General features: G+C 61.2%; 58 protein-coding genes and 1 pseudogene (1 of these 59 only partly in view). 33 read left to right on the top strand and 26 right to left on the bottom strand.

Features of this window, described 5'->3' with window-relative positions:
* From RCH11_RS04905 to RCH11_RS04885, 5 genes are all read left to right on the top strand, one after another.
* Positions 1-2,084, top strand: the final stretch of a protein-coding gene (locus tag RCH11_RS04905) for a DEAD/DEAH box helicase (protein ID WP_327055878.1). It extends 2,749 nt beyond the left edge of the window; only the last 2,084 of its 4,833 coding nucleotides appear in the window; its start codon lies beyond the left edge, outside the window; it ends in the stop codon at positions 2,082-2,084.
* Positions 2,050-4,323, top strand: coding sequence for an AAA family ATPase (locus RCH11_RS04900; RefSeq protein WP_327055877.1), 2,274 nt, complete (start codon positions 2,050-2,052; stop codon positions 4,321-4,323). The genes RCH11_RS04905 and RCH11_RS04900 overlap by 35 nt, the downstream gene beginning before the upstream one ends.
* A 592-nt stretch (positions 4,324-4,915) precedes the next feature.
* On the top strand, positions 4,916-5,140 hold the full coding sequence (locus RCH11_RS04895; RefSeq protein WP_327055876.1) for a three-helix bundle dimerization domain-containing protein: 225 nt from the start codon (positions 4,916-4,918) through the stop codon (positions 5,138-5,140).
* A 156-nt stretch (positions 5,141-5,296) separates the two neighbouring features.
* Positions 5,297-5,620 carry a hypothetical protein gene (locus RCH11_RS04890; RefSeq protein WP_327055875.1) on the top strand — a complete coding sequence of 108 codons (324 nt, stop codon included), beginning with the start codon at positions 5,297-5,299 and terminating at the stop codon, positions 5,618-5,620.
* Between the two features lie 147 nt (positions 5,621-5,767).
* Positions 5,768-6,955, top strand: coding sequence for an alkaline phosphatase family protein (locus RCH11_RS04885; protein WP_327055874.1), 1,188 nt, complete (start codon positions 5,768-5,770; stop codon positions 6,953-6,955).
* Between the two features lie 92 nt (positions 6,956-7,047).
* Here the strand turns inward: RCH11_RS04885 and RCH11_RS04880 are convergent, their stop codons facing one another.
* A complete protein-coding gene (locus RCH11_RS04880) occupies positions 7,048-7,332 on the bottom strand; it encodes a three-helix bundle dimerization domain-containing protein (protein ID WP_327055873.1) in 285 nt (94 codons plus the stop codon).
* Positions 7,333-8,420: 1,088 nt separating this feature from the next.
* A complete protein-coding gene (locus RCH11_RS04875) occupies positions 8,421-8,753 on the bottom strand; it encodes a hypothetical protein (RefSeq protein ID WP_327055872.1) in 333 nt (110 codons plus the stop codon).
* Between the two features lie 362 nt (positions 8,754-9,115).
* On the opposite strand from RCH11_RS04875, the gene RCH11_RS04870 reads away from it, so the two are divergent.
* Positions 9,116-9,400, top strand: coding sequence for a hypothetical protein (locus RCH11_RS04870; RefSeq protein WP_327055871.1), 285 nt, complete (start codon positions 9,116-9,118; stop codon positions 9,398-9,400).
* A 333-nt stretch (positions 9,401-9,733) separates the two neighbouring features.
* Here RCH11_RS04870 and RCH11_RS04865 read toward each other — a convergent pair whose 3' ends face one another.
* Positions 9,734-10,474, bottom strand: a complete 741-nt coding sequence (locus tag RCH11_RS04865; protein ID WP_327055870.1) for a hypothetical protein — start codon at positions 10,472-10,474, stop codon at positions 9,734-9,736.
* Positions 10,475-10,592: 118 nt separating this feature from the next.
* Between RCH11_RS04865 and RCH11_RS04860 the strand changes: the two genes are divergently transcribed.
* Positions 10,593-10,823 (top strand): helix-turn-helix domain-containing protein, encoded by a 231-nt coding sequence (locus RCH11_RS04860; RefSeq protein ID WP_327055869.1) that lies wholly within the window; start codon positions 10,593-10,595, stop codon positions 10,821-10,823.
* A 704-nt stretch (positions 10,824-11,527) separates the two neighbouring features.
* Positions 11,528-11,842 (top strand): hypothetical protein, encoded by a 315-nt coding sequence (locus tag RCH11_RS04855; RefSeq protein WP_327055868.1) that lies wholly within the window; start codon positions 11,528-11,530, stop codon positions 11,840-11,842.
* Here the strand turns inward: RCH11_RS04855 and RCH11_RS04850 are convergent.
* Positions 11,824-12,435 (bottom strand): hypothetical protein, encoded by a 612-nt coding sequence (locus RCH11_RS04850; protein ID WP_327055867.1) that lies wholly within the window; start codon positions 12,433-12,435, stop codon positions 11,824-11,826. The genes RCH11_RS04855 and RCH11_RS04850 overlap by 19 nt on opposite strands.
* A gap of 479 nt (positions 12,436-12,914) precedes the next feature.
* Between RCH11_RS04850 and RCH11_RS18150 the strand changes: the two genes are divergently transcribed.
* From RCH11_RS18150 to RCH11_RS04840, 3 genes are all read left to right on the top strand, one after another.
* The gene (locus RCH11_RS18150; RefSeq protein WP_442789004.1) at positions 12,915-13,754 is read left to right on the top strand and encodes an ImmA/IrrE family metallo-endopeptidase; all 840 of its coding nucleotides are present in this window, start codon (positions 12,915-12,917) and stop codon (positions 13,752-13,754) included.
* Entirely contained in the window at positions 13,751-14,218 is a 468-nt protein-coding gene (locus RCH11_RS04845) for a hypothetical protein (RefSeq protein WP_327055866.1), read from the top strand. The genes RCH11_RS18150 and RCH11_RS04845 overlap by 4 nt, the downstream gene beginning before the upstream one ends.
* 143 nt (positions 14,219-14,361) lie before the next feature.
* Entirely contained in the window at positions 14,362-17,064 is a 2,703-nt protein-coding gene (locus tag RCH11_RS04840) for an ATP-dependent DNA helicase (RefSeq protein WP_327055865.1), read from the top strand.
* A gap of 556 nt (positions 17,065-17,620) precedes the next feature.
* Here RCH11_RS04840 and RCH11_RS04835 read toward each other — a convergent pair.
* Complete coding sequence (locus RCH11_RS04835) at positions 17,621-18,382, bottom strand: GAF domain-containing protein (protein WP_327055864.1); 762 nt, start codon at positions 18,380-18,382, stop codon at positions 17,621-17,623.
* A gap of 336 nt (positions 18,383-18,718) precedes the next feature.
* Between RCH11_RS04835 and RCH11_RS04830 the strand changes: the two genes are divergently transcribed.
* Complete coding sequence (locus RCH11_RS04830) at positions 18,719-19,819, top strand: tyrosine-type recombinase/integrase (RefSeq protein WP_327055863.1); 1,101 nt, start codon at positions 18,719-18,721, stop codon at positions 19,817-19,819.
* 60 nt (positions 19,820-19,879) lie between these two features.
* Entirely contained in the window at positions 19,880-20,122 is a 243-nt protein-coding gene (locus RCH11_RS04825) for a helix-turn-helix domain-containing protein (protein ID WP_327055862.1), read from the top strand.
* Between the two features lie 51 nt (positions 20,123-20,173).
* Here RCH11_RS04825 and RCH11_RS04820 read toward each other — a convergent pair whose 3' ends face one another.
* A complete protein-coding gene (locus tag RCH11_RS04820; RefSeq protein ID WP_327055861.1) occupies positions 20,174-20,770 on the bottom strand; it encodes an RNA polymerase sigma factor in 597 nt (198 codons plus the stop codon).
* A 111-nt stretch (positions 20,771-20,881) separates the two neighbouring features.
* Between RCH11_RS04820 and RCH11_RS04815 the strand changes: the two genes are divergently transcribed.
* Entirely contained in the window at positions 20,882-21,472 is a 591-nt protein-coding gene (locus RCH11_RS04815) for a dual specificity protein phosphatase family protein (protein WP_327055860.1), read from the top strand.
* Between the two features lie 128 nt (positions 21,473-21,600).
* On the opposite strand, the gene RCH11_RS04810 is transcribed toward RCH11_RS04815, so the two are convergent.
* From RCH11_RS04810 to RCH11_RS04800, 3 genes are read right to left on the bottom strand one after another with little or no spacing between them, the layout of a single operon-like run.
* Entirely contained in the window at positions 21,601-22,170 is a 570-nt protein-coding gene (locus RCH11_RS04810) for a hypothetical protein (RefSeq protein WP_327055859.1), read from the bottom strand.
* Positions 22,167-23,252, bottom strand: coding sequence for an AAA family ATPase (locus RCH11_RS04805; RefSeq protein WP_327055858.1), 1,086 nt, complete (start codon positions 23,250-23,252; stop codon positions 22,167-22,169). Before RCH11_RS04805 ends, RCH11_RS04810 begins: the two co-directional genes overlap by 4 nt.
* Positions 23,249-23,464, bottom strand: coding sequence for a helix-turn-helix domain-containing protein (locus tag RCH11_RS04800; protein ID WP_327055857.1), 216 nt, complete (start codon positions 23,462-23,464; stop codon positions 23,249-23,251). The genes RCH11_RS04805 and RCH11_RS04800 overlap by 4 nt, the downstream gene beginning before the upstream one ends.
* Before the next feature lie 102 nt (positions 23,465-23,566).
* Here RCH11_RS04800 and RCH11_RS04795 point away from each other — a divergent pair, with 102 nt between their 5' ends.
* The 3 genes from RCH11_RS04795 (at position 23,567) to RCH11_RS04785 (ending at position 26,054) form a co-directional block, all read left to right on the top strand.
* Complete coding sequence (locus tag RCH11_RS04795; RefSeq protein WP_327055856.1) at positions 23,567-24,184, top strand: helix-turn-helix domain-containing protein; 618 nt, start codon at positions 23,567-23,569, stop codon at positions 24,182-24,184.
* Positions 24,185-24,584: 400 nt separating this feature from the next.
* On the top strand, positions 24,585-24,836 hold the full coding sequence (locus RCH11_RS04790) for a helix-turn-helix transcriptional regulator (protein WP_327055855.1): 252 nt from the start codon (positions 24,585-24,587) through the stop codon (positions 24,834-24,836).
* Between the two features lie 6 nt (positions 24,837-24,842).
* A complete protein-coding gene (locus tag RCH11_RS04785; protein ID WP_327055854.1) occupies positions 24,843-26,054 on the top strand; it encodes a tyrosine-type recombinase/integrase in 1,212 nt (403 codons plus the stop codon).
* Positions 26,055-26,325: 271 nt separating this feature from the next.
* Here RCH11_RS04785 and RCH11_RS04780 read toward each other — a convergent pair whose 3' ends face one another.
* From RCH11_RS04780 to RCH11_RS04770, 3 genes are all read right to left on the bottom strand, one after another.
* A complete protein-coding gene (locus tag RCH11_RS04780) occupies positions 26,326-27,114 on the bottom strand; it encodes a nucleotidyl transferase AbiEii/AbiGii toxin family protein (RefSeq protein ID WP_327055853.1) in 789 nt (262 codons plus the stop codon).
* Between the two features lie 19 nt (positions 27,115-27,133).
* A complete protein-coding gene (locus tag RCH11_RS04775) occupies positions 27,134-27,451 on the bottom strand; it encodes a transcriptional regulator (RefSeq protein ID WP_327055852.1) in 318 nt (105 codons plus the stop codon).
* Between the two features lie 131 nt (positions 27,452-27,582).
* Positions 27,583-28,053: a hypothetical protein gene (locus RCH11_RS04770; RefSeq protein WP_327055851.1), complete on the bottom strand. Its 471-nt coding sequence runs from the start codon at positions 28,051-28,053 to the stop codon at positions 27,583-27,585.
* A 339-nt stretch (positions 28,054-28,392) separates the two neighbouring features.
* Here RCH11_RS04770 and mobF point away from each other — a divergent pair, with 339 nt between their 5' ends.
* The 3 genes from mobF to RCH11_RS04755 all read left to right on the top strand — a co-directional run bounded on the left by mobF (position 28,393) and on the right by RCH11_RS04755 (position 33,421).
* Positions 28,393-31,983, top strand: a complete 3,591-nt coding sequence (mobF, locus tag RCH11_RS04765) for a MobF family relaxase (protein WP_327056190.1) — start codon at positions 28,393-28,395, stop codon at positions 31,981-31,983.
* Positions 31,984-32,013: 30 nt separating this feature from the next.
* Positions 32,014-32,535 carry a hypothetical protein gene (locus RCH11_RS04760; protein WP_327055850.1) on the top strand — a complete coding sequence of 174 codons (522 nt, stop codon included), beginning with the start codon at positions 32,014-32,016 and terminating at the stop codon, positions 32,533-32,535.
* 301 nt (positions 32,536-32,836) lie between these two features.
* Entirely contained in the window at positions 32,837-33,421 is a 585-nt protein-coding gene (locus RCH11_RS04755; RefSeq protein WP_327056189.1) for a recombinase family protein, read from the top strand.
* Between the two features lie 50 nt (positions 33,422-33,471).
* Here RCH11_RS04755 and RCH11_RS04750 read toward each other — a convergent pair whose 3' ends face one another.
* Positions 33,472-34,245 carry a metallophosphoesterase family protein gene (locus tag RCH11_RS04750; protein WP_327055849.1) on the bottom strand — a complete coding sequence of 258 codons (774 nt, stop codon included), beginning with the start codon at positions 34,243-34,245 and terminating at the stop codon, positions 33,472-33,474.
* Between the two features lie 83 nt (positions 34,246-34,328).
* Between RCH11_RS04750 and RCH11_RS04745 the strand changes: the two genes are divergently transcribed.
* The 5 genes from RCH11_RS04745 (at position 34,329) to RCH11_RS04725 (ending at position 38,540) form a co-directional block, all read left to right on the top strand.
* Positions 34,329-34,883, top strand: a complete 555-nt coding sequence (locus RCH11_RS04745; RefSeq protein WP_327055848.1) for an MOSC domain-containing protein — start codon at positions 34,329-34,331, stop codon at positions 34,881-34,883.
* 650 nt (positions 34,884-35,533) lie between these two features.
* On the top strand, positions 35,534-35,770 hold the full coding sequence (locus RCH11_RS04740) for a hypothetical protein (protein WP_327055847.1): 237 nt from the start codon (positions 35,534-35,536) through the stop codon (positions 35,768-35,770).
* Between the two features lie 93 nt (positions 35,771-35,863).
* Positions 35,864-36,457, top strand: a complete 594-nt coding sequence (locus RCH11_RS04735) for a TetR/AcrR family transcriptional regulator (RefSeq protein ID WP_327055846.1) — start codon at positions 35,864-35,866, stop codon at positions 36,455-36,457.
* An 11-nt stretch (positions 36,458-36,468) separates the two neighbouring features.
* Positions 36,469-37,596 (top strand): glycosyltransferase, encoded by a 1,128-nt coding sequence (locus tag RCH11_RS04730; RefSeq protein ID WP_327055845.1) that lies wholly within the window; start codon positions 36,469-36,471, stop codon positions 37,594-37,596.
* Between the two features lie 398 nt (positions 37,597-37,994).
* Complete coding sequence (locus RCH11_RS04725) at positions 37,995-38,540, top strand: GNAT family N-acetyltransferase (protein ID WP_327055844.1); 546 nt, start codon at positions 37,995-37,997, stop codon at positions 38,538-38,540.
* A 221-nt stretch (positions 38,541-38,761) separates the two neighbouring features.
* On the opposite strand, the gene RCH11_RS04720 is transcribed toward RCH11_RS04725, so the two are convergent.
* Positions 38,762-39,619 carry an endo alpha-1,4 polygalactosaminidase gene (locus tag RCH11_RS04720; protein ID WP_327055843.1) on the bottom strand — a complete coding sequence of 286 codons (858 nt, stop codon included), beginning with the start codon at positions 39,617-39,619 and terminating at the stop codon, positions 38,762-38,764.
* Between the two features lie 656 nt (positions 39,620-40,275).
* Between RCH11_RS04720 and RCH11_RS04715 the strand changes: the two genes are divergently transcribed.
* Entirely contained in the window at positions 40,276-41,079 is an 804-nt protein-coding gene (locus tag RCH11_RS04715) for a type IV secretory system conjugative DNA transfer family protein (RefSeq protein WP_327055842.1), read from the top strand.
* Positions 41,076-41,429: a DUF4913 domain-containing protein gene (locus tag RCH11_RS04710; RefSeq protein WP_327055841.1), complete on the top strand. Its 354-nt coding sequence runs from the start codon at positions 41,076-41,078 to the stop codon at positions 41,427-41,429. The genes RCH11_RS04715 and RCH11_RS04710 overlap by 4 nt, the downstream gene beginning before the upstream one ends.
* Before the next feature lie 419 nt (positions 41,430-41,848).
* Here the strand turns inward: RCH11_RS04710 and RCH11_RS04705 are convergent, their stop codons facing one another.
* From RCH11_RS04705 to RCH11_RS04690, 4 genes are all read right to left on the bottom strand, one after another.
* A complete protein-coding gene (locus RCH11_RS04705) occupies positions 41,849-42,709 on the bottom strand; it encodes an SDR family oxidoreductase (protein ID WP_327055840.1) in 861 nt (286 codons plus the stop codon).
* Positions 42,706-43,158, bottom strand: coding sequence for a MarR family winged helix-turn-helix transcriptional regulator (locus RCH11_RS04700; protein WP_327055839.1), 453 nt, complete (start codon positions 43,156-43,158; stop codon positions 42,706-42,708). Before RCH11_RS04700 ends, RCH11_RS04705 begins: the two co-directional genes overlap by 4 nt.
* Positions 43,155-43,784 carry an NAD(P)-dependent oxidoreductase gene (locus RCH11_RS04695; protein WP_327055838.1) on the bottom strand — a complete coding sequence of 210 codons (630 nt, stop codon included), beginning with the start codon at positions 43,782-43,784 and terminating at the stop codon, positions 43,155-43,157. Before RCH11_RS04695 ends, RCH11_RS04700 begins: the two co-directional genes overlap by 4 nt.
* A 419-nt stretch (positions 43,785-44,203) precedes the next feature.
* On the bottom strand, positions 44,204-44,629 hold the full coding sequence (locus RCH11_RS04690; RefSeq protein WP_327055837.1) for a MarR family winged helix-turn-helix transcriptional regulator: 426 nt from the start codon (positions 44,627-44,629) through the stop codon (positions 44,204-44,206).
* A gap of 57 nt (positions 44,630-44,686) precedes the next feature.
* On the opposite strand from RCH11_RS04690, the gene RCH11_RS04685 reads away from it, so the two are divergent.
* Positions 44,687-45,058, top strand: a complete 372-nt coding sequence (locus RCH11_RS04685) for a VOC family protein (RefSeq protein ID WP_327055836.1) — start codon at positions 44,687-44,689, stop codon at positions 45,056-45,058.
* Positions 45,059-45,199: 141 nt separating this feature from the next.
* Here the strand turns inward: RCH11_RS04685 and RCH11_RS04680 are convergent, their stop codons facing one another.
* Positions 45,200-45,511, bottom strand: a complete 312-nt coding sequence (locus RCH11_RS04680; protein ID WP_327055835.1) for a hypothetical protein — start codon at positions 45,509-45,511, stop codon at positions 45,200-45,202.
* Between the two features lie 266 nt (positions 45,512-45,777).
* Between RCH11_RS04680 and RCH11_RS04675 the strand changes: the two genes are divergently transcribed.
* Positions 45,778-46,122 carry a VOC family protein gene (locus tag RCH11_RS04675; RefSeq protein WP_327055834.1) on the top strand — a complete coding sequence of 115 codons (345 nt, stop codon included), beginning with the start codon at positions 45,778-45,780 and terminating at the stop codon, positions 46,120-46,122.
* A gap of 211 nt (positions 46,123-46,333) precedes the next feature.
* On the opposite strand, the gene RCH11_RS04670 is transcribed toward RCH11_RS04675, so the two are convergent.
* The 3 genes from RCH11_RS04670 to RCH11_RS04660 all read right to left on the bottom strand — a co-directional run bounded on the left by RCH11_RS04670 (position 46,334) and on the right by RCH11_RS04660 (position 49,259).
* Positions 46,334-46,561, bottom strand: coding sequence for an RNA-binding S4 domain-containing protein (locus RCH11_RS04670; RefSeq protein ID WP_327055833.1), 228 nt, complete (start codon positions 46,559-46,561; stop codon positions 46,334-46,336).
* A gap of 648 nt (positions 46,562-47,209) precedes the next feature.
* Positions 47,210-48,028: a DUF427 domain-containing protein gene (locus RCH11_RS04665; RefSeq protein ID WP_327055832.1), complete on the bottom strand. Its 819-nt coding sequence runs from the start codon at positions 48,026-48,028 to the stop codon at positions 47,210-47,212.
* Between the two features lie 628 nt (positions 48,029-48,656).
* On the bottom strand, positions 48,657-49,259 hold the full coding sequence (locus RCH11_RS04660; RefSeq protein ID WP_327055831.1) for a TetR/AcrR family transcriptional regulator: 603 nt from the start codon (positions 49,257-49,259) through the stop codon (positions 48,657-48,659).
* Positions 49,260-49,321: 62 nt separating this feature from the next.
* Here RCH11_RS04660 and RCH11_RS04655 point away from each other — a divergent pair, with 62 nt between their 5' ends.
* Positions 49,322-50,917: an FAD-dependent monooxygenase gene (locus RCH11_RS04655; RefSeq protein ID WP_327055830.1), complete on the top strand. Its 1,596-nt coding sequence runs from the start codon at positions 49,322-49,324 to the stop codon at positions 50,915-50,917.
* Between the two features lie 200 nt (positions 50,918-51,117).
* On the opposite strand, the gene RCH11_RS04650 is transcribed toward RCH11_RS04655, so the two are convergent.
* Entirely contained in the window at positions 51,118-52,011 is an 894-nt protein-coding gene (locus RCH11_RS04650; RefSeq protein WP_327055829.1) for an alpha/beta fold hydrolase, read from the bottom strand.
* Between the two features lie 260 nt (positions 52,012-52,271).
* Between RCH11_RS04650 and RCH11_RS04645 the strand changes: the two genes are divergently transcribed.
* Positions 52,272-52,484, top strand: coding sequence for a hypothetical protein (locus RCH11_RS04645; protein WP_327055828.1), 213 nt, complete (start codon positions 52,272-52,274; stop codon positions 52,482-52,484).
* A 303-nt stretch (positions 52,485-52,787) separates the two neighbouring features.
* On the opposite strand, the gene RCH11_RS04640 is transcribed toward RCH11_RS04645, so the two are convergent.
* A complete protein-coding gene (locus RCH11_RS04640) occupies positions 52,788-53,171 on the bottom strand; it encodes a RidA family protein (RefSeq protein WP_327055827.1) in 384 nt (127 codons plus the stop codon).
* Positions 53,172-53,272: 101 nt separating this feature from the next.
* Here RCH11_RS04640 and RCH11_RS04635 point away from each other — a divergent pair, with 101 nt between their 5' ends.
* On the top strand, positions 53,273-53,656 hold the full coding sequence (locus RCH11_RS04635) for a RidA family protein (protein ID WP_327055826.1): 384 nt from the start codon (positions 53,273-53,275) through the stop codon (positions 53,654-53,656).
* 446 nt (positions 53,657-54,102) lie between these two features.
* Here RCH11_RS04635 and RCH11_RS04630 read toward each other — a convergent pair.
* Positions 54,103-54,414 (bottom strand): annotated as a pseudogene (locus RCH11_RS04630) (PaaI family thioesterase); the annotation flags it as partial.
* A 45-nt stretch (positions 54,415-54,459) separates the two neighbouring features.
* Positions 54,460-55,167 carry a mycothiol-dependent nitroreductase Rv2466c family protein gene (locus RCH11_RS04625; protein WP_327055825.1) on the bottom strand — a complete coding sequence of 236 codons (708 nt, stop codon included), beginning with the start codon at positions 55,165-55,167 and terminating at the stop codon, positions 54,460-54,462.
* A 743-nt stretch (positions 55,168-55,910) separates the two neighbouring features.
* On the opposite strand from RCH11_RS04625, the gene RCH11_RS04620 reads away from it, so the two are divergent.
* Positions 55,911-56,249, top strand: coding sequence for a hypothetical protein (locus RCH11_RS04620; RefSeq protein ID WP_327055824.1), 339 nt, complete (start codon positions 55,911-55,913; stop codon positions 56,247-56,249).
* Positions 56,250-56,430 lie beyond the last annotated feature (181 nt).

The following is a 56,430-nucleotide window of genomic DNA, read 5'->3' as shown; positions in this document are numbered from 1 at the left end:
GGCTGCTCCAGTCGGGGCTCATCAAGTCGCATGACCTGGCGCGCAAGTACCGATACGAACTTCACGCCAACGAACTGGTTTTGCTCGCTTACTACGTCGCGGCGATCAACATTGAGGAAACGTATCACGCTCTCCAAGGTGGAAATTACGTGCCGTTCGACGGCATCGTCCTGACCGACACGTTCCAAATGTTTGAGGAGGACGATGAGGATGAGCTCGCGGGAGCAGCGTTCTTCCCCGCGAACAATGAGCGAGTAATTGCTCAGAAGGCTCGCGATATTCGCGTGGTCATCGGCAACCCGCCGTACTCGAAGGGGCAATCGTCTGGCAACGACGACAATGCCAACAACGAGTACAAGACCCTCGACGGGAATATCCGCGCGACTTATGCTAGGCGTTCGACCGCGACCAACAAGAACAACCTCTACGACTCCTATATCCGGGCAATCCGCTGGGCGTCAGATCGTATCGGTGACCAGGGTGTTGTGGGGTACGTCTCGAACGGGGGGTTCATCGACGGGAACACGGCGGACGGTCTCCGCCTCAGCCTGATGGACGAGTTCACCACTGTCTACATTTTCAATCTGCGCGGAAACACAAGGAACTCAGGGGAGAAGGCGCGACGGGAGGGCGGACAAATTTTCGGATCGGGGTCACGCGCCACGATCGCCATCTCAATCCTCGTGAAGAATCCGACACAGACAGCGCCCGGAAGCCTTTATTACTTCGACATCGGCGACTACCTGACACGAGATCAAAAGCTCGCCAAGATCGAGGACTTCGCGTCCGTCGCGGGTATCCCGTGGAAGCAGATCGAAACGTCCCCGGAGGGTGACTGGATCAACAAGCGCAACGATGACTTCGCTCAGTTCGCGCCGATCGGTGAGAAGGACAAAGCGAAGACCCGCGAGACCAGGGTGTTCGGATCTTACACGGGCGGGCTCAAGTCGAGTCGTGACTCGTGGGTTTACAACTTCTCCGCGCAACGAGTCATCGACACCGTGTGCTCGATGGTCAGTTTCTTCAACTGTGAGGTAGATCGTAGGAAGGTCGCGATTAGTACCGGTCAAACCTTCAAGCGCGATCCCGATGCCACAAAGATGAGTTGGAATCGGGTCGATGCAGTAAAGCTGGAGCGAGGCGAGAAGCTTCCCTCTGCGTCGATCGTTCCTCGGGTCGCGATGTACCGCCCATTCCAGAAACAGCATGTTGCTTTCGATCGTGACCTCAACGACATGGTCTACAGGCTCAACGAAGTGTTCCCGACACCGGAAGCCGAGAACGTGGGCATTTACTATGTCGGGGCTGGATCTGTGGTGCCGTTTTCTGTCTTGATGCTCGACTGCTTGCCCGACTTGCATGTCACTGGCGCTGGAAGCGGGGGACAATTCTTCCCGCGTTACAGCTATCGAAGCATCGTCGCGGATGCGGCCTCCCTCGATGTGTTTGGTGATGGCAGCAACCCGACCTTCGAGCGCACGGACAACATCACCGACGAGATTCTGACCGACTTCAAGCAGGCCTACGGCAAGGTGACGAAAGACGAAATCTTCTTCTACGTCTACGGGCTGCTGCACTCTCGCGAGTACCGAGCAGAGTTTGAAGCCGACCTCATGAAAATGCTGCCGCGCATCCCGAAGGTTGAAGGGTTCAAGGAGTTCGTGAAGGCGGGACGCGATCTCTCTGCGCTGCATCTCGGCTACGAGAGTGTGCGGCTTTACCCGTTGATCGAGAACGCCAAGCCGAACGCCTCGTTGCGCGTGACGAAGATGCGCTACGCGAAGGAAGGACGCCAGGACAACAAGACGACGGTCGTGTTCAACGATGACATCATGCTGACCGGCATCCCCGAAGAAGCTCAGGAGTACCTGCTCGGTTCGCGATCTGCGCTCGACTGGATCATTGAGCGGTATCAGGTCAAGACCGACAAGGCATCCGAGATCGTCAATGACCCGAACGCCTGGGGCGAAGAACACGACGACCCGCGCTACATCCTCGACCTCATCAAGCGGATCACAACAGTGAGCGTCCAGACCGTGAAGATCGTGAATGGGCTCCCTGCGCTGGAGGTCATTGGTGCTTGAGTCGTCGACCATCTCGGGGGTGGCGTGCTTCGGCACTGCGCCGCTCGCGGTGAAGCCTTTCGGGATTGCCACCTTCGTGTTCGGTCCCAACGGCTCAGGGAAGACCTCGATCAGCCGTGCGCTGGCAGACCCGTCGCGATTCCCGGGAACGAAGCATCACTGGACGGATAACGTACCGCTGGACGTCAAGGTCTACAACAAGGACTTCGTCGAGAAGGTGATCGAGCAGTATTCGCGGCTTGAGGGGGTCTTCCTTCTCGGCGAGGAGAACGTAGAAAAACGCACTGCACTTGAGGCGATAGTTGGGGAGAACGGCGAGAGGCCCAAGGCGGAGATGAAGAAGAAGCGAACCGCATCGAACCTCACGAAGAACCGCGACGAACTGACATCTGCGAAGCGTCGTCTGACCGATGATGCGTGGAGCAAAAGGAGTGATCTCGCCCCCGAGCTCACGATCGCTTTTGACGGATTCAACGGATCAAAGGAACGCTTCGTCACGAGACTGCTCGAAGCTGCGGAGGCAGTGTCAGAGGCCAGTGATGCCGACGAGGCTATGTTGATTGCCGAAGCGCAGAGCGTCTTTGATGACCAAGCGACGGAGGCGTCTAAGTTCCCCCCACTAACCGCAGTCATGGTCGATGCAATTTCCGGATATGAACTCTTCGCGCAGCGAGTGGTTGGTAGCGCGAATGCCTCCCTGAGCGACTTGGTGCAGCGGCTTGGAAACGCGGACTGGGTGTCAGCCGGTCGCAAGTACGTCGAGCACGCCGATGGCACTTGCCCGTTCTGTCAGCAGGAAATGCCTGCTAATTTCGCGCACCAGCTGGAGGCATTGTTTGACCGGTCTTACGAAGACCAGGTCGAGAAGCTCAAGCGCTTCGACGAGGCGTTCGCGAGGCAGTCCGAGGCGATCCTCGGAACGGTTCGTCGCCTTCTTGAGGGACACAACTGGCACCTCGACAGTGGGGCACTCGAAGCGCCAGCGGCAGCCCTCGAACTCGCCGTTGAGAAGGTGCGGGTGTCGGTTCAGCAGAAGCTCGCTTCCCCCTCTACGGAAGTCTCTCTTGACGACCTCACGCCCGAGATCGAGCGGATCAACGAGGTATTCACTTCGGCGAATGCCGGGATTGACGAGTACAACGCGCGCGTTCGGACGCGCGCGCAGGCGCGGCCGCTTCTGGTCGACAGATGCTGGAACTACTTTGCCGCTCGCGTCACGAACTCCGACCTCGCCGCATATCAGCGTGACGTAGACCGGCTCGAACCGGCGATCGCGGGTATCGAAGAGTCGTTTAATGCAGCCGAGGTCGAACTCGCTGACATCGTGCGTCGCGAGTTGGCTCTCAGCGCCCAGTTGGTTTCGAGCAAGCCGACGATCGAACGTATGAATCGAGTGCTCTCCGAAACTGGATTCACCTCGTTCCGGCTGGCTGCGTCCGACGAGCTTGACGATGGGTACACGATCACACGGAACGACGGTGCCTTTGACGCGGGCTCGCTCAGCGAAGGCGAGCGAACCTTCCTGTCGTTCCTGTACTACTACCACCTGCTTCGGAGCACCCGCACGGGCGGTTCGACGGCACCAATTCTTGCGGTGATCGACGATCCGATCTCCTCGATGGATAGCGATGTCATGGTGGTGGTGAGCGCGCTGATCCGAGGTCTTGTTGACGAGGCGATCAAGGGTGGCGGTCAGGTCGCGCAGGTGATCGTGCTGACTCACAACGTCTACTTCCACAAGGAGATCACCTACCAGCGCAGCCGGAAGCCCGACAAACGGCGGCGGTACTTCACAATCCGGAAGTATGCAGACCGTGCTCATATGGTCGAACCCTTCGAGGCGAATCCGATCAAGTCCTCGTATGGTCGGCTCTGGGACGAAGTGAGAAACGCAGGACGCGCCGGGGGCTACGAGACGCCTATCGGGCTAGAGAACACGATGAGGCGAATCCTGGAGACCTACTTCAATGTTCTCGGTGATGTCGGTCAGGACAGCATCCTCGACCAGTTCACCGGTGACGACCGGCTCATCTGCCGCTCACTGTTTATGTGGGCGAATGGCGGCTCGCACAGCATCTTTGACGACAACGATCATTCGCCGTCAATGCACGCCGTCGAAACCTATCTCAACGTGTTCGAGCGCATATTCACCGAGACCAGGCAAAACCAGCACTACGCCATGATGATGGCGCGTGAAGAACACCCGGCAGACGACCGGTCGGAAGTTCCTGGTCTCTAGTTCGTCAGGGCAGCGGTATTCCGCCTGGGTATAACGCCTTCAGGTCATCCGCCTCGCATCTGCAGTGACTTCCTGCTAGAAATGCTGATCAAGTGCCAGTCATCACCTTTTGTCGTATCGCGCCCTGATGGCAGTTGCCGGCTGTGACTGCAGATTTGACTACACCGCGGCCCCGCCACATCTTGGGGCGGATCGTTGCTGACGGCCTTTTCGTTGACCGGTGGGTTCACTCGGCACTGTCCCCGATGGTCGACAGCGTCTGCCCACGCCACAGTGTCTTGTTCGCGACATACTGGATATCTTCGTTGCTGCGGAATCACCCAACAACACCTGATCCGCGAAATGCTGGACGACAAGCCGGCCCTCGTCAAGAAGGCTGAAGAGAACGGCACGCTCCGGGCCCCGTCGCAACGATCGTCTGCTGTGGCCAAGCGCGATCGGGGACACCGCTACGGCGCACACATCGGTTGAGAAAACAGCGGTGCCACGAACGACGCAGACGGAGCGAGTCGATCATCGTCTGACAACGGTGCGCCGGCGTGGGGGAGAGAGAGAATTGACGGTTCGCTGCAGCCCATTGGAGACTAAGTGAATGGATTCCGAGTTTGAAGACCAGGCCATTGCTCGCGTGATCGAGCGTCTGTGCGAGAAGTTCCCCGCATTGGACCGAGACGAAGTTGAAACGGCTGTGCACAGTGCGCACGACGCCCTGGCTGGGAGCCCTATCCGCGACTTCATCCCGGTACTCGTCGAACACGACGCAAAAGGGCAGTTGCGCAAGAATAACGCTGGTCGATATTTGACCAGGAAAGGTTAGACGGCGGTCCTCTCGCTGCGTCGCGAGGTCCCACTATCAAGGTCCGGTGCTCGCAGCGGGCTACGTTTTGTCACGTGGACCCCGGCGAACCTGCATTCAGACGGCTGTCATCTGCCGTTTAGGGAGATGAAACCTTGGCGGATCACGATTGAGACCATGATTGCTGTTCGCTTGTCTATCGCATCCGTCGATTCACCTTTGTGGGTCAATGTCGTCCGCAACAGATTCGACCGTTTCCAAAAAGTACCCGTCTCCACCACGGAATCAATTGTCATCATTCCGCAGGTCGGAGCGATTCTCATTACCGACACTGGGCAGGCCCTGACCGTTCATGCAGTCGCACCCGATCAAGGCACCCTTGTTTTCATCCGGGATGCGATCGCACTCGAGGTCGGTAACGCCGTGCCCGAAACAGCGTTCGGCCACCGACTGGAATTGGAGTGGGACTACCCCCAGCAGATCCCCTTGCCCTTCCGCTGATCCCCCTCGACGTTCTCTCCACGCGCGGGGATCGACGGAGAGAGTTCACCGTCCGGGGCTTGCCGGGCCCAAGATACAGTGCTTGGCTGGAATCAGGTCGAAGGCAGAGCGGATTCGAGTCGATAAGGTCGAGCAACGGAGGACACAATGACGGCAATCCCCGGACATCGGGTGATCGTGTTCTTGCAAGAGAACAAAACCACTGACTTCTATTTCCCCTCCCTCGCCGCGTGGGGTGCTGTGGTCGCAGACACCGGGCCACGGCTCTCGACTCCGCCAAACTTTGACCAACCCCACGACCGCAACTCGTGGGTGCATTATTCGATGGGTGACTACCCGGCGCTGCCCGTGCAGATCGATAACGATCACGTCATCCCGTTCTACAGTTACCTGGCGAAGGAGTTCGTCTTCGCAGATCATCATTTCGGGTCCGGGTCGAACTCCACCCCCGGCCACATGCTCGCCATCGGCGGACAGATGCCGACGTTGAAGAACCCACCGTTCATCGGACCGCACCCGGTGTGGGATCTTCCCTCCATCTTCACCACCGCAGATGCCGGTCATGTTTCCTGGGCCGCATTCCCCGACCAGGGCGGGTACCCTACGAAGTTTTACGCCAGCTTGACCACCACACCGGGATCGGCAAACGTATTCCCGCCGAAAGACTTCATCCCGATGGCCAAAGCGGGGACCCTTCCCGAGATCTGTTACGTCTGGTCGCCTTCCGGGTACGACGAGCACCCCCCGCACGTAAGTGACCCCACCTACATCACCAAAGGGCACGACTTGGTCTGGGAGCGAGTGCAGGCGGTCATCGACGGGGGCGGCTGGGCCGACACCACCTTCATCCTCACCTGGGACGACTGGGGCGGCTACGCCGATTCAGTCCCCACCCCGGCGATCGAAACCGTACCAGACGCCCTCCACCCGCAGGGCTGGGCAGCGATCGGCGGCTCTCGCATCCCACTGATCATGTTCGGGGGGCGGGTCACCCAACAGATTGATTCCGAATGGCACTCCCACGCGTCGATTCCCAAGACGATCATCGACCTCCTGGGGTTGCCTCCGATGGGGGTTCCGCGCGTGGATACGGCACCGAGTCTCGCCCACCATGTGAGCACGACGCTCACCCGCACCGAGCCACCAGTACCGGGATCGACCATCACCCAACCGACACTGCCTGCACCCCGTCCCATTCCGGTTGCCCCGGCACCGTGGGCTAGTCCGCTCGGGCAGCAGATGCCCCCTCTGGTGACGCGCGATGGCTCAACGTTGCCCGCGCCAACCGACGGTCTGGTGAGACCCAAACCACCGAAAGCGCCCGTACTGAGGTAGCTCGAGCAACGTCAGACGGCGAAGTGACTTGGAGCTACGACCGCGCCTCGTAAAACGTCCCTAATTTGGCGCAGCCGCGCACGGGCTTCATCTCAGTTGCCTCGAATGGCCAGTCCCGTAGGAATGCCCACAGCACTCAGAACAGAGTTCGAAGAGGTGCTGTCGATAGGAGACAGAACGCCGAAGCGGTGCGCCATCATGGGGTCTCCGGCGATCGGTCGGCGAAACTTCGCTTTCGCGCCATGTTCGACGAGGATCGGCAGGTAGTCCCGGATCGGACTTCCTGCGATTGCTTGGTAGGCGTGGACAGGCGTGGACAGGCGTGTTCCGGCGCTGCCTTCTCGGGTCGTGGTGCACCCGAGAAAGTTGTCGTTCATGCATTGGACGCTGACCTGCCGTATGGCGGCCTTACCCTATGGCCATCCGACGAAAGTTGCTCAACATGAACCCTCAACCAAGAATGCGGCAGGCGATGGTTGGACGCGTTCTGGTATCTATCGGTCTTGCGGCCGCGCTCAGTTTAGGCATCACTGCCTGTTCGACCCGGGCTCCGCTTCCTCCATGTGAGCTTCGGCAGCATCAAGCAGATCAGTCTGGATGCGACCTCTACCCTTCACAATCGACGCCCCCTGAATCGACCGGGAGGTCCACGGTACCGACTAGCCAACCCGCCGCTGAAGCTCCTACGCAACACCCTGAATCCAATTCTGCGCCCGCGACGGCACGGCCGATCGCCCCAGCGCCAGCGCCTGCCACGGACCCTGTCACCGACCCTGCACCGGCACCTGTCACCGACCCGGCACCGGCACCTATTGATTTCTGGCTGGAAACCGACCCACCTTCGTATCATCGGGTCGGCACATCGCTATTGGTGACAGTGAGGTCGACCCGTGGTGCCGACATCGTGTATTTCAACGTCCGGTCCAGTGCGGGTGGGCAGGTTCTGTATGCAGTTCGGATTTCGGGGACACCCTTTAACGGAGTGTGGAGGGCGAGTTATGAGAAGTCATGTCCGCCCTGGGCCCAGCGTGGCGACGTGTTCGCATCTGCGACCGCAGCCGACATAGACGGCAACCGGCAAGGGAGGGGGGACGTTCAGATTCAATGCTGAACCCCCGCCCCCAGCGCTCACGGGGACTGTAATTACGCATGCGCAGACTCGATGCTGGTTACAGATTCGCCTACGTCTCGCCGCGTTCGGCAGGAAACGGCCAGAAACAGCTAGTGTCAACAACATTCATGTATTCAGCTAATTGATAGGAAATACGAACGTTCCGAACCATTCAGTGCGTCCCCTCTCCCTCGGGCATGCTGCCCGAAAACTCGCGCCCGAGCCAAGCATGTAGACCGCATCGGATGTGCCGGTCAGAATCTGATTCATACTGCGAGCCATTACTGCACGCGGTGCTGATGGCGGTTGACCCTTACCACAGTGACTACAACGCGCTTGCACTCGCACCGCAGTTCAAAGCGTTGCTCGCCGGACTGTCAGATTCTGCGACGTGCCGCTCGGCATTTCTCTACGATCATTAAACACATAGGGTTCGAGCTGAAGCGTTAGCAGTTCTTGTACCGGTTCTTGAACGACGCCAGCAAAAGCAGTGAGAATCTGTGTGCGCGCCTCGCTTGCGCTGCTGTGGCTGAGATCGTCGGCGATCCGATGGTACGTAAGGCCCTGACCTCGAAGGATGAGCGCGTCACATCTTCTCATTTGCGTCGCTATCCGTTTCGGCGTGACCTTCAGCGACGGCGTGGGCTTGACGTCGCCGGGTTGATCGTGTGTTTCGCCGGTATTCATCCAGAATCCGCCTCTCGAAATTAGGCCCCGATCAATGCTCCTCACTGGATTATCGACGTCCGAGGCACGGAACAGCCGCACAGTTCATCCGGACTAGTAATCACTTCAGTTTCCGTCAATGCGGGGCGATTTCGGCTGGATTTGTGTTTTCTCTTGTGTGCGCTTTTTGACACATCCCGAAAGGTGTCGACGACATGCTGGTTGTCCCTCTCGAGTCGATTTAGCCGTATCCAATAGCAGGAGGGTCGATTCGTCGGTCAGCGGGCAACGGCTGCGAGGCGCGACCACTGCAAAGCCAGTGCCTCTCGCTACAGAAAGGCCCGGATAAGTCCCGGACTATTTGACAGGAGAACATCCACCACATGAACCTCGAACACCTCAGGGCAGTATTGCGAGCCATCGCAACAAACGAGCGATTGGACTGCGATCAGAAGTCGATCCTCTTTCATCTCGCAGCTTGTCCAAGATTCATCGACGAGAGGCTTCGACTTCTTCAAAAAACGGGGCTGGGGCCTGAGCGATATGGTGCGGCGATCGCTTCGCTGCTGAACGAAGATCTGATCGAAGAACTCAGCAGCGGCGCGAACGGTCCCCAATATCTTCTGTGCGCCCTTTCCCTCATTCGACGTAGTGGGCAAGCTGCCTGAATTAAGTGTTGCGATTGGACGCTGATGAAGCCACGCTGACACGGATGCGAGGATCGTTAGGTGGCTTTGCGGGCTTCGATTTCTGGACGATCTGAACTTGGTTGAGATCGAGGCGAGTTTCACTGGTCAGATGGTCAGATGGTCAGATGGTCAGATGGTCAGATGTTCAGGTTTGGTTTGGCTTCGGCCGAAAGAAGGCACGCCCGTCCGCCGTGATCGTGCTCCGCTAAAGACGAATCCCCTACAAAAACTAGCGCAGAGCCTGGCGCGAAGGGGAATTGAGGGTGTCATGCCAATCCCAGGTGGACCGGCCGAATGCGAAGGTCGATTCGACTAGGACAGATGCTGATGACCGCTGACCTCGCGGTACATCCCGCGCACACCGAACATGCCGACTGCTTGACGGACGGTGTAGTTCCGATCCTCGTCAACGAACGACTTGATCAGGTCAAAGGCTCTTGGGTCCCCCGCTGGCTCGATGTGCGTGATCGGGTGGTCATATCCCTCGGCTGTGACGCGCACCAGATCCACGGCGGGACTGTCGTCCGAGTAAACATCCGAATTGAGCGCAATGACGAAGTGGCGAACTATCGCTCCACCTCGAATAGTCTGCTGTAGTTGCTCCTGTTGGTCGGGGTTGACTGCTTTGAATTCGAGTCGGGCAAGGGATGCTGACGAGAGGGGTTTCCCGGTTCGCCCCCGAAGGACGAGTGTCTTTTCTTGCGTGGCTTGGATGTCCGCGAAGGGGATCGGCTCGATCTCGATCAGTGGCGTCAGCGATGCCCACCATTGCTGCGACCCCACGGGTGCGAGTGCGTTCACCTTGATCTCGTCACTCCAGAATGGATGATCCGCGATGCGGGCGACGAAACATATCGCCTTGATCGGCGCTATGAAATACAGAAGTGCGAGATCCCCGGGGGCACCGTCGATCGGGGCGGTCCACAGATTGTCCAGTCCCAAGCTGTCGGTATTCTCACGCATGCCGGCCGGTGTTTGCGGCGTCGGCCATGACGATTCATCGGCGAGTAATAGCCACGCGTTCGCTGGGGCCTGACGGTCGAATTCATCCACTGCCATCCTCATCAAGCATTCCTTCTTTCAGCCCCTGCGAGCTAAGCAACGTATTTGATTGATTTGACATCATATTCGCTCTGTAGTGGTGCATTCATGAACAACAGGCTAAGTAGCAATGGTTACCACCGACTCAGCCGACGTCCTGAAGCAGATCGGCAGGAACATAAAGGCCGAGCGTGCCCGCAAAGAATTGACTCAGGAGGCGCTTGCGCATCTTGCGGGCGTGGCCGTAGCGCAAGTAGCGCGGATGGAACGGGGCGAATCTGACACCGGCATCAGCAAATACGTCCAGGTAGCTCGCGCCCTGAACGTCAATACAGTCGCCCTATTTCACGGCGTCGATTGAAGCATGCGACCCGATCGACCGTTGTTCCGGCAGCTCTAGTAGGTCCGGGCCAGGCCGCAGTCGCCGCACCGCCAACTGACGGAACCTTCGGCCAATTTCATCGGAATCAAGCGCAATTCGCAGTTCGGGTTCGCCCCCGGGACATCATCTATTTCACTCTATCCATTGGTCAGGTCACTTGGCATGCGGACAAGATATTCCAGTCGGCGAACATCGGGTAAAAGTTATCCACAGGTCTCGACTGGGGCAACGCCGGCATGTCGCAAGCTCCTCGGTGGAATTGCTTTGGTCATGCCAGCCACAGATCAACCGGTGTGTACCGTTTAGTGTCTGCCACGAAAAGCCCTGTTCAAGATGACGTTATTGCAGTTCTTCACGTTCCTGTCTTTGGCTACCAGCGGGCTGCGACTACGCATTTGACTACATATCGAATCGGTTCGACCGTCGACGTGTCCCTGCAAAGCGCATCGTCACACGAATTTCGCCTGGACAGCAAAGTCTGCTGCGAATGACGATGCTGGAAATTGCCCGTGGGCTAGTTGCGTGGCCGTTGGCATCCTTGGTGCCGCTTGCGCTGACGGTCGGTGATTGGGATATGTCGGGTGATTCGATCTCTGGCCTGCTGGTTGGCGCTGCTCTGCTCTACGCGGTCGGTCGTGGGCGCGGTACTGTGGCGACCTCTTGTGGCGGCCTGGAAGATTGTCGTGGACGACACGACCCCTCTTGCCATCTCGCAATTTGATCACCATCGGGTCGGGAAGCTTGAACCGGTTGGTGTGGTGAACGCGGGCGAGGGCGGCCTGCTCGGGCCTGCGACGCAAGCGCGCGACTCTCCCGGCTCGGGCCGCATGCTCTCCGCCAACCTCACGGCGGCCACGGAAAACCGCATCCTGCAGATGCCGCTGGCTCGCTTCGATGACTACAGCAGACCGCGTTTGTGCTACCCATGGCTCCAGCGCGCGCTGCCTTCACGTTGCTTTTTGCCCGTAATCCTAACAATTCAGATTGAGGGTTCGTAGGGCCTCATCGACAGTGCAAAATCCTTGGGATCGTCGATATCAAGTTCCTCAATTACGAGATAGCCGCGGTTGCTAAGGTTTCCCATCATCTTCTGACCTTTACGCGGACGCAGCACCCACTCCGCAAGCGCGTCGCGAAACATCCACTTCGCGTACATGCGCTCTGCGTGCATCCGGTCATGGAGCGTCGGGTCGATGTCCTCAGCTTTGTGAGTGGTGGTGTGAATAAGTTCCGCCCACTGCATTAATTTGAAAACATCCCGGTTACGTAGCGGATTGACATCCTCCTTTATTCGGCTGTCCAGCCGTCGATGGCCCTCTCTGATTTCATTGGTTGCCGATCGGCTCAGGCCGCCGAACCAAGTTCGGAGCCTTTCGCGGATTTTGTCTCGTTCCCTCTGCTGAGCCAGTCGGTTGTCCCGACCGACAATACTTTTCGAGACGATGACAGCGAGAGCTGCGATGATCGCTGAAGCGGCAGCAACCGCGATTTGGGCCACTGTCGTAGTTGTCTCAAACGCTGTTGGTCCTTGAGGTTCTGAGAGAGTCGTGAGAATTTTGAATAGGCAGTCCACGAGGCCGTTGCGAATCATGATGCCACTCTATCGATGGCCGTTCGGCTTCTCTCCATTCGCGATTGGCGGATTGACTCTCTTGATTGCCGCCGATATCGAGGTACAGCGTCGGGTCCAACACCCAAGCCGTTCGTCTCTCTTTTCGCGCCCACTTGTTGGTGTCTCTCGGCTTGTGCGTGGACGAACCTGACATCTAGTGCATTCCATCATCACTAGCGATGCCCACAGGATTGACAATCTGCTCTTGCTCCCCAGAACCGAGGGAATTCGGCATGAACAGCTGGTCGTCGACCAAGAATAAGTGGCGCATCGACAGGTAGCCGGCAACGGCAATTCATTTTGTCTTGGACACTAAGGCAGCCTGAACTGACCGGATCGCCCTGCAGCACGTGGTAACTGATCGGGCAGCAATCGGCCAGGAAACGCAGCCATTCCGGCAGTTGGAAACACGAGGCGTCACGCTCTCGCTGAGCTGGTCAATCTACGGCTCAATCGGAATGCACCATCTTGTGTCTGTGGCGCGAAGGGCTGTTCAGCCCGCCAGTATTGCCAGTTTTTGCGCGCTGCTTTCTGGCTACCCGAGGGTTTTAACCACGCAAACGACTCACTGTCAATCCGGTTCGACGGCGACGGCGGTTGGTTCGTCCCTGCCCGGCGCATCTTCGACCACGGGTGCGATTGGGCAGAACACTCGATACGAATTTATGTTCGAATGTCAGAGGGCTTTGCTAAACTTTAGCCAGAACTTACGATCGTCCCGTGCGGTGGTTACGACTTGGGCCAAACCCACAGTATGCTCAGCGCAACTACTGCGGGGCCACTGGGAGACAATTATGAACGTGCGAACTCCTGTCGCGGACGCCTACACAACCCACGAAAAGTACTGGGCTGACACGGGCGGCGACCTCACTGTACCGGTGGACCCCTACCGAATCGCAGAGTCAATGGGAGTTCGCGTCTACACCGCGACTCTCGGACCTCAGCGAAGCGGATACCTCGACATTGAGGCTATGGGCGGCCCAGTCATCTACGTCAATGAAGCGCATTCGCCCAGCCGGAACCGATTCACGTGCGCGCATGAGCTCGGTCACTTCGTCGACGCCACGAACCGATCGCTTCCTCCACGTGCGTTCGATCGGGACGAACGAGCTTCGAGGGGGACCGATAGCGATGAGATTTACGCTAATCGGTTTGCTGCAGCTCTCCTTATGCCAAAGATTGCCATTCAGCGCCTAGTCGCTGACGGTCTCAACGCCGAGGAACTCGCGCGCCGGTTTAATGTCTCCTTAAGCGCTATGGAGTTGCGCCTTCGAAACCTCGGGCTTCCGCAGACATGACCGATTCCCAATCGGCCGGCGCGGCCGAGGGATTCGCTGACGAGGGTGAGACCCAGACAGGTGTCGATCTTCCCGCAGATCTGACGGCGAATCAGCAAGCGCCCGCAACCCGCTGGACCATCGGCGATCGCATAGCCGGAGCGTTACGAGTGCTGACGGGGCGCGAAGTGGGTCGTCGGATCTCGGAAGATCCCGACGTGCAAATTCGACGCGGTCGCGCACGGCAGGAGAACCGATGGCGCAACATCTATGCCTTCGTGCTTCTTGTCGGTATGGGCGTCCAGGTCTGGTTCGCTGATATGTACATGATGCGTTACAGCGAGGCAAAGAACTTCGATGTTGATCCAAGCGTCATCATTGCCTTTCTGAGCTCCGTCGTAGTCGAGGTGATTGGTCTTGTGCTGGTGATCACGCAATCCTTATTCCCTCGAAGCGGCAATGACTCGCCGAGGCCCAGGGACTAAGCGAGGTGCACCCCCAAAGGTAGGTGTCGACCGATTTCGTCCACCGAAGGTCCAAGGTGATCCATAGGGTGATGCGCGCGGACGCATTAATGTAATTCACGATATTGTCTCAAGTGCCATCTTGAAGCCGGAAGTGAGTTGCAGTGAGTACCGTCGAGGAGCACATCCGACTAATTGACATTGAAGTCTCAAGAGCAATCGTGGAACTCGCCGGAGACAGGCAACTGTTGTCTCGAAAAATGCTTGCGCAATTGCGGGATCTGATCGAAGGTTCCGCAGTCCTGGTTCACACTCAGAGTCTCACCACCGACTACACCGCCGTCTCCGTTGGTGAGGCTCTCGCGGATGTGTCAGCGCCCGGCGGTTCCGCGTTTCTCCACAGGTTCCACCGCTTGGTCCTCGCCGACGGCATCCATCACACGATAGAGGGGGACACCCCGGAGCGCCTGATGCTGAAGTACTACGAGTACCTCTGTCGCCTGCGGGACATGCTTCGAGACCGCTTCCGTCTTCACGTGCTCAAAAATCTCGACTCCTTTCCCGTGGAGCTTGACTCGTCCCTCCGCGAGTACCACCGGAAGATAGCAGCGCGAATATCCGCTTCTGCTACCCAAGCCGGCGACGAGCAACCGACCGCCCGCTATTACGTCCAGAGGACACGTCCCTTCTTCGTCGATGGGCATGTGTACTACGAGGTCACCTTCACTAACTCTGTCGACCGGGTGAGCAAGTTTGATCGCGTCATCGCATTCACTCACCTAGATGTCAGCGATCGATACGCCGCCAACCTCACTCTCCGAGCAGACGCTATCGACGTCTTGGGTCAGAGCATGCCGATTATTCTGATCGTGGATTGGGAGGTTTCTATCCGTCCGTGCGAGCTTCAGAATCTCGCGCGCATAGTTGGACCCTCGATACGAGTGTCTACGACTAGCAATGAGTACGGGGCTTTGATGGGGTTCTTGACCACCACCGGCGCAAGCCTGACCGAACTCATAGACTTTTCGGATGAGCGCTACGCGGAAATTCGCGCCCGCATCCTTCGCACAACACGTTCTGCGATTATTTTCCCGGTTCTGGACCGCGCAAGACAGCTTGTTCGGTCTAGTGGACCCGGTTCCAACGTACTTCGGTACTTGATGCTCAGGACGAAGAATGTCGTCCTGCGTCAACAGTATTCTCACGAGCCATGTGGACTTCTTTCAAATCTGAACCTGCGATGGGGGTGCATTCCGTTTGACCAAATGCCCTATTGCACTTCTCTCCCTCGACACAATCCGCGATTCAGTGATCTTGCAGACGCAATCGACCCCGGAGCAAGGGAGCACGAGCTACTTGCTCGCACAGTTAAGAACAACGTGGAGCGGCGTGGACTTTTGTACACCCCGATCGAGGAGCTTGAGTCGTTCCCTAACGTCCGGGCCCTGATCCAATCTCACAACCAGGCCCTCTATCGAACGCACACAGGTCGAACTCTCGAAATCGATGACGAGGACGTGTTCATCCGTCAGTATGAAGACAACATCGTCAGGATTCTCGAACGGCTTCGTACGCACGCATCAGTCGGGGTTGGAGGTTGGCGAACAGCCGTCGACCAGTGGCTCTCTGCGAGGCCTGGATTGGTCGACGACGATATGAAGTCGGACGCGCTAAGGAATCTCTTTGGCAGCTCGCGTGTGGCGCTGGTCTACGGCTCCGCCGGCACAGGGAAGTCGACAATGGTCAATTACATCGCGAGTTTGTTCAATGAGGGGCGAAACCTTTTCCTCGCGAATACCCACCCAGCCGTCGACAATCTTCGGCGAAAGGTCCAGAGTCAATATCCGAAGTTTAATACCGTTGCTGGGCAGATCGCGCGAGGCGGAGCTGATCCTGAATACGAGCTCGTCGTTATCGACGAGTGCAGCACGGTAAGCAACGAAGATCTCGTTCGGCTGCTGGAGAGTACCAAGTTCAAAGTTCTGGTCCTTGTCGGAGACGTCTACCAGATCGAGTCGATTCAGTTTGGGAATTGGTTCGGCATTGCACGCCATTTCCTACCTGCCAGTGGGGTGTTCGAGCTCACCAGGCCGTACCGAACCAACAATCCGCAGCTTTTGGAGCTTTGGCAGAAAGTTCGCAACGTCGAGGACGATATTGCGGAAGCCATGGGGCGAAGCGGTTATGCCCGCGATTTGGATGAATCAATATTCCATTCGCAGGTCGATGACGAAATCATCCTGTGCCTCAACTACGACGGGCTCTACGGGATCAACAATATTAATCGCTTCCTTCAGAGCAGCAACCTTAATCAAGCCTTTCGCTGGGGGCCGGCGGTCTACAAGGTCGGCGATCCAGTCCTATTCAACGATACGGACCGCTTCAAGCCACTCATCTACAACAATCTAAAGGGAACCATAGCCGCGATCGAGGTGCGGCCCGGATTAATCCGCTTCGAGGTCAGTTTGGAGCGTGACGTCACGGAATTTTCAGCAGCGGCGTCAAGGTTGAGTTGGGTCCGCGACTCCACTGTGTCGTTCTATGTCGTTGAACTGCTCAACAGTGATGATGACGATCAAAATGTAGAAACGTCAGTGCCGTTCCAGGTCGCTTACGCGGTGTCAGTTCACAAAGCTCAGGGACTTGAGTACGAGTCCGTAAAAGTGGTAATCACGGATGCAAATCAAGACGACGTTTCACACAGCATCCTCTACACGGCGATCACTCGTGCTCGAAAGAATTTGGTTGTCTATTGGACACCGGAGACGCAGCAGTCTGTGCTCTCCCGGCTTGAGCCAAAAACGAATGAAAGAGATGTGGGGATACTATCGGCGCGACGAAGACTTGCTGGATCGGTCGACTTATGAGCGGTTAAATCAAGGGGAAGGTGTGGAATAGCCTGCGCGATACGCGCAGGACATATCTGCCCACCCACTGCGGCGACGTAACCAAGGCTCATAAGCCCTGCTGTCATCCGCGTCCGTCACCACTAATCAGACACCCCTACCGTGGGCCGAAGCGCACTCGAGACAACAGGAAACGAACAGCACACAGAATTGCCGTGGGACTGGCCCGAGTTCAGTTGACTCGTTGGGCTAGCGGCTTCACGCGATGTTAAGGTCCACGGGCATGGTCACAACTCGATCGTGGCAAGTTCACCAAGGCGGCGTTGCCCCTGCTCCGGTGTGCTGCGCGGGTAGTCCGTTTAGCGTGTGCCGGCTGAACGGCGTGGCTCCTGAGTGGGCCCAGCTGGGGTTTGAGATCGCGAGGATACGAAGCCAGTGACCCAGGTCTTGCGTCTAGCGTCGGCAGGAACTCCGGGCACGTCTCGCCGTACAGGGGTCCTAATGAACCCAACGCCTCCCGGAGAAACTTCGATCTGACTCATACCAGCAGTGTAAGTCTTGGAGACGACATTTGGGCCTATGCCGCAGCGATAGCGAACGCGGCACCGAGTTCAGCCGCGACAAGTTCGGCAAGTCTGACGTCCCCCTCTTTCAGTGACCCCTTCTTTGGTGCGTCGACCGCCAACATCCCGAACACGACTCCGTTTCCCCTGATCGGAACCCGAACGAAGGTCCGATAGCGCGAGGGGTCACCGTGATAGCGAGGAGGAGCGTCCTTTGCTGTGTCGACGACGAGCTGGCCCTCAGCGCCACTCTCGAGGTAGTCCATCACTTCTTGCCCCTCAGGGGTGCTGAGAGAGAAAGTGCGGGGGAGGTCCTGACGGCCGAAGCGAGCGAGCGGCCCGATCGTATCCGGAGGGACGAATTGGAAAACTGTCGCGCGCACATCCTTGCTTGATGGAGTCATCGCAACAAGCGCACTGCAGCACGCTGACGCGACATTTCGCAGCATCAGTTCACGGCTTGTCTTGTCGCTGACATCGACGAACGCCATCTCAGTCATCAGGTCCAATGCCGGTGCCAGCCTGTTGTGAAACTCACGCACAGCCGCGTACCGTGCATCCTCGAGCGACTGAAGTCGTGTCCGATCGCGAATGGACTTAGCGATCAACAGCAGTGCAAGCACGACAGCGGACACCAGCGCTGCGATGCGCCATCCGGGAGCGTCGGCCGCGCTTGCGAGTTGCCCCAACACACCAAACCCTGTGACAAGGGCAGCGCCCAAGATCGGCAGCACCGTCCACACGACGAACGCGACGAACGACTTGACCTGGGACACGATGCGACCCTACTTCCTGAATCGTGCCCTGAGCCAACGGCGATCCGTCATCCGCTAAGCCCGACCGTCGCGGGCACGATCACATCAAAACTACTGCGGACATTGAGTCCGCCGAGATTTGGTGAAGCAACCCAAATCTCGACCGCTGACCTTGGGTATTCCACGTGCAATGTGACCTGGTCACAAGGCGTTTAGACACCGTGACGGTTCGTCTGCGTAGTCACCGTTCACACGGCTGACTACACCTTTGACTGCAATGTTTCTGGCGATCGTGTCCCCGAACTGACTGCTGGGCCGTATCCATCCCTGACTACACAAATGCTCAGGGAGGGCACCATGGCAGCACGGCTGAAAAAGCGGGCAGACAACCGCTTCACCGTCACCGTCACACTGGACGGCAAACGACGATTCTTCTACGGCACCACCCAAGCCGAAGCGAAAGCCAAAGCAGACGAAGCCCGCGCCCGGGTGAAAGCAGGCGGCCCCGTCCGGGACGCCAACCGGACCCTGACCGACTGGCTGGGGGAGTGGACGCAAACCTACTTGCCACTGAGCAACCGTGCCGAGTCCACCAAGATCATGCACGAGGGGTACACGCGCACGTGGATCATCCCCACCATCGGTCACGTGCAGTTGGGCAACCTGAACGTCAACGACATCAACCGGATGCTGCTGGCCATGAAGGCCGACGGCAAAGCCGAATCCACCCGACGAAACGCCTACACGACCCTACGTAAGTCCCTGGACGATGCCGTCACCAACGGACTGCTGGCCACCAACCCCGCCCACCGCATCCGGCAACCGGGCGTGACCCGCCACGAAGCCCGGTTCCTGACCACCAGCGAAGTGCGGCGACTGCTGGAGGCATCTGCCACATACCGGTACGACGTCGTTCTGCGTTTCATCCTGGGGACCGGGCTTCGACGCGGGGAAGCCCTCGCGCTCCGGTGGACTGATGTCGATCTCGAGAACGGCTCCGCGAAACTGCGCGGATCGTTGACCCGACGCGGAAGTGAACTGATTGTGTCCGGGATGAAGACCAAATCCAGTCGACGCAGCATCGCACTGTCGCCGCCGATCGTCGCCCTGTTGACACGGTTGAAGGCCGCGCAGGCCGCAGAACGGCTGCAGGCCGCCAATCTGTGGCACGACCACGGCTTCGTCTTCACGACCGCCTTCGGTGCCCCCGTGGAACCCCAGAACGTCCTACGCACTGTTCGTGAAGCATCCCACCGTGCCGGCCTTTACGAGGTCACCGTCCATTCCCTACGCCACACCTACGCGACCGCCGCCCTGATGAATGGGGTGGGGTTGAAGGTCGTCAGCCAAAACCTGGGGCATGCGTCCATTCAGATCACCGCCGACACCTACGGGCACGTCACCGACGAAGCAGCACGAGCCGGCGCAGCGACAGTCGCCGAAGCACTCGGCCTGTAACCGGAGTCAGGACAATGACATGATGACCCACAGCCCGACGCTAGGTCTGGTCCTGCTGCCATGACCGCACCCACAACGCCCGCCCCTGGCGACAACGAAACTGCGCGCTACCTGCTGTCGCAGGACGAGGCCGCCCACATGCTCTCGATTAGCCGCACCACTCTCTGGCGTCTCGTGAAACTGGGTGAGCTGGAGACCGTCGCGATCGGGTCCCGACGATTAATCACTGTGTCCACAATCGAAGACTTCATTGCCCGAAACTTATCGAGCAAAACAGATGAGAGGGGGTATCCGCCCGGATGACCGGTCCCTTCGACATCTTCGATCCCTTCGAAGAACATCAAGGCTGTGGTCCTAGTTGGACAACACCGGTTCGTGCAGGTCGCGAAGCCGCTTCACCGCACGCTGGATGGCCTTCTTGGTCGCTTCCGCCGTAGTGCCCCGAACCGCAGCGATAGCCGCAATATCCCGGTCCTGGATGAACCGCCAGACAATCAGTTTCGCGTCCATCGGATACGCGTCCGCCAACGCTTGCAACGCCGGACCCAAGGTCGCCTGTAGGTCGACCTTGTGGGCGACACCGCTGGCCAGACTTGGCTGCGGGTCGATTTCATTTATCAGACGATCAAGTCCCGCTGCTTCAAAGTCAACCGGGTCTGCTGGACGTGCTTCCCGCTGACGATGAAAATCCACCCCAGCGTTACGAATCACCTTGATCAACCACGACACAGGAACGGCGGGGTTGCCGTCAGGATTATCCGGAAGACGGTCCCGCCCAAACGCCCCGAAATACTTCACCATCACCAGCTGCGAAAGATCCTGCTGATCGGATGTAGTCCACCCGGACCACTGCCTAACCACCAGACGGTCCACAGCGTCCTGGACAGCACGATACGACGGAACGTCGGTGCCGTTGCGTCCCATCCGCTGTCGTTCGTCGAAGCCGCCCATACCGGGGATTTTAACCCATCCTGACAAACATTCCGGATCTGCTGTCCCCAGCGGACCTTCCCGCCCGTATTCAGCCATAGGGCCACCTTGCGGCCTAAGGGAAGGAACCACATGAAAACACTGAAAAAGGCCAATGCAACCCAACTGACAGAACAGCTGTGGATAGGCGGTGAACTTAACCCCCAGGATCACACCGCGGCAGTCGCGCAGCTAGACGAACTAATGGCTGCAGGCATCGACACCATCATCGACTGCCGAATGGAATGTGACGACTTGGATTGGGCCACCGAAGCGAAGCCGCAGCTTAGCTACTTGTCAATCGGGGTCGAAGACGCCGGATACGTCATGCCCCACGACTGGTTTGACGATGGGGTGACATTCGCCCTGAACGAAATCAGTAAGGGCGGCACTGTGCTGGTCCACTGCCAGGCAGGAATAAACAGGGGACCATCCATGGGATTTCTTATCCTGATCACCCAGGGATGGGACACTATCGACGCCCTAGACCTAATTCACAAGCGCAGACCAATCGCAAGAATGGCCTACGCGGCACAAGCCATCGACTGGTGGATGGAATCCACCGGCGCTGAAGATGACGAAATCATCAAGGAAATCCGTCGCATCAAGAAATGGCGCATCGACAACAAGGTGCCCCGGTCAACCGAAGGCAATGCAACGTGGATGGGCGAAACCCTAAAATAAGTTGCCAGAACTGAACACGCGAAGAAGTCGAAGGGACTGAAGAAGTCGAAGGGATCGCTCCTCTGGGGAACTAGGGGAGCGCTCCCCCTCCAGTTCGAGCGGCAGCGGTGACAGGTGTATTCGGTACGTCATGCACCGTCGTCATCGAAAGCGTCGAGACGCTCGATCGCGCCTTCCCAGTGAGAATCCCGCACGGGGAGACCCTGTGAAAGACGGGCTATCTCTTCACCGATTGCGATAGCTAGGCGTCCGTCCATCCTGTGCTTAATCTCGGCCAGTCGTTCCAGGACCTCGGCGTAGGCTAACTGCTGTGCGGCTCGAAGTTCAGCGGAAGTCGAGTCAGCTCGCCCATCGAGGTCGAAGTATTTTGCACGCCTGTCGAGCACTTTGAGCACCCGATCAATGGCCACCGGGTCACCGTCCAAGGCTTTCTGCCAAACAGCGTTCAACACCTTGTCCAACCTAGTGATGTCGATGTCCACGGCCTCGGTGGCCTTCTCGCGGCGGATCTCCCTCAGTTCGCCCTCGACCGCGCGCCACGCTCCGGACTTGTCGCTGTAGCCAAGTCTCTCAGCGATTTCGGCGTACCCGAGGCCGGACAACCGAAGCTCCAGGGCCTCGGCCGCACGAGCCGAGGCATCGGTACGCCTAGTCCTCGCGGACGGAGTTGACTTGCCAGGGTTGAGCGATTCGATCACTCCGACTCCTCCAGCCGATTGCGAGCGACTCGCTCCGCCGAACTCTTGGTTGGCGACTCGGGCAAGCTCATGATCCACGGTCCGTTTCGCCGCTGGCCTTTGTCGGTATCAACTCCGACGGTTTTCATCGCGCGCCTAACCTGACCCACGCTGTAACCGACGTCGGCGGCTTCAGCATAAATTTCCTTTGATAGGACCGGTCCATCCGACAAGATTTCCTTAAGCCAAGGAATAGCGCCGTTTTTCGACGGACGGCTGATGGGTCCGGGGTTGCTGGGGGCAAGCAACTCCTCGGCGGTCAGCTGAACGGGGGCAGATTCCCACTCGAGCTGAGCGCTGGCATGCTGCGGGTCATCGACCAACCGGAAGGCGAGCGGCGGCGGCATCGGCCCCAAATTGAACTTGACCGGCGCGAAAACGCGTAGGTCGCTGTCGTCCGGATGCTCGGCCACGACGAACTGCGCGCGCGAAGCCGCGCCAATTCCAATGGAACCTTGCCCGCGATATCTGGCGTTCGTACCACCCGTCTTGTTGAGATGACGGACCAGCATAAAGGTGCATCCAGTTGCTTCGGCCAGCTTCGACAACGGCGTCAGGGCGCGACGGACATCCTGGTCCTTATAAGAGTCGATTTCGGAGCCCAGAAAGGCATTCAAGGGATCGATGATCACCAGCCGAGCGTCGAACCGTTTTATTGCCTCCTCAATATATTTGATGTCGCGCGGAATCGACGGAAGCAGTTGTTGGACAGTTCCGTCCTTACCCCTGAGGGGCACACTGGTCAAAGCGTGGATCATCGAAAGGTCGGCGTTAGCGGCCTCCAGCCGAGGAACGATCGTGTCAGCCAGTCCGTCTTCGGCCGACATCAGCAATACCTCATCGGGCACAGAGGGCGCGCCGTCGGGCCACGCGGTGCCGGATGACAATCTTGCCGCAAGGTCCAGAGTCATGGTGCTCTTGCCCATCCCAGGGTCGCCCTCCACAAGAACGAGCTTTCCCGCAGGTATCCGTCCAGGCCACAACCAGTCGACGCGTTCCGCTGGCACGGACGACAGCGAGATGACCGTTGCGCCCTCGGTCACGAGGGATCAGCACCTTCGGGGGAGGTGCCGTTGAGAAGCCTCATCAAGGCGGCAGCCGGGATGGCGATCTTGCCGCCCTTCGCGCCGACGCGCAAAGAGTCGAGCTCGCCCGACTTCACGCGACGATAGATCTCCTCGCGCGAAAGGCCGGACAATCGGATCACCTCAGCCACCGGGTAGGTCAGCCGGTCGAGGCTGGGGATGCCTGTCATATCAATAGCTCCATTCCTTCGAAGCGCTGCCATTCAGCGCAACACAAGAATATCCGCTGTCAGATAGTTTTATACTTGCGAATATCGCACTATACTTCGATCATGAATGAATCAGCGATACCACTGGGGAAGTTGACGAACGCCATCGCGACGAACATCCGAGAGTTGCGAAAACTGAAAGGGCTCACCCAACTAGAGCTGGGCAACCGTGTTGGACTCAATTCGACCGCAATCGCCAAGATCGAGACGAAAAGGCGCAACGTGTCTGCCGAAGAGCTTTGGGCTCTCGCGGCTGCTCTTGAGGTCGAAGTTGGCAGTTTCTATGGCTATCCGGGATCTCAAGAAGACCGACTTCTGACCATGCTCGTGCTCACGCCCGAGCGCGAGCTTGATGCTCAGTTAAGAAGCCTGAAACACTTCGTGTCCGGCTCGGGGGATGCGACCCTCAGCGAGGCTGCCCGGAAGATCGAAGACGGCGTCAATGAATATCGCAAACAGGTGCCGAACCCCTACGAGCTAACAGCGAGCCCCGAGCAAGTCGAACAAGCCCTCGCAGAAGCCGCACGAATCTTGGCCAACCATCGTCAATTCAGCAATCAGGTCGCAGCAGCACTAAACAGCCTGAACGCGCCCGCTCCACAAGGTCCGCCCACCTCGGAGCGATCCGCGCAACGTCTCAAGGCCCAACGCGTGCAACGGCGGGGTGCCCCCACCAGCTAGATAGCCCGCCCATGCTCGCCGAGCAACGTTCCACAGCTTGACTACCGATCTGACTACATTGCTCGGGAAGTGGCGAAGAATGCGAATAATAGGAACGGTCTCATTAAGCCCGAGATTCCGGGGATAACCCGCACCAGATCGGATGACACCGACCTGTATCAACGGCCTCGACTCGGGCTCATAACCCAGAGGTCGCAGGTTCAAATCCTGTCCCCGCAACAAATCTGGCCGGGAATCCCAACGGATTCCCGGCCAGAAAGCTGTACTGATTTGATCCGGTCATCATTTACTCATCACAAACCCTCTGCGGGTCGGCGTTTTACGCCGCGTCACGGCCTTCGTCCATGGGCTCTTTCGGGATGTCTCGGAATCCGTGGGAACGCCGACGCATCTATAGGGCATGGACCCTACATCTGCACTCATCAGTCGTCCGCCTGTGGTGCCTGGCGGTTTGGAACCGCTACTGAGCATCGCCGAATTGGCGGGTTATCTCGGCGTTCCGATCGCGACGATTTACGACTGGCGCGTCGACCACAAAGGGCCAAGGGGCATTCATATCGGTCGCAGCGTGAAGTTCGCGGTCTCGGACGTGCAGGCGTGGGTGGACGCGCGTCGTGAACCGGCCCCGCCGGACTCGTCCGCCGGGTGGTGATGGCTCGTGGTTAGGCCGCGCACCCCGATCGGCACCTTCGGGGCGATCAGCACAGAGGCTGCATCGAATGGCAGCGCGATCGCTCGCACCCGGTACCGCGACCAGGACGGGCGCCTGCGTCTGGTCCAGGCCACCGGGGCGAACGCGAAAGCGGCGGAGCGGAACTTGAAGACGACGATCGCACACCGCACCGCCCGCAGCGCTGATCCGGGTGTCATCACGGCGGACAGTTCCTTCGCCAAGCTCGTGGAGCTGTGGTTGGAAGACCTCGACCTGGAGGGCCGGATCGCCCCCAGCACCCGGGACTTGTATGAGTGGAACATGCGCCAACTGGTCATGCCCGCCTTCGAGCACCTCGCCCTGCGGGAGGTCAGTGTCAGCAGGACAGATCGGTTCTTGAAGGCTCAGGCCGTGATCAGTTATAACCGGGCCAAGCAGTCCAAGGTTGTCCTCAGCCTTGCCCTCGGACTCGCGGTGCGCTACGAGGCCATCGCCCGCAATCCGGTCCTGTCCGCCTCGCGCCTGCGCAAACCCAGTTCGAAGACTGTCGCGTTGACGGTTGAGAAGGTTGATGCGGTCCGCGCCGCCGTCGGACGGTGGCGCACTGGGCGGGGTCTTGCCGGGCCGAAGCCGGACGGGCAGATCGGGCAGATCATCGAGGTCATGCTCGGCACGTCGGCCCGCATTGGCGAAGTCCTCGCCCTCCGCAAGTGCGACATTGATGTCACAAGCACCCCGGCCACGGTTCGCATCTGCGGCACGGTCGTGTCCCCGAAAGGCAAACCGACCTACCGGCAGGATCACCCCAAGACTGCCGCCTCCCGCCGGACCGTGTCTGTTCCGAGTTTCACCGCCGAGGTGCTCAGGGAACGTCTCGCTTCTCTGACCGACGACGGCCCGGAGCAGTTGCTGTTTCATAGCCGCAACAACACCCCGTTGACCACTAACAACGTCCGCCGGCGCTTGCGGGCGATCCTCGACGAGGCCGGGATCGGTGGTGTCACCCCGCACGCGTTTCGCCGTACTGTTGCCACCGTCATCGACCGGGCTGCCGGGACTGACCTTGCCGCCGAGCTTCTCGGACATGCCTCGCCGGAGATCACCCGCGCGTATTACATCGAGAAGCCAGACGCGGTGAACCCGCGCACCGCCGAGATACTCGAACAACTCGCCCCCAAAGCAGCGTCACGTGACGTGCTCGACGCGACAATGGAATGAGTCAATGAGGTCGAGCAAACCGCATCGCACATCGGGCGATCGCTAATTCGGCGGTCCTATCCGAGCTCACTACGGTCCCGCAACCTTTGTGGGACCGGTAATTTCCGTCAAGAGACGGTCCTGCAGAATCTGCGGGACCGGGAGTTTCGGTCAGAAGACGGTCCTACAGAATCTGTAGCACGGTGCTGTATCGCGATCGAATAGGAGCCGGGGGAGGTGCGGAGTCGGCTCATCCGTCTCGTGCGGCGCGGAAATTGGCCACCCTTTGCGGTCACAGCGATGGGGCTGGCGGTCTGCGGTCAGGCTTGTTCCGATGAACCGGGAAGGGGCTGCTGACGTCACGCTCCGGCTGCTCGCGACGGACCGCTGGGCGGCTCAGGAAAGCCCCATCCGACGTGTTGCCTGCCTGATGGTCGCGGAGTGCGGCGGCCCAGGCGAGGATGCGTTGCTGCACTTCGTGGAACGCCTCGGGTGTCACCCCATATTCGGATGCCTCCGAGGGCAGGTAGTTCACAACGCGGGAGAGCTGTGCCGCGAACATTCGCTCGTCGAATCCGTCGTCGTGCTCGTGCCCGAGCGCGATGATGTCGGCGTCGGTGTAGCGACCGGAGGCGCGGATCGCGTCGAGGTCGAGGAAGTCCCGCACCTCGCTGCGGGAGTAGACGGCGGAGAGTTTGCCCGCCACCGCATCGCGCTCGGACAGCACCGCCCCGACGCTGAGCGTCACGGGCGGGTCGGCGCGCCAGTTGGTCGCGAAATCCACATCCAGCAGCGCGCCGTCGGGGTCGGTCGCGCGCAAGCGGGCGAACAACGGGACCGCCCGCAGCCACGTCACCGCGTACCCTGCTTCACGTAATGCATCTTCGGCGCGGGTGAGAGCGGCCCGGAACTCGTCGACCGTTGTGGTCGGACCACCAAACAGGTCGATATCTTCGGTCGGGCGTTCGGTAAGTCCGTGCTCGCGGATAGCCCCCGATCCAGCAAGCGCAAAGCCCGAGTCGCCGACCGCACCCAACAGCACCGTCGCGATTCGCCGTTGAGCTTCCGCCTCGCCGGTCATCGTCGCCCTGCCTCCCCGACTATTCGGCCAGGTTCGGGAAGCGTTCCTCCCAGAGTGCTCGGCAGCGATCGGGCAGCACGAGGTCGGGCCAAAGTTCCTGCAGCAGGCCGACGTTCAGGAGCTCCGCTTGCACGTCCGGCGTCCCCTCCCGCACAATCGCTCGATATGCCGCGCGCCGTTGACCAAGATCGTCCAAGTCGAATACATGCCGCGGGCCCCAATGCACCGTGATCGGTAGCTCCAGCAACCCCGACGCGGGACCCTGCAGGATATCCAAGAACGAAGGCGTGTCGTAGGGCACGATGTCCTGGTACAGCACTCGTCCGTCCGCCATCACGCTCACCGCCTCCTGCGCTTGCCGTAGATACGTTCATTCTACGAAGGGCGCTGGCGATTACCTCTAGCCGGCCCGAATCTCCCACATGTTCGAATGTTCGCTGTCTCATGCGGTGCTCGCATGTCACGGCGTCACATCCCGATCCCATGTTCGGTGAGGGGTGGGGGCGTGCCAGTGATCCTCCGCCCCTTCCATCCCGGCCCGCTCCGGCCCGGCTCAGGATGCGGCGCACGGGTGGGTGGGGTGGTCGGGGTGTTGGGTTGCCAGGTGATCGCGCTGTTGTGGGACCAGGCGGCGTTCGCAGCCTCCCACACCCGGTCCAACGCTTCGGCGGCGCGCGTCAGTGCGTCGGCGGCGCGGGCGGCTTCGAGGGACCCTGCCGCCCGGTCGCCGGTGTCGCTGGCCGCGGAGGGTTGGTTCGTCCGGTGCCACGCGGCGAGCTGCTCGAGTACCTGCTGCAATCCCTCGACCGAGCGGGTGATTGAGCCCAGCACCGGGTAGGTGTCCTCCGCCGCGTCGAAATGGCGGGTCGCGTACGCCAGCCCCCGCAATGCCTCACGTGCCTCGTCGGCATCCTCGACCGGGTTCTGAAATGTCGGCATTCCTCGCACCCCTTCCGGTCGCGCCCCGCCCGGTCGGGCGATGGCCTCCCCGTAAGGTGCGCGCCCCATCCCACCGCCGCAATCGCGACCGGGCTGCGCGCACGCTCAGGAGCTGCACGAGCCCGGCACCGAACGCCCGACGAGCGGCAGCCTCACCCCACTCACGGCCAGCGACCGCGACCTCCGCGATCCGTGCACAGAGACTCCGATCCGCTCCAGCTCGGACGCCCTTCAGATTTGCCCACACGTTGGCACCAAGCGGTGCGGGTGGGTGCGCTTGCGCACCTTTCCTTGAGACGACCCCTGCCGTGGGCGTCTCGGGAGGGCTGCGCCGTGGTGATGTCGATTCGGGTGATGTCGGCGGGGCGCGGTTTCGAGTACCTGCTGAAGTCGGTTGCCGCAGGTGATGGGGACCGTGATCTGGGTACCCCACTGACCCGCTATTACACGGCCCACGGGACCCCGCCTGGGACTTGGCTCGGGTCGGGTTTGGCTGGGATCGGCACTGACGAGGCGGGGCGACTCCACGAGGGCGATGCAGTAACCGAGGAGCAGTTGGAACGGTTGCTCGGGTCTGGGGTGGACCCGGTGACCGGGGCGAAGCTCGGAGCGGCATATCCGGTGCTGCAACCCCCAGCGCGCCGCATCGCAGCGCGTGTCGCAGAACTGGGTGTCTTGAGCGATGATGCGACTCGGTCGCAACAGGTGGCGCAAATCGAGCAGGAGGAGCGCGCACGGATATCGCGCACTCCGGTTGTGGGGTTTGATTTGACATTCTCCCCGCCGAAGTCCTTCAGCGCCCTATGGGGGGTGTCGGACGTCGGGACGCAATCGTTGCTCGCGCGGGCGCACCATGCCGCAATGCGCGACACCCTCAGCTTGCTGGAGCGCAAGGTCGCAGCAACGAGGGTCGGGCGCGGTGGTGTCGCATCGATGCCGGTGCGCGGGGTGGTCGCGGCGGGGTTCGATCACTACGACACCAGGGCCAGTGATCCGCAACTGCACACCCACGTGGTTGTGTCGAACAAGGTGCAGGGGGTCGATGGGAAGTGGCGCACCCTGGATTCCTGGACCTTGCATAAGGCGACGGTGGCGTTGTCGGCGTCGTATAACGCGTTCCTTACCGATCGTGCGACGCGATTGGTTGGGGTGTCGTGGTCGCCGGTCCGGCGGCGTAGCAGCCAGTTCACCGGTTGGGAGATTAGCGGGGTTCCTGCGGAATTGTTGGCGGAGTTTTCACGTCGCACCCTCGGGGTCGAGGGTACGGAGGGGATCGAACATGCAGCGCAACGGCTGATCGGCGAGTACCGAATTGCGCACGGCCACTCCCCGTCGCAGGCGGCTGAGGCACGGTTGCGGCAGCAGGCCACCTTGCAGACGCGACCGGAAAAAAAGTTGCATTCGCTCGCGGAGTTGACCGCGGAGTGGCGGGCGCGCGCATCGTCGGTGCTCGGGGAGGATGCGACGACGTGGGCCCGGGAGCTGCTGTCACACCCGCGGACTGAGGCGGTGTTGCGGGCCGACGATCTGCCGTTGGATCTGATGCACGATATTGCGGCCGTGGTTTTGATCGAGGTCGGGAACCGGCGTGCGACATGGGGGCACTGGAACCTGTACTCGGAGGCAGCACGGCAGACCATGGGGCTCCGGTTCGCCTCCGCCGACGACCGCGAGCGTGTACTGGCGGGGATAGTCGCGCGTGCCGAGCGGGACTCGATCCGGTTGACGCCGGAGTACGACCGCGCCTCGCCCGCACCATTCGTGAAGGACGGCTATTCGGGTTTTCAGCCTCGAGACACGATCGCGTACACGTCGCAGGACATCCTCGATGCCGAGGTCCGGCTGCTGGAGCACGCTACTCAGGAGGCGGGACCGCGGCTGCCGGTGCGGCTCGTTCACCGGCACACGTCCCGTCCGATCCGCGGTGTGAGGCTTGCCGACGACCAGGCCGCCGCGATGCTCCAACTCGCTGCTTCCGGCCGTGTTCTGGATGTGCTGGTGGGACCGGCGGGGACGGGGAAGACGACGGCGCTGCGCGCCCTGCATCGCGCGTGGACTGCCACCTACGGCAAGGACTCCGTGATCGGCCTCGCCCCGTCCGCTGCCGCGGCCGACGTTCTGGGTCAGGAACTCGGCATCCGGACGGAAAACATCGCGAAGTATCTGCACGAGTACACGCACGGCCGATGGAATCTGAAACCGGACCAGCTGCTACTGATCGATGAGGCGTCCCTCGCCGGAACGCTCGCTCTGGACCGGATCACCAGCCACGCTGCGTCCGTCGGGGCGAAAGTCGTTCTGATTGGCGACCACGCCCAACTCTCCGCAGTGGAGACCGGTGGAGCGTTCGGGATGCTCGCCCGCACCCGTGACGATGTCGCCGAGCTGGTCGAGGTGCGCCGCTTCTCCGCCGACTGGGAGAAGACCGCGAGCCTGGGGTTGCGCCACGGCGACCCGGCCGTGCTGACCGCGTACGAAGAGCATGGGCGGGTGCATGGCGGTGATCAGGACGCGATGCTCGATGCCGTCTACCAGGCATGGTCCACCGACCGGGACGCGGGGCTGCGATCGGTAATGATCGCCGCCACCGCCGAGACCGTGACCGCTCTGAACCGGCGAGCCCGCGCAGACCTCATCGCCGCCGACCGCGTTGAGGAATCAGGGTTAGCCCTGCACGACGACACCACCGCCGGGACCGGGGACATGGTCGTGACCCGCCTCAACGACCGCCAGCTGACCACCAGCGGCGGATCGTGGGTGAAGAACGGCGATAGGTGGCAGGTCACCCGCACCTTCGAGGACGGCGCTCTCGCCGTCCGTCGCCTCGGCAAGAACGATGCCCTGCGCGGGCGGGCAGTCGTGCTTCCGGCCTCGTATGTTGGCGAGAGTGTGGAGCTCGGCTACGCCACCACCACCCACCGCGCGCAGGGCTCCACAGTGGACACCGCCCACGCGCTCATCGACCCTCAGGTCGCCAGCCGTAATCTGCTTTACGTCGCCCTCACCCGAGGACGCGTCGGCAACCACGCCTACGTCATCGACGCTCCGGACGAGAATGCCGAAGCTCACCACGACCTCGCCGAGCCCACGACCGCGACCGAACGACTCGTAAAGGTGCTCGGCAGGTCGGATGCAGACCACTCGGCTAGCGAGACGATGCGGCTTGCGGTCCAAGAGCACACCTCCTTGGCGACGCTGCTTCGCGAGTACGAGACGATCGCCACCTCCGCGCAAGACACCCGATGGGCGGCACTGATTGAAGATGCCCCACTGGACGAAGCGGTGCGGGATGACGTATTCGCCAGCGCTTACTACCCGGCCCTGCAAGCCACGCTGCGAAGGGCCGAATCCCACGGTTATGGACCCGACCTGGTGCTCGCTGACGCCGCGCGCGCCCTCCACCGCTACGAACCTGCCGAGGAGAAGGAGCCGGCCGATTCCGGACTGCTGCTGACCCGGTGGATCGACAAGGTCACCGCCGAGCCCCGGCGTGGTACGAACCGGCCAGGGCCAGCCCGCGTCGCCGGTCTCCTGCCCCGCCCGGTCGGCCCGATGGACGAGGATATGCGCACCGCGCTCATCGAGCGTCAGCAGCTCATCGAGCGCGCCGTCCAGCAGCTCACCATCGCCGACATGGAAGCCGGCGCGCCTTGGACGAAACGGCTGAGCACACCCGGCAGCAGCCCGAGACCGCGGGTCGAATTGTTGTGTGCCGCAGCCACGATCCGCTTCTACCGGGAACGGCACGGCATCACGGGACCATCCCCGATTGGCAACTCCGACCAGGTGGACGGGCTCGAGCAGGCATATGAGTACCGGGCCGCGCGAGCCGCCTACGCCCGCGCAAAGTACCTCACCAACCACGAGCCCGACCACCCGGTCACCCGCACCGGGCCGAACATCGACTGGAGGCGGGGCGTCAGCCTGTGACCCCTTCCCGTGTCCGAGGTTGGGCGTACCGTGAAGGACACGACGGTAAGGGTCGGACAGATGGGGGATGAGCGCGTCATCCACGGTGACGCGGACGGGCTTCTGCACGTCAGCGGGCGCGTCCGACTGCTTGGACACGCCTACGACGGCGTCCACATCGAGCCCGGTGGAACCCTCATCACCAGCGGCATCATCCGTGACTGGCTCCACATCGACACCGGCGGCGCCCTCTACTCCAGCGGACTCGTCCTCGCTCAACCCCAGCTCGCCGACGATGCACTGCTCGACGTCCGCGGTGAACTCTCCGTTCCGCGCCTCCCACGCGAAGTGCACGGCACGATCCTTATCGCCGTCGGTGCCCGCTACAAGGACCAAGTCCTTCGGCCCGATGGGACGCTGACCCCGCGCGTGGGGCTCGAAGGCGGCAACGCCAAACCGTCCGCACCCCGCTACCGCTTCGCCAGTGGGGGCCGCGAACCTGTGCTGGTTCCCGCCACGACGTTCGAGCTTTCAGCGTATGGCCTCGGGGACCACGTCGTACCTTCCTACTAAGTCAGTCCGTCGCCCGCTTCGCGGCGCACGACAAAGCTATGAGGCCCGCCCGTTCGGGACTTTCGACCGCGGGTCTGCGAGATAGGCGTGAGGGAAGGAAGCGGTCATGGTATTCCAGGGCGATGCGTGCCCGATTCTCGACGGCGGTTGCGACGAGCTACTCGGTCCTTGGACCGATAATATCCCGAAAGTAAATAATGCTCGGTAGACGGCACCATTCTTTCGCCCCGCTGAAACTGCGCGGCCGATGACTCGCAATCCGATTCCTGAGCAATCCGGGCCGCACGATCACAGTGCCCCCCTGAATGAATTACTAATCGGGTATGCCCGCGTATCCACGAACGAACAAGACCTGACGGCTCAACAGAATGCCCTCGAACGACTCGGAGTCCGACCCGCGCTGATCTACACAGATCACGGTCTGACCGGTACGAACCGTGCGCGACCTGGTTTGCGCGAGGCACTCGCCGCCTGCCGTGCGGGTGACACGTTGGTCGTCGCCAAACTCGACCGGCTGGCACGCTCCCTTAGAGATGCGAAAGACATCATCGACGAACTCACCGCCAAGGATGTGAAACTCAGCATCGGCGGATCCGTCCATGATCCGAACGACCCGGTCGGACGACTTCTTTTCAACGTACTGGCCATGGTTGCCGAGTTCGAGTCTGATCTGATTCGGACCCGAACACGGGAGGGCATGCAGGTGGCCAAGGCCAAAGGGAGACTGCGCGGAAAGCAACCAAAGCTCTCCACCGCACAGCAACGACACTTGATGGAGATCCATGACGCGGGAACACACTCAACGGCCGAGATCGCCGAACTCTTCAACGTCGCCCGCTCGACGGTCTACCGGACCATCGACCGACAATTAGCGTCACGACACTGAGCAGAACCATCGACGATCTCGCTGCCGAGACCTGTGCCTGCACGGGAACGTCAAGCGGGTGTTCTGCCGCGACCGTCTCGTGGACCGAATGCATTGATCGCTTCAACGTCACTGGCTATCGCAAGTATGTATTCATCGACCCACTCCCGGATGTTCGGGTAGGTGCTCGACTGGATAATTTCTGATGCAATGGTCTGCGAATCGAGAGCTGTTCGGCGCAGCGCGAGGCCCGACTCAGACAATAGCGCCCATGACGCAGCAGGGGTCCCGTAGGGCATGCCGATGCTTCCCGAATTGAGAACCCATCGACGGTCAACAAGTCGAATGAACGGCATGTGTGTATGACCGCAGACCACAGCTCGAGTCTCTGGGCCGAGGCCCTCGAATGCCTCCGACCACCGCGATAGTCGGGTGTCTACGAGCACGACTTCCTCGTCGTCCCTAGGTGTCCCATGACAGAACAGGACCGATCCAAACCCGTCCAGATCTACCGAGACCGGGTGCGGCAAGGCCGCGAGTAATTCGATGTGGGCCGCTGAGAGTTGAGCTGCGGCCCAGGCATCGATTGGGAACGGCTCAACATCAGCAGGCCAGTGGCCCTGGGCGAGAGTGACGATGTCGCGGTCGGCATTCCCTCGGACGAGCAATACCTGGTCCCCGAGTCCCGTCAGGAGGTCGAGGACTTCTGACGGTTGTGGGCCTGCGGCATGGTCACCGGTGACGACGATGAGATCCGCGTTCTGGACGTCTGGTTGGGCCAGCACAGCATTCAAGGCGGGAAGAACCCCGTGGATATCCGATAGAACAGCGATGGACTTGGGCATACGACGAGTCTGTCAGCCTCGCGCTCTCGCCCGGAAGCTGAACCCTCATTGGCCACTTGAAAGCAACTGGAATGATTGCGTTCATGGAGCAAACGCTGTCTGCCGTCGTTTTGTCTGTGAGCCGCGACTCCGCACATAGATTTACGAAGCCATCGTGTGAGGCAATCACGCTGCTGGAAGGGCTTGGTGTCGAGGGAGACGCCCACCTGGAGGTGACTGTTCAACACCGGTCGCGAGTGGCCGCAGATCCCACCCAACCGAACCTCCGTCAAGTTCACCTCATTCACTCTGAACTATTTGCAGAGGTCGCCGCTGTCGGGTTCACTCTTCGACCTGGGGACATGGGCGAGAACGTGACCACCGCCGGCATTGACCTTTTAGCCTTGCCCCGAGGTGCCCGACTTCAGATCGGCCATGACGCTCTGGTCGAAGTCACCGGACTGCGAAATCCGTGTGCTCAGATCAATGCATTCGAACCTGGACTTTTGAAGACGATGGTGGGACACGATGACGAAGGGCGAGTAATTCGCAAAGCCGGAATTATGGGAATTGTTCTGCAATCCGGAGTTATCCGACCGGGCGACAAAATCACTGTCGACCTCCCGCAAGAGCCACACCACGCGCTCGATCGAGTGTGAGAGGAATTGGGCCGTTGAAGCCCGCAAACCGGACGATCGACAGACGCGATTTCGTGCCCTCGCGAAAGCACCCCAAAGCATACTTTTCGACCGATACGGCCGCCCGTAAGCCGAACGTCTATCGGGCGGCGATTCCGCGGTCACCAGAGGAGCGTCCACGGCGACACGGTGCCGCGTCTTTTGGGGAATCGCCCTCCGGTTCCCGCCATGGATCTACGTTGACTTTGCTCTGAAATTAATATTAGTTTGCACTAATACGAATTTCCAATGGGCTCACTAGTTGACCAACCGATCAGCACATCTCGTCCGTGTTCTGCACGCTAACGGAGCAATTATGATGAGGGATCCCCGCCAGCGCATTGTCGCAACTTTAGTCCTGTGCGTGTCAGGCAGCTTGCTGCTCGCCGGATGCAGCAGCGGCCTCCCAACCTGACCAACGCCGCTGACGCGTCGTCCCCCGTGCACCTAAGGCTTCTCCCTCATCCAGCGGCCCAGCGCTGACCGCTTCTCAGACTGCGAACACCGCGTGCTCCTTGGTGACAGAACAAGATGTCAGCACCGCTCTGGGCGTCGATCCCGAACCGGGTACCGATGTCGTTCAGACCGGAGGGAGCGCGTACACGTTTGGGGCGTCCCCAAAAACTGTCAGCGTGCACCTCTCGCTCGCGGGAAAGGGTGTGTACGACCAAATGTGCGCGGCATCGGTTGATGGTGCGGCGATGGTTGAGCTCAGCGGGATCGGCGATGCCGCATTCGGCGTGTTTAAGGAACCTGTCGCGAGCATCGGGTTCTACCGTGGCGATTCATGCGTCTCGATCGTGATCGTTGCTGACGGATCGCAGGATCGTGTGGTCGCCCTGGCAAAGACTGCCGACGGGCGACTCTGAGCGCATGAGCGTCCTCGCGTCGCGGCTACGGGTGGCACCTGGCTGGGGAACGCCGTTGACTTTCAACCGAATTTGCTATTAGTTATCATTAACATGAATTCTGAGCGCAACTACTCCATGACCAAACGTTCGATCACCGTCGCCGAGACTCAGGGGCGCATTCTGCAAGCGGTGCTGGAACTCGCAACCGAGAAACTGACCGTCGAGATCGTGCTCGCCGATGTCGCTCACCGGTCAGGGGTGACCGTGCAGACGATCCTTCGCCATTTCGGGAGTCGCGATGGCCTGTTTGATGCCGCCGTCGAGTTCGGTGGTGCCGAGGTTATGGCCGAACGCGCCGCCCCGGTGGGCGACATTGCCGAAGCAGTGCGGGTGATCATCGATCACTACGAGACCAGAGGAGATTGGGTGATCGCTCTACTCGGCCAGGAGGGCTCCGACGAGCGCATCCGGGGCATCACGATGCCGGGCAAGCAGCTTCACCGCGACTGGGTTGAGAGCGTGTTCGGCCCCGAGCTTGCCGATCATGCCGGCCCCGAGGATCGGGTCGTCACCGATTTGCTGGTCGTCGCGACCGATGTCTACACCTGGAAACTCCTGCGTCGCGACCGCGGCCTCAGCCGCGAACTGACCGAGCAGAGAATGCGGCATCTGGTCGATGCGATCCTCGCGTCACCGAGAGAATGAAGGAACTGGAAATGTCTCGAATCCTTTTTGTCACCTGGGATGGCGGCGGAAACGTCGCTCCGGCAGTAGGAATAGCGCAGGAACTGCTGCATCGAGGTGAAGAGGTGCGCTTCCTCGGCCAGGAGCAGCAGCGCGAGGCCCTTGAGCGAGCAGGGTTCGCCTTCGCCTCCTACCGCAAACCAGGCCCGTGGACCGCAACAGGAAAACGGGGCGCCGTCACAAACGCGATCGGCTTTCTTCGCCTCCTCACCGGTCGCGGACTCGGCCGCGACCTGGTTGAGGAAGTGAAGAAGACGCCAACCGATCTGGTCGTCATCGACTGCCTGCTCTTCGGAGCGCTGAACTCTGCAGCACGGGCGGGTCTTCGCCGAGCGGTGCTCGTGCACTCCCTCTACACCGCCGTCGATCGGAAGATGGCGAGTGGCGCCCCGGGGGCTGTCGCACGGATCTCCGGCCTGCGTCCGCGAAAGCTGTGGGCCGAAGCCGACCTGGTCATCGTCGCAACCCTCGAGGAACTGGACCGACCCGCTCATCCGAAATCGGCAGTGCCGCTCTCCTACACTGGGCCAGTGCTGCCGGAACTCGCCCGGCATAGGACGTCACCGGCTGCCTCAGCGACCCCGACGATCCTGGTGAGTTTCAGCACAACCTATGTCGCCGGGCAAGCCCAAGTGCTCCAAAAAGTCCTCGACGCCGTCGGAGATCTTCCCGTGCGAGTGCTCCTCACGACCGGTCCGGCAGTCGAGCCCGACGAACTGCGAGCGCCCGCAAACGCGGAGCTGCACCGCTATCTCCCCCATGCCGAAGTGATGCCCACCGTCTCCCTCGTCGTTGGGCACGGCGGGCACTCGACCACGATGCTGGCCTTGGCGCACGATCTACCCCTCGTCATCCTGCCAATCAACCTCATGTTCGATCAGGTTCTCATCGGACGCGCGATCGAGGAAGAGAGGGCGGGGGCGACGTTGCCGTCGTCCTCGGCCCCGGCCGAGATCCGAACTGTCATCGAACGGGTATTGGCCGATGACTCATGTCGGCGCGAGGCTCAACGCCTCGGGAAAGCGATCCGCGCCACCCAGGGTACGGAGACGGCTGCGCAGCTGCTCCAGTCGCTGATGTTTCCAACACCCAGTCGTTGACAGGGTCGCTGCAGAAAGGGATGAAACCTTACGTTAGCGGGCGTGTGCGTGGATCCATCGAACGACGGTCGGCAGGGAGACTCAGAGATTTTTGGCCACGTCGGCGGGTGGTCTGCTATTGGCGAGAACCAGGCCGGCAGGAATAATGGTCTCTCCGGCGTCAGTGAAGGACCGCAATCCGAAATCACATTCGTGGAGGGCGCCGGTGAAGGTTACGGAGTTCTTCACCGTGCGCCTGGCCCAGCTGACATTTCACAAGGTCACCTGCACGGACATCCAAAGTCGCCTGCACTGCCCCTCCGCGTACGCAGCGGGAACGGCGAACGCAACCGTGAGGATAGTTCCGAGATAGTTTCCGCGACCGGTCCCAAAAACTGGCCTGCTGTAGCATGCACATCATGTCTGACGAACCTGTGATGCTCCGGCCCATTACCGGGGAAGATCTCAGTGTGCTGTTTCCGTTGGCAGCCGACCTCGCGACGTGGGAAGAACGAAGTCCGGCATCGCCGGGCACAATGAGTCGAGCCAAGTTCGACGAAAAGCAGTCAGCCTCCGATCTCGAATCCTCGGAAGGAGCAGTAAAGTTCGCGATTGATGTTGATGGTGTCGTTGTCGGAAGCGTTTCGTTATTCGATTTTGACAATTTGTCTCGCCACGCCGAGGTGGGAATAGCTCTCGTGTCGGATTCGCGGGGCCGGGGCATAGGGACTTCCGCTATTTCACAAATTGTGGAGTTCGGATTTGTGCGACGCAACCTACGACGTATCCACCTGCAGGCAATCGAATCGAATGCCGCCGCCATTCGGGCGTACGAGAAAGCAGGCTTCATTATTGAAGGGCATCAGCGCGAGCATGCTTGGGTCCGGGGACATTACGAGGACATCGTGGTGATGGGAATTCTCCGATCAGAATGGAGCGATCGAAAGGATTCAAAGGTCTCGTAGACCGATCAAAATTTTGAACTACCTCACAACCGCGGATACGACGTCGTCAAACCAGGTCATTGGCATGTGTCGCAAGCAGAACGTCTTGCGGGCAAACGTACTCAGCTCTGGCGCCGTATCGTGCGGCCGAGTTCATGACTTTCGCTGTGTGGCGAAGCCACGGCATTGTTCAGCTTGTAGGCAATATTTTCAATCTGTTTCGAAGATTGAGTCGCCTCGCCTCAACTGATTCCGGGTCGGCAGGTCTTGTAAACGTAAGCCGCCCCCCAGGGAGTCGTGAGGAAGCGATCGCGAAGGATCGTCTGCGGCGGCGTCGCCTTCCGCACACACACCTGGGCGAATGTGCCAAGCAGGTTGTCGCTGTACTCGACATCGAGCACATGCGCGCCGTAAACCTTGGTGAACAACCCGCACTCGTTGTAGGCGTCGCACTCCTCGGTCGTTGCAAAGTCAAAGCCGATCTGCATCTTGCCCCGGGTGTCGAGCTCGCTGGTGTTTTTCTGGCTACTCGCAAGCCCCTTCGAATGTGCGTGTTTCACCAACTGGGTGGCGTACAGGACGGCCTGCGAGAGAGTCAGGGCTCCCTCCGACCGCGAATACGAATCGAGATTGTCGAACTCCACGGCTGCGAATCCCTTACTCGCGCAGAGGTCCGTCGATTTCGCAATACGGGCGGCCGCCGTCCACCGCTTCGCGGGCGTGGAAATATCGATAATGTGCTCGTCAGGCCAGCCCGGGTCGACTAGTGGCGTGCCCGACTTCGTCTTCAGGATCAAACTGGTCGGCCAGTGTGACCCTGGCTGCGTCTGGAATCCGTTGACGTAACAGATCGAGTAGACGCCCTTCGCGGGCTTGGACGTGCTGTCGCGAGTTACGACGGTCACGCCCCTCGCGGGTGCGTACGCCTCGCCGAGTTGATAGTCGAAGTTGCCCGTCGTAGGCGGCAGTTGCGGTGCCGCCTTTGACGGACTCGAAGGATCCGAAGACCTCGCAGTCGCCCTCGTCGAACCACATCCCGCGGTGACGAGCAGCACGGCCGTCATCACTGTAGCGCCGAGAAGGATGCGGACGGGTGTCACGCTAGCGAGCGTAGCTTGCCTGCTGCCAAGACCTCGCCCTCGCCCTCGCCCTCGATCCCTTTGGCGCCCAGTCCACTCGCTTGTTTCACCATTCGACTGTAACCCGTGGCAATGCCGATGCGGTGTCGCTTCGGAACCCCTATTGCGACGATCCTGAATTTGGAACGAGGAAGTCCACAGGCGAACATTTACGAGAAGACGATTATGACTTTCAGTTCAGTCCGACGTCGCCAGGGTCTAGGCCGCCTTTATGCTTCGGGAATGGGGCGACATGTTGAACCGGACCAGATCGGCGAGACGCCTGCCGCCGCGCGACTACGCCGCCGCAACCAACGCCGAATTTTGTTTTTGAATGGGATGCCTCGATGGTGGCCACGTCGAATGCGATTCGTATAGCTCTATGTTGTGCGGCCCGCGGCTTCGCCCATCAACTTCGTCTTGAAGGGTATTTGACGACTCCGTTTTCATAAGGAATTCTAGCGACGCTGAGAGGGATTCACCGAGATGCGGAAGCAGTCAAATGGGGACGACCACCGGGCGGCATTTCCGACAATCGCGAGACCACGCCCGAGCCCACTTTTCACCCGGATCGCCCGCCCGTAAGCGGAATGTCGCCGGAGAAGCAGCGAGACGGCGTCCATGGGACTGCACGGCAAATGGCATCCTGCTTGAAGATCCGTGCGATTGAGCGCTGGGTAGCGCCGCTTGGCAACAACTTCGCTGGCGATCGCCGGCCGCAGTTCGATCCGGATGCTTTCGTGCGCGGCACGGGCACTCTCTTTTCGTTGTCCAAGGAGGGCCAGGGCAGCGCCGGCGCCCTGGTGACCGCGCTCACCGCCGCAGTTGTCGAGGCAGCTGAGGAGTACGCCACCGGGCAGGCCGGCGGGCGTCTCGCGGTGCCGATGCTCGTCGTGCTCGACGAAGCCGCCAACGTGTGTCGCTGGAAGAACCTGCCCGACCTGTACTCGCACTACGGCTCACGCGGCATCCCGATCATGTCGCTGTTCCAGTCCTGGGCCCAGGGCCAGGTCGTGTTCGGCCGAGAGGGCATGCGAAAGCTCTGGTCGGCATCGAACGTGAAGCTGTACCTCGGGGGAGTGGCGGAAGCCGACTTCCTCCGCGAGCTCTCGGAGCTCGTGGGCGACTACGACAAGTCGACGGCGTCCGTGAGCTACAACCGCGGCATCCGATCGACGAACCACCAGCTGCGCCGTGAGCGCATCCTGGACTCCGCCGAACTATCAGCCTTACCGCGCGGCCGCGCAGTCATGTTGCCCTCGGGAACGCCGGCCGCGTTGATCGAGACAGTGCCCTGGATGAAAGGCAAGCACGCGGCCGCGGTTCGCGCGTCCATCGCCGCTCACGATCCGTCTGGGACGGTTCTGGCGGCCGCCGCACCGTCGACGGCGCTTCCGGTGGCCGCGATTGCCCCTGAGAGCGATCAGGAGGGCGGAAAGTGACGTCCGATGTCAAGGAATGGGACGAGGAACCACCAGCTCCGCCTGCGGCGAAGTCGACGATGCGTCTGCCTCAGCGACCTGGTAGCGCCGATGGACAGGCCCCGGCCGATGACGCCCCGGCGCCGGCGGATGCCGCGGCCGAGCCGACGCTGTTGTTCTTCGGCTCCGTCGACGAGTTCGTGCGTGAGCGCCTGCGCTACACGTACTCACGTCGAGTAGGCCCGCAGGGGCCGAATCGGTGGGCTGCCGAGTGGTGGCGTTTTCCGGAGGCATTCAGTCGCCTCGATGCTCTCTGGCGGTCCTGGGAGGCTTTGCGCCTCGAGCCGACGTTCGGGATGAGCGTGTGGTAGCGTGACCACGCCGACCACCACATGCGGATGCTCATGGCGCCCGAAGGGCCGTTTTCGGACTCCCGCGACGAGAACAAGGGCGGCGACCCGCTGCCATACACAGCACCGCCGGCCGGCATGTTCGTCGACGTGCGTCTCCTGCCAAGCTGACCTCATGAGCCACCGACCGATCCGCTGGGCAGCGATCGCGCCGGGGGATTCGGTTCGGCACCGGCCCAAGCTCATACCAGGTGTGCGGTTGGTGACGTCCGTCGCGGGACCGCGCCAAGCTGTCCGTACAGCAGGGACCACATACCCGCAAGCAGATCCTGCGTCGAAGGGGCAGTGAGGGTGCCCGCAGGGGAACCTCGACCGGGCACTTTCTCGGCCTGAATCTTGTCTTTCCACCAGGAAGAACGCGGCATAAAATCCGGGACGCTTTACTCCCAGACCGCCCGGTAGTCCGTGGCGAACTGGTGGAATGTGGTGGCAGGCCTGCCGGTCAGCATTCGGACTTGCCGGTTGGGGAAGGCGGAGATGTTCCAGCGTACGATTCGGTAGATCATCTTCTGCACATCGATGTAGTCCGGTGGTTGCCCGTCCGCGGCGAGTCGGGCGAGGTACTCGCTCTCGGAGGGCCGGTTGTAGCGGATGGGGCGGCGGAGCACGCCGGAGAGGATTTCGGCGACGTTACGGTAGCTGATCGATTGTTCGCCGGAGAGGGTGTACGCCTTACCGGTGTGCCCACTCTCGGTGAGGACCACCGCGGCGACCCGGCCGATGTCACGGGCGTCGATGAACGCGGTGCGCGAGCGGCCGGCGGGGAGGAAGATTTCACCGTGGTCACGGATACCGACGCGGTAAGTGGTGGATAGGTTTTGCATGAAGAAGTTTGGCCGCAAGAACGTGTACGGGGCACCCACCTGACGCAGGTATTGTTCCACTGCGTGATGCGGGGTTTTCCGGTTGCCCTGCACCCCCTGCAATGAGAGGAAGACGATCTGGGTGAGGTTCGCGGCTACCGCCGCATCGATCAGCGGGAACAGGTAAGTGCGTACGTCCTCGATTGGCGGCGGCCGCATCAGGAACAGCCGGTCCACACCCTGCAGCGCCTCAGCATGCCCGGCCGGGGTCGCTCCGAACTCGAACTGACGCGGTACCGCGCCCTGCGGCAGCCGACCAGGATCGCCACCGGGTCGCACTGCCGCGACCACGCGGCTTCCACGGGCAAGTAACTCTTCGACGACGGACGCCCCGACGGTGCCACTCGCGCCGGTCACGAACACGGCGGGATCGGTCATGGTGGGTCGGTTACTTTCTTCAACAGGGTGGCGAGCTGGTGCAGCTCGGTGTCCGTCAGCTCGGCGAACCGCGGCAGCGCTGCGGCGACAATGGTGGATTCGTATTCTGCCAATCCCACGCACGCCTCGGAGGTCAGGTGGAGGATCCGCGAGCGGGCATCCTTTGGGTGTGCGACCGTTTCCACGAGGCCGGCAGCGCGCAGTGGCGCGAGCAGTTGTGTCACGGCCCCGGCGGTGACATGCAGGACGGCGGCCAGCCTCGACGAGGTGACCGGGGTCGCACTGTGCGCGAGGGTGAACAGAATCGCCAAATGCGAACGGTGCAACTCTTCACCGGCGAACGGGGTACGGCGCTCAGCGGCAATGTCTTTAGAAATACTCACGAGTGCTTCGATCACAGCCGCGACCCGGGCTGAACGGGCGGCCTCCGGGTGCACAGGTTCGGTCACTGGCTGACGAACGGCATCGCGTGCACGAAGGAGCGGTCATCGATCTGAGTGACAATGAAGGTGGCGAGGTCGTCCCGGCTCACCTGTGTTCCGGCATCGACCCCAACCCACCCGACGCGGTAGTTTCCGGTCCCCGGCTTCTCAGTCAAGCGTGGCCCCCGCACAACTGTCCACTCCAGGCCACTCGCCTTCAGAACCTCCAGGTGTCCCTGCGCATCGGCAAGCACGTGGCCCGAGAGAAGCTTGAGCAGGACAACGATGATCTTGTCCGCCGCTTTCGGCCGGTCGTGCGAATCCCGCAGACCCCCACCGGATAACGTCACCAACCGACGCACGCCGAGCCTCTTCATAGCCTCGACAATCGTGCGCGTGCCCTCCGCCTGCACCGTGCGCGAAGACCCTTTCACCTGTCCGAAGACACTGACCACGGCCTCGGTGCCAGCGATCGTCTCCGCCACCGCGCCGGGATCGGTCACATCCCCCTGAATGACGGCGAGTCGGGCATCGGAGCGTTGCAGCTTCGACGGGGTACGCACCAACACACGCACCTCGTGACCGGCATCGAGCAACCGCTCTAACACCCGCCGCCCCGTCCTGCCCGTCGCACCGAAAAGAGCAATAGTCATCACAGGAAACTCCCCACGTTCAGCCTTCCCCTTTTACTTTAGCGACTAAACGGTGTCGTCCCGTCCCCGAGCGTACGGGTTGTCGGGGCATCGCCGCACGCCGGCGGACAGATTCTGACGGTCGGCGCAGCAGAAGCCGTATGTCGATATCGTTCGTATTCGGCACACGGGACCACGATCTCCCTCACGCCAAGTCAGAGCGCGGCTGCTCGCGAATCTTCGAATCGGCTTTTGCAGCGAAACTCAGGCCCGGATTCTATGCATTGATTCCTTCCGACGGTGATGAGTTCCGCTGCAGTCAGCCCTGTCAATTTCCGAAGTCGTCCGCACAAATTTCCGAAGTCGTCTGCCCAGCCAGTTCATGTCCGCAAGCGGCACGTCTTACGGGCCGTCGCGGACGTAAGTGGCCCTTCCCAAGCTCAGCCTCCCAGCGCTTTCACGCAAGCGTTGAGCCCGCGAGTGAGCGAGGTGCGGCCTGACGGGCTAAGTCCCGAAAGCATCCGCCCTTCGACTCCGTCCACTTCAGCCTGTGCGGCGGAGAGGAGATCAACACCCGCCGCCGTAAGTGCGGTCGGCAGAGCGCGACCGCTCGCGGGGCGGGCGGGACGTTCGACCAATCCACGTTCGAGCAATTGCTGAAGCATCGAGTTCATAGACTGGCGCGTCATGAATGTGGCGCGGGCCAGCCCTGCAGCGGAGATACCCGGCTCGCGAAGTAAGTGGTGAAGACACGAGTACTGGGAAACGGTGAGGGCGAACGGGTGCAGCGCCTCCTCCATGCGAAGTCGAAGCAAAGACTGCGCCTCCTTCAACACGTATCCGACCTGCTGCTCCCGGTTGCTCATGTAAGAATCCTGACATACTATTCAATCAAAGAATTCTGATATCTAAAGAGAATCACTATGGCTGTCACCGGTCCCGACTTCATTGCCCTACAGGTACGCGACCTCGAGAAAGCCGCAGCCTTCTACGAGAACACTGTCGGTTTGACCCGGGCACCATTCTCGCCTCCGCACGCCGTCGTCTTCGACACCCAGCCGACCTTCGCGGTTCGCGACCCCGCACCGGGAGTTGATCTCGAATCCGGTCAGCTGGGGCTCGGCGTCGCGCTCTGGCTACATGATCCTGAGGCCGTCGCGCTGCACCAGACTGTCGCAGAATCCGGTGTGACCATCCTTCAGGAACCCTTCGAGGGCCCGTTCGGAATGACTTTCGTTTTTCAAGATCCCGACGGGTACGCAGTCACTGTTCACGATCGCGCCACACGCAGCTAGCCCGCGCCAAACCGGATGAGCACCACCGCTCATAGTTCCGCTTGACGCACACGCTCACCTGCTGCCGGACCCCGCTCACTCCCGCACGGGGAACCTTTATCGCAACTGCCCTGGTCGCACCGCGATTCTCGACAATGTGTTTCATGACACCGAGAACTCCAGAAGAGTTTCGGGCCATACCAGCACAAAGTAGTTACCCTCGGTGGGCCTATAGGCCGCCCTGACGTCCGCCCATCGTGGGTCACCGCTCAGAACAAGCGTCGCATCGCGGAAAGCGTCAAGAGGTTGGTCCGTGTGAATGAAGATGTTCATCTCACCTGAGCCAAAGTCGTGACCGTCAACGAATCCATGAGCGAACGGGAGGTCGGCCTCCAGCCGATCCTCCATGGCGATGAGTGCGTCATAGTCAGACTCGGAGATGCCGGGCCATTGCAGGACAAGGATGTATTTCACGACTGCCTACCAGGAGTATGACGGTGGACAGAGACGATTGGCGATCTGCTTCAAGATGTAGAACAACTGCCCTTCTTCAGTGCCCTTCGGAAGAGTCTCGTGAACGGAACATGCAGGTTTAGTACAGTTCATTCGCCACAATAGACGCTCGCCCACGTGGGATCGGTCGGTAAGCGATCCATTGGGCCGATGCTCCCGATGCTGTGCCAGGCGGGAACCTCAACAGGGCAAACAGGTCGACAGACTTTTCCCGGATGGCGCCCTTCATGAAGAGCTTACGCGACCTCGAGAAAGCCGCAGCCTTCTACAAGAACACCGTCGGTCTGACCCGGGCACCATTGTCGCCTCCGCACGCCGTCGTCTTCGACACCCAGCCGACCTTCGCGGTTCGCGACCCCACACCGGGAGTTGATCTCGAATCCGGTCAGCTAGGGCTCGGCGTCGCGCTCTGGCTACATGATCCTGAGGCCGTCGCGCTGCACCAAACTGTCGCAGAATCCGGTGTGACCATCCTCCAAGAACCCTTCGAGGGCCCGTTCGGAATGACTTTCGTTTTTCAAGATCCCGACGGGTACGCAGTCACTGTTCACGATCGCGCCACACGCAGCTAACCCGCGCCAAACCAGACGAGCACCACCGCTCATGGTTCCGCTTGACGCACACGCTCGCCTGCTGCCGGACCCCGCTCACTCCCGCAAGGGCAACGTCCAGAGCGACACCGTGCCGGGTCTTTTGGGGAACGTCTACCGGTCCATCCGTGACTCCGCAACGTCTGTGTCAGTCGAAAGATTTTAGTGCCCTGCCCGCATCCGCATCGATATCTCACGTGCAGACGCGGACCGTGCGCCCCTCGAAACTGACAATGTCGCCGAGCTGTAACTGCCGCCCTCGGCGGCGATCGACCTCTCCGCTCACCGTCACATAGCCGTCGGCGATGACGTCTTTCACGTGCCCACCGGAGTCAAACAGTCCAGCGAAGTTCAGGAACCGCCCCAAGCAGACGAACTCTCCGCCGATCGGGACGTCGACTACACGGGTCTGGTTCGTCATTCGGGTATGCCAGCCGACCAGGTGCCGCCCGCGAGCCGGACGTGCAGCGGGACAGATCTGGGGCCACACGACCCAACCACCGACCGTGCCGACGATGTGTCATAGGGGAAGCCCATCCAGCCGACATTCGTCATCAATCAAGGCCAGACCCTGACTCGGACGCTCGCCGTGTCTGGAACGTCGATCCATGTCGGCGTGGCCTGGCCAGGAAGCGACGTCGTGACCTCGCTGATCTCACCCAGCGGTATACGGTTCGATCGCGCTAACGCGCACGGCGCCACCCACGCCAGTGGAGCCACTTTTGAAAACTGGGACATCAATTCGCCGGAACAAGGAATATGGACCATAGAGTCCCGAGGGGACTGACTCACCCGCAGAGTCTGATCATCAGCAAAGTGGAACACCAACATCGACGAGATTAACTTCGGACTCCACCCGAGGTCAATCCACGCCGCGACCGGAGCACAGAACGCCGCGTTTCCTGATTTCCCGGGCGCGATCGTGGTCGTGAGCCACGATCGATTCTTCAGCGAGAAGGTCGCGAACCGTCGAATCGTGTTCGGAGTGGATGGTGCGGGGCCGGTCGAGCTGGAGGTGCGCGCGATGTGAGGCGGCTCGCGCGGGTGCGTTGACCGGAGTTTTCCCGGCCTAGGACCAGTGCGTAACGGGACGAGGGCGGGCGACTCCGTCGATCGTGATATCCACCCGCTCATCGAAAAAGGCGATATAGCCCTTGACATTCTGGGCGTCGATCAGCGGCCGCTCGTACGACCATGCCAGATCCTTCTTCGGAACGCCGGCGACAATGGGCGAGTAGTACTGCGCCGCGCCCTTGTAGGCGCACAGCGTCACTGTCTCTGACGGTAGCAACTCCACCCGCACATGCTCTTTGGGTAGGTAGAAACGCACGGGTAGGCCCGTTTCGTAGAGCAGGCGACCAGCACCGGTCTCCGCGAGAATCTCGTCGAAGAGGGAAATACGAATAATGCGCAGGGTATTGCGAATGTCGATTCTCCAGAATGGACTGTGAGGATGACTGATGATTGGGTCGTCGTCTTCCCGCCACTCGTCGAAGCCGGCGAAGTCGAGTATCACGTAGTCGGCCAAGTCGGGGTCGTCCGCAACGAAAGCTGACACCCGGCGGTCGCTGCTGGGCGGGGACACAGCCACCTCGTGCCCGCCGGTCTCACGCACTGAGAACGGGATGCCCGGATGCCACTCGGGAATCCGATCAAAATCGGCTTGGGGCAGCGCTCGCCTCTCGGGCTGCTCGTCGATGGCGCCGCGGATGTCTGCGCGGGGAACCGCGTAGGCGGGGACCACGCGCCGAGGCTCCCACACGAGCAGCGCGCGTTCGCTGTCGACCAACGGCTTACCACCAAGAAACGCTCGGATCCGCTTTGTGGTCGGCTCGATCCGGAGTTCGCTGGATGACCTGGGCATCATCTCCCCGAGCCGAGTCGCCATGGGATACTTCCTCCATCGGAATCGTGATGGTTCACAGGGTAGACGCGCGCCGCCGATCTGGCAATGGTCCGCATCGACTCATAGAAAACCTTCGCGTTGCTGCATTCGTTGCCTCATTTGGTGACCTCCGCTTTGGCGTGGTTCGGGAATGGGTATACGGATGTGGGATACGCCCGGTTCTATGGAGTGGATGATGACACAGCGGCGGGCTGTGACGAAGAAGAATGTGCTCGCGAATCAGAGCGCCGACCGGGCTGGCAAGGGTTAGCAAAAGCAATTCAGGCAGTTTCTGTGTGCCCATAGGGGCTACTCGATTCGATTGATTCGTTCGACCGGCGTACACCCGATATTGATGTGTCATATCGTGACCAGGCGGGACCTTCAGCGCGACTGGGCGAAGGCCAATTTACGCATGGAGCAAGCGTGTCGACGCTGTGTCACTTGGGAACGCTGACTGACGCATCGACATGTAGGGTCTGGCGCCGAAAGTCAGTCCCTCGCGGTGAACGCGCGGCGGCGGGCCGGGGCCTCCGGCTGGCTGGGCACCCTTGAATACCGCGAATCTTCTCTGCGTCGCTGGAACGACGACTGACGCCGGCCACGGTTGCCCGGCGCTCGGGCGTGGGCCCTACCGCAGCAGCTGGTGCACGAGCTGGTTCCCCAGCCAGGTCTCGTACTGTGTCGGGGTCCAGCCGCGCTCTAGCACCAGCGACCGGTAGACCTCGGGCAGCACGAGGGTGAGGTAGACGTCCAGCGCTCGCGCGGCGTCCATTCTTGGCCGCAGGTGCGCTGCGATCGACTCCAGGTACGCCCCGACCCCGCGTTCGCGGTTGGTGAGGATGCCGGCGGTGATCCTCGCGATGTCCGCGTCGACGCGGGCGCCCTCGAGGTGGGTCGTCACGACGTCGTACATCTGTTCGTACTGGTGCCGCTGCAGGCCGGCGCTGATCCGCAAGCCCTCCTCGGGAGTCCCGGCGGCGGCCTGCACCCACGTCTTGGCCACGGCGAGGGGTTCGATCGCCAGGCGAGTGACCTCCTGCAGGATGTTCGCCTTGCTGCCCAGCGCGGAGTAGACGGTCTGGACCGGGATGTCGGCCCGCTCGGAGATCGCCGCGATGGTTGTGGCCACGTAGCCGCGTTCGGCGAACAACTGCCGGGCGGCTGCAGCGATCAGAGAGCGGGTCGCGGCCGCCTGGCGCTGCCGGTGCGTGGGGCCGACCTTGACATTCACCTCTTCAAAGTAGCACTCTTGTAGTCCTAGCTTTACTATGACGAGAAGGGGCGGACCCAACCATGGGTGCCCTGCCAACGATGACACCGGTCCTGATTGTGGGCGGCGGCCCCGCGGGCCTGACCCTCTCGTTGCTGCTGTCCCGACACGGGGTCCCATCATTGCTGGTGGACAAGCGGACGCGGCCTTCGACGCTGCCGCGGGCCCGCGGGATCCACGCTCGGGCAATGGAGATCGCGCGCAGCTGCGGGGTGGAGGACGCGCTGCGGGCGGTCGAGCTGCCGATCACGCCGGGCGTGCGGTGGCACTCCGTGCTGAGCGCCCCACCCCCCGCGCGCAGTGAGCGGTTCAGCGCGGCGGTCGACGACGACGTCAGCCCGTGTGAGGGGCTCGCGGTCGCCCAGGACGTGTTGGAGGAACAGCTCCACGCTCACGCCGCCGACCGGCCGACCGCGACCGTACGGCAGGGTATGGAGCTCACCGGGCTGGAGGTCGACCCCGACCGTGTCGTCGCGACAGTGGTCGAGACCGACGGCGGGCGCGAGCAGCGCGTCGAGGCCCGCTACCTGGTCGCGGCGGACGGCGTCCACAGCGGCGTCCGGAGCCGGCTCGGCATCCCGATGGACGGCGAGCCCGACCTGGGCACCCGCACCTGGATCGCCTTCCGCGCGGACCTAAGCCCGTATGTGGGGCGGAACCCGCACGGCCTTTACGTCCTCACCGGCTCAAGTTCGGTGTTGCTGTGGACCCACCCTGACGACCGGTGGGTGCTCAGCGGCCCCGTCGACCCCGCTGACCCCGACGGAGCGCACGCCGCCGATAAGGTCCGCACGGCGATCGGCGACTCACGGCTTCCTGTCGAGGTGCTCGGCCACCGCGTCTGGACGGCAGCCGCCCAGACCGCGCGGCGGCTGCGGTCCGGCCCGGTCTTCCTCGTGGGAGACGCCGCCCACCGGGTACCGCCCGCCGGGGCGACCGGGATGAGCACCGCGATGCACGACGCCCACAACCTGGCCTGGAAGCTCGCCGCCGCGCTCGATGGCCGGGCCGGTGACTCGCTGCTGGAGACCTACGAGGCCGAGCGGCTACCGGTCGCTCGTCGCACGGCCGCCGAGGCCCGGGCGATGTGGGAAACCTTCGCCGGCCGGCCGCCGGCGCAGCCCCAACGCTCGATGCGCCAGATCGACATGGGCTACCGGTACGTCTCGGCGGCCATCACGGACGACGACCCTACTGCCCCCGACCCCGACGCCCCCGGCTCGGACTACACCCCGACCGCCCGCCCGGGCTGCCGCGCCCCGCACTTGTGGCTAGACGCCCGGCGGCGCCAATCCACCCTCGACCTGTTCGGCGCCGATCTCGTTCTGCTCTCCGACACAGGTGCCGGCTGGGCGGAGGCCGCGCGCAAAATCAGCGCCGACCCCGCGACACCGTTGCGCTTCCACCGAGTCGACGCGCCCGGCTGGGCCGAACGCTACGGCGTTCGAGCAGGCGGCGCCGTCCTAGTCCGGCCAGACGGGCACATCGCCTGGCGTCGCCCCCACCCCTATACCGATCAGTCCGGCGCGGAGGCGGCAGCGCTCAAGACGGCAATACGCACCGCCCTCTGCGCCGCGGGAGCGGGCGCAGATACGAGCAGTGGCTTACCTACAGCCTGACCTCCGCCGTACTGCGGGCGGATAAACCCGTTGGCAGAGCAGGACTGTTCGGAGCATCCCGATGTAAGACCTCGATTGAAGTCTCAGTGGAGCAGGGAAGCGTGGCTCTCTCAGGCCTACCGTACCATCGATGAAACCAACAGCCATTGGCATATCCGCTGAGTAGGGCGCCCGTAAGCGGAACGGTCTCCGCGATGGTCTCAGTCTCGGGTGCGGAGCGCGGCGGCGAGATCCGCGAGGATTTCGGCCGGGCGATTCAGGAGCATGGTGAGGTGGCCGTCATCGGGCAACAGCCTCGCACGGCAGCCCGGAATGGCGTCGGCAAGCCAGCGACCGTGGGCCGGCGGCACCATGAGGTCCTGTTCTCCCTGCCAGAGGAAGACGGGCACGGCCACTCGAGCAAGATCGAAACCCCACGGACGCGTGAAGGCCAGGTCGTCGTCACCCCAGCCGTCGACGCCGTTCTCCAACGCAAGAGAGAAGCTCTCATGCATTTGTCTGACGAAGTCTTTCGTCATCACCTTCTGGTCTGGCGGGCTCAGAACGCTCTGCAGGGACGCGAAGATGCCCGGCACTCCCGCCGCCAGGATCTCTTCCCGCCAGAGAAGGAGCAACTCGCGCAATGGTTCTTCTCCCTCGAGCGCAGCGCGGAATTCGATTTCGTTGCCCTCTCCCATTCCGTCGAGGAAGTCGAGCCCTGTCGCGGCCCACGGACCGACACCACTCACCACCGAAACGGCGACGCAGCGGTCTGCAGCGAGGGCTCCGCAGGCCAGCGCATGCGGCCCGCCACCGGAGCTACCCATGACCGCAAATTTTTCGTAGCCGAGTGAGTCGGCGACCGCCAGAACATCCGGCACCACGTCGGCGACCGTTCGGCCGGGAAGTCGGGTGGAGCCGGCGTAGCCGGGCCGCGCGAGCGAGGCGATTCGAAGCCCCGTCGCTGCTGCCGCCTCCTCCAGGGCACCACTGAGGCGATGGCCCTCGGGCGTACCGGGAAGATCGATCACCAAGGGCGCACCATCCTCGCCGGAAATGAAGACATCGAGGGTGCGGCCAACGGCCAGAGGGATCAGGTGTCGGGTCATTGCCATGGCGTCGAGAATGCCACACATCGTTGGGCTCTCGCTGCGCGGCGCCCGCTCAATCGCCCCGCATGCATTCGACTTGCGGATGATCGAGCTACGTTGCGAAGATTTTCAGGAATTGCCCGGCGATGCCAGTGGGATGCAATGTGATGCAGCTCTGGGAAACCGGGTACCTTCCGGACGCCAACACTCTGCGGCGATAACTGGGCGCGGCGGTGCTTCACGCGGGGAGCCGTCAACAGGCGGTACGGCGCAGGGGGGCGGAGATGGCACCTCTCGCCGCGGCCCTCGTGGGCGAATCATCGGCTGCGTGGGTGCCTGAGTATCGAGAGTGGCTCAGGGACCGGCTAACCAAAGATCCGCAAGTTCTCGTGGTCGGCCCCCGGGCTGGAACCGATGACATCCACGGTGTAGACGTGCTCGGGTCCGGCGTGGGCCAGACTGAACCGGCCCAAGCCAAAGCAATCAGGGGGATTTGAGTCAGGTTAGTGAGCGGTGGAATCCAACGAATCAGACTGTCCACCACCACGCTCCCTGTTCAATTCACACGACGAGCGCACTTCACCAATCGACCGATTTTCAAGAGCAGCAAACCAGGAAAACGGATCTGGCCCCGTTACCCACGAGATGAAGATCGATTTGGAGATCACAGGCAGGCACGCCGTTACATCGACGATGACGTGCTTCCCCCGACCAGTCGCTGGCCGCTCAGCGATGCCGCGAAGTCTCCATGGGTGCGTTTTTACGAGAAGCAGTCCGTCGCAGTAATTGCTGTGAGCGGCTTAGTCGCCGAGCTGCGCGGTCATCATGATCGAGACGAGCACGCCTGGCAGTTCGACGCCCAGTTTGGCGACCGCCCGTGTGGGTTGCTTGGTTGGGAATTCGCCAGCGTATGCCTCGTTCATCCCCGTGAAGTCGCCGGGGTTGGTGAGCAGGACTGTGATCTGGACAATGTCGTCGCGGATGCCGCCGCCTGCTTCGAGGACCGCTACGCAGTTGCGTACAGCTTGCCGGGTTTGTTCCTGGATTGTCGGGCCCGCCAGCTCGGTAGTCGTTTGGTCGATGCCGATCATCCCGGAAACGTAAATTGTCGAACCGACCCTGATTCCTTGGCTGTAAAGCGAAGAGCTCGGTGCGTTCGGCGTTGAGATGATCTGCTTCGTCATGCGCAGACTTTATCGCGCACCTTGGACAAGTCGACTAGCTTCGGGACGACCGATAGCGCACGATGTGCCGTGCACACGGCATCCCCGGAAGGAGCTCCAAAATGATCAAGCAGGTTATTTCTATTGCCGAAGCCCCCGAATACGACCCGCGTTACAGCCAGGCGGTGAGGGCAGGCAATACGGTCTACGTCGGCGGGACGATGGGCGTGGATATGAAGACGGGTCAGTTCGCCGGCCCGACGATTCGGGAGCAGGCACGTCAGTCTCTGCTGAATTGCCAGTCGATCCTCCGGGCAGCGGAAGCGGAGCTCGCGGACGCCGTCATGGTTCACGTGTTACTTTTTCGCTCCGACGACACCCCGGTCGTAAACGAGGTGTTCAGCGAGTTTTTTCCCGATGTGGAACCACCACGTTTAATGGCACGGATCGGCGTCGATCGCCCCGGACTACTGATCTCGATTGCCGTGATCGCCATCATCGACTGACACGCGGAGTGCTCCCGTGACTCCTGCATTTTTGCTCTGATTCGTCAGCAGACCGCTTCGCTGGCGTACTCATTTTATTTTTTCTCTGTCCGGCCGGTGATGGTAATTCGCTTCCACGCTCTGCCAGCCGGGCCTTTGCGGCATATGCTCGCTGCGCTTGCAATATTCCACGGTCCCTGCACTACGAATCCTCCAGCTCTCAATCGATTCTCTTGCCAGACGGGCGAAAAATTAGTCGATTGAAAGAGCGCAAAACCATGAGTTACACCACCAACCAAGAGAGCATCATCGGCCCTGCTCCCGGTTGGTTGACACGGAGATCAGGCCACAACCACTCAACGGTCCGTAGCACCGACGCATGTCAATTAGGAACGTCCAGAGCGACACCGTGCCGGGTCTTTTGGGGAACGATCATCGCGCAGAACGTCATGAGGATACCTCAAGACTCACGATCGTGATCCCGGCGTTGTGTATGCGCTGGGCTTCTCCATCACTGCGAGGGTGCACCGCGAGATGCAGACGAGCCGGTCCTGGTCGTCGAAAATTCGCACCTCCCAGACGTGAACTCGTCCGCCGCGATGGATGGGACGAGCGGTCCCTGTCACCCATCCACCAGCTACCGGCCTGAGATGGTTCGCGTTGATCTCCATTCCGACGACGTGAAAGTGCTCTCGGTCTACGGCAAGGAATCCCGCGAACGATGTGAGCGTTTCTGCGAATGCGACCGACGCGCCGCCATGGAGCACTCCGGCTGGCTGTGTCGTACGAGCGGGGTCGTTTCTTCTGCCGCCGCTGCTACCGTGTTAGTGCTCCTGCTTTCCGTCCGTGTCGGCGTCGACACCGAATGCGGCTAACTGTGGCGGCTCGCGCAGACTGCGTTTGAGCTCGGCGAAACCCGCGAAGCGCGCCAACCCGACCACATGGTCCCACAGCTCGGCCGCCGCGTCATCGCGTGGCAGCCGACTGATCACCGGCCCGAAGAAGGCGAAACCGGCGGGTGGTTCGAAGTGGATGATGGGCGTGCCCACGTCTTTTCCCGTCAGCGAGAGCGCCTCGTCCGTCTCCTGCTGAATTTCCAGATCCCATGACGCGTCGTCGAGAGCCTCCGCCAGCCCGAGTGGTAGGCCCGCCTCGGCGAGGATCGGCTCCGCGAACTCACGCGTCCCGCAAAACTTACGCATTTCAACCTCGGTCCGCTTGTCGGCCGGGTTCGGGGCAGTGTCGAAGATGTGGGCCCCGAAGGCGGCGTATAACGGCGCGATCACCTCGCGGCCGTGCTCCGCTCGCGCCCGGGCAGCTACCCGCAAGAGCCGGAGTCCGGTGGTGTGGCCAGCTTCATACTCCGGAGGGAAGTGCGCGTCGTAGCCGACCTGGGCATTGATCAAGCGCAAAGAGATGAACCGCCAGTCCACGGTGTAATCGCGCTGCTTCTGCACCTGCCGCACCCACTTACTCGTCATCCAAGAGAAGGGGCAAACCGGATCGAAGTAGAAGTTGATGTCGGCGTCCATGTTTTCCTCCTAGGTCAGGGGCACAGACAAGACTGAGGTTGTGGCTTTTCAATTCAGAAGCCAGCAATTCTTCTGAACTCAATGGCCGCATAGCTCCCCGGGGTTGCAGTGGTGGTCGGTGCCAATGCCCAGAATAAGCTCCCGACCACATCTAATCAATCGATCGAGTTGACTCATAGGAAACCTCCGCATAGTCGTATTCGTTGCCTCAGATGAGATCCTCCGCTTCGGTGTGGTGTGCGACTCAGGGGTCGGATAAGGGTCACGCCCATTTCTATGAAGCTGACAATGACGCAGTGGCAGGCTGTGACAAAGAACAAAGCACACGCGTATCGGGCCGCTTTTCGGGCCGGTAAGAGCCGGATCCTGAATGAAATGGTGGAGCTGACCGGGTTGGTGGAGCTGACCGGGTGGCATCGTGAATAGCCCGGGCGGCGTTACGGGCGGCGTTGACGTTGAAGGTGGTGAAGTGTTGGGCGGTGCTGCGGGCGCCACGATGACTTGCTCGACCTGACCGATGCGCAGGCGGCCCTGTTGGTGCGGATCAGTGCGGCGACGATCGACCGCCGGCTGGCCGGAGAGCGGAGCAAGCTGCTGTCCCTGGGCGGGTCTCCTCTCAAGCCAGGGACCTTGATGAAGTCGCAGATCCCGATCCGCACCTGGGCGGACTACAACGACGCGGTCCCAGGCTTTGCGGGGATCAATCTGATGAGCCACGAGGGCGGCAATCGGACGCCTACGCGGTGGCCATCATCGTGCTGGTCGTGTTCACCGCGGCGCTCGACGCCTGGATTCCCGGTGCCGCCGCGCTGCCATGGGTGATGATCGGGCTAACCGTTGTCCAAAGCTTCTTCGGCGGACTGCTCAACCTTCTCGACGTGATCAACGCATTAGACCCGTTTTGGTGGATTGGCCACTACCCCAGCTCGCCACTTCAACTATCCCACCTCGGCACCCTCGGCACCCTCGGCACCCTCGGCACCCTCGGCACAGCCGGCTCCCTCGGCACAGCCGGGATCGTATTGCTCGCTCTCAGTGTCGCCGGATTCCGCCGCCGAGACCTCAGGACAAGCGGAAAATAGCCAGCGTCCGAGAGCCAAGCACGATCGTCACAAGAGACATTTCTGTACCCGCCTCGCCAAAGATTTCGTCGCTCATGTGGGGCCAGGGAGCCCGGAAATCCGACGATACGCAACGATCACAGAAAACCGTCACAGAGCGCGGAGAGCTACAGATCTCAGTCTTGACTGGAGAGGTGTCTCG

It is taken from the genome of Glaciihabitans sp. GrIS 2.15, from assembly GCF_035984695.1.
Lineage (GTDB): Bacteria > Actinomycetota > Actinomycetes > Actinomycetales > Microbacteriaceae > Lacisediminihabitans.
This window is presented reverse-complemented; position numbering and strand designations above follow the sequence as displayed.

What these genes read in the sequence shown, in the direction of transcription:
- RCH11_RS04900 (WP_327055877.1), top strand. Translation starts at nt 2,050, where the DNA reads ATGGGCTCCCTGCGCTGGAGGTCATTGGTGCTTGAGTCGTCGACCATC.
- RCH11_RS04895 (WP_327055876.1), top strand. Translation starts at nt 4,916, where the DNA reads ATGGATTCCGAGTTTGAAGACCAGGCCATTGCTCGCGTGATCGAGCGT.
- RCH11_RS04890 (WP_327055875.1), top strand. Translation starts at nt 5,297, where the DNA reads ATGATTGCTGTTCGCTTGTCTATCGCATCCGTCGATTCACCTTTGTGG.
- RCH11_RS04885 (WP_327055874.1), top strand. Translation starts at nt 5,768, where the DNA reads ATGACGGCAATCCCCGGACATCGGGTGATCGTGTTCTTGCAAGAGAAC.
- RCH11_RS04880 (WP_327055873.1), bottom strand. Translation starts at nt 7,332, where the DNA reads ATGAACGACAACTTTCTCGGGTGCACCACGACCCGAGAAGGCAGCGCC.
- RCH11_RS04875 (WP_327055872.1), bottom strand. Translation starts at nt 8,753, where the DNA reads ATGAATACCGGCGAAACACACGATCAACCCGGCGACGTCAAGCCCACG.
- RCH11_RS04870 (WP_327055871.1), top strand. Translation starts at nt 9,116, where the DNA reads ATGAACCTCGAACACCTCAGGGCAGTATTGCGAGCCATCGCAACAAAC.
- RCH11_RS04860 (WP_327055869.1), top strand. Translation starts at nt 10,593, where the DNA reads ATGGTTACCACCGACTCAGCCGACGTCCTGAAGCAGATCGGCAGGAAC.
- RCH11_RS04850 (WP_327055867.1), bottom strand. Translation starts at nt 12,435, where the DNA reads ATGATTCGCAACGGCCTCGTGGACTGCCTATTCAAAATTCTCACGACT.
- RCH11_RS18150 (WP_442789004.1), top strand. Translation starts at nt 12,915, where the DNA reads ATGCACCATCTTGTGTCTGTGGCGCGAAGGGCTGTTCAGCCCGCCAGT.
- RCH11_RS04845 (WP_327055866.1), top strand. Translation starts at nt 13,751, where the DNA reads ATGACCGATTCCCAATCGGCCGGCGCGGCCGAGGGATTCGCTGACGAG.
- RCH11_RS04830 (WP_327055863.1), top strand. Translation starts at nt 18,719, where the DNA reads ATGGCAGCACGGCTGAAAAAGCGGGCAGACAACCGCTTCACCGTCACC.
- RCH11_RS04825 (WP_327055862.1), top strand. Translation starts at nt 19,880, where the DNA reads ATGACCGCACCCACAACGCCCGCCCCTGGCGACAACGAAACTGCGCGC.
- RCH11_RS04820 (WP_327055861.1), bottom strand. Translation starts at nt 20,770, where the DNA reads ATGGGCGGCTTCGACGAACGACAGCGGATGGGACGCAACGGCACCGAC.
- RCH11_RS04815 (WP_327055860.1), top strand. Translation starts at nt 20,882, where the DNA reads ATGAAAACACTGAAAAAGGCCAATGCAACCCAACTGACAGAACAGCTG.
- RCH11_RS04800 (WP_327055857.1), bottom strand. Translation starts at nt 23,464, where the DNA reads ATGACAGGCATCCCCAGCCTCGACCGGCTGACCTACCCGGTGGCTGAG.
- RCH11_RS04795 (WP_327055856.1), top strand. Translation starts at nt 23,567, where the DNA reads ATGAATGAATCAGCGATACCACTGGGGAAGTTGACGAACGCCATCGCG.
- RCH11_RS04790 (WP_327055855.1), top strand. Translation starts at nt 24,585, where the DNA reads ATGGACCCTACATCTGCACTCATCAGTCGTCCGCCTGTGGTGCCTGGC.
- RCH11_RS04780 (WP_327055853.1), bottom strand. Translation starts at nt 27,114, where the DNA reads ATGACCGGCGAGGCGGAAGCTCAACGGCGAATCGCGACGGTGCTGTTG.
- RCH11_RS04770 (WP_327055851.1), bottom strand. Translation starts at nt 28,053, where the DNA reads ATGCCGACATTTCAGAACCCGGTCGAGGATGCCGACGAGGCACGTGAG.
- mobF (WP_327056190.1), top strand. Translation starts at nt 28,393, where the DNA reads ATGTCGATTCGGGTGATGTCGGCGGGGCGCGGTTTCGAGTACCTGCTG.
- RCH11_RS04750 (WP_327055849.1), bottom strand. Translation starts at nt 34,245, where the DNA reads ATGCCCAAGTCCATCGCTGTTCTATCGGATATCCACGGGGTTCTTCCC.
- RCH11_RS04745 (WP_327055848.1), top strand. Translation starts at nt 34,329, where the DNA reads ATGGAGCAAACGCTGTCTGCCGTCGTTTTGTCTGTGAGCCGCGACTCC.
- RCH11_RS04735 (WP_327055846.1), top strand. Translation starts at nt 35,864, where the DNA reads ATGAATTCTGAGCGCAACTACTCCATGACCAAACGTTCGATCACCGTC.
- RCH11_RS04730 (WP_327055845.1), top strand. Translation starts at nt 36,469, where the DNA reads ATGTCTCGAATCCTTTTTGTCACCTGGGATGGCGGCGGAAACGTCGCT.
- RCH11_RS04725 (WP_327055844.1), top strand. Translation starts at nt 37,995, where the DNA reads ATGTCTGACGAACCTGTGATGCTCCGGCCCATTACCGGGGAAGATCTC.
- RCH11_RS04715 (WP_327055842.1), top strand. Translation starts at nt 40,276, where the DNA reads ATGGCATCCTGCTTGAAGATCCGTGCGATTGAGCGCTGGGTAGCGCCG.
- RCH11_RS04705 (WP_327055840.1), bottom strand. Translation starts at nt 42,709, where the DNA reads ATGACCGATCCCGCCGTGTTCGTGACCGGCGCGAGTGGCACCGTCGGG.
- RCH11_RS04695 (WP_327055838.1), bottom strand. Translation starts at nt 43,784, where the DNA reads ATGACTATTGCTCTTTTCGGTGCGACGGGCAGGACGGGGCGGCGGGTG.
- RCH11_RS04690 (WP_327055837.1), bottom strand. Translation starts at nt 44,629, where the DNA reads ATGAGCAACCGGGAGCAGCAGGTCGGATACGTGTTGAAGGAGGCGCAG.
- RCH11_RS04685 (WP_327055836.1), top strand. Translation starts at nt 44,687, where the DNA reads ATGGCTGTCACCGGTCCCGACTTCATTGCCCTACAGGTACGCGACCTC.
- RCH11_RS04675 (WP_327055834.1), top strand. Translation starts at nt 45,778, where the DNA reads ATGAAGAGCTTACGCGACCTCGAGAAAGCCGCAGCCTTCTACAAGAAC.
- RCH11_RS04670 (WP_327055833.1), bottom strand. Translation starts at nt 46,561, where the DNA reads ATGACGAACCAGACCCGTGTAGTCGACGTCCCGATCGGCGGAGAGTTC.
- RCH11_RS04665 (WP_327055832.1), bottom strand. Translation starts at nt 48,028, where the DNA reads ATGGCGACTCGGCTCGGGGAGATGATGCCCAGGTCATCCAGCGAACTC.
- RCH11_RS04655 (WP_327055830.1), top strand. Translation starts at nt 49,322, where the DNA reads ATGGGTGCCCTGCCAACGATGACACCGGTCCTGATTGTGGGCGGCGGC.
- RCH11_RS04650 (WP_327055829.1), bottom strand. Translation starts at nt 52,011, where the DNA reads ATGGCAATGACCCGACACCTGATCCCTCTGGCCGTTGGCCGCACCCTC.
- RCH11_RS04645 (WP_327055828.1), top strand. Translation starts at nt 52,272, where the DNA reads ATGGCACCTCTCGCCGCGGCCCTCGTGGGCGAATCATCGGCTGCGTGG.
- RCH11_RS04640 (WP_327055827.1), bottom strand. Translation starts at nt 53,171, where the DNA reads ATGACGAAGCAGATCATCTCAACGCCGAACGCACCGAGCTCTTCGCTT.
- RCH11_RS04635 (WP_327055826.1), top strand. Translation starts at nt 53,273, where the DNA reads ATGATCAAGCAGGTTATTTCTATTGCCGAAGCCCCCGAATACGACCCG.
- RCH11_RS04625 (WP_327055825.1), bottom strand. Translation starts at nt 55,167, where the DNA reads ATGGACGCCGACATCAACTTCTACTTCGATCCGGTTTGCCCCTTCTCT.